This is a genomic window from Streptomyces humidus (genome assembly GCF_014649655.1).
Taxonomy (GTDB): Bacteria; Actinomycetota; Actinomycetes; order Streptomycetales; family Streptomycetaceae; genus Streptomyces; species Streptomyces humidus.
Genome location: NZ_BMTL01000042.1, coordinates 1 through 57,671 on the forward strand (window position 1 = coordinate 1; position 57,671 = coordinate 57,671).

The following is a 57,671-nucleotide window of genomic DNA, read 5'->3' on the forward strand; positions in this document are numbered from 1 at the left end:
GGCGACACTCGGGCTAGCGGCCTGCCCGCCCTCAGCCACCGAAAGCGAAACGGTCCGCCGACTCCGTCGGTGGACCGTCAAGAAAGATCGAGGTTAGGGCCAGTAAGCCATCGACTGCCTCCACAAGCGCCCTGAACGGACCGAGGAACCGACTGACGATCCACCTGGGCACTCGTCCACTGACGTTGCCGTCAAACGCCCAGGAGCCCTCGCCGAGTACCGACTCGGCAGGGGCTCCCAATGCGCGTACAACGAACTCAGAAATCCCCGGCAACGCTCCCTCTGAGGCACCGGGGAACGTCGACGCCTACGACAGGTTGTGCCAGGCGTGGCTACAAGTTCCGCGGCACTCCGTTTCCCTTCGCCGCGCGTCAGCCACAGCGAACGTGGACAAGAGGATACGGAAGGACTTCACGCACTCACTGGGGGGCAGATTTATAATCTTCCCCATTTGTTCGAGAATCGGTTCTCGAACAATCAACACTGCCGGGGTCATGGTCGGCTTGACGCCGGATCGCAGCAGTCCATCACGCGCGTCGTTCACTGTCGCATGGGCCTGCATGGAGTAACGAACAACCTCGTGCAGCACCGCCCTCCGTTCAACCTGCTCTAGCGAAGAGAACCAGGCCACAGCATCCTCCAGGCTTCGGAGTCCTTGGGCAACCTCGTTGATGATCCGCTCTGACGCTCGCACGCGCTCACCTGCTCCGTGGCTCAAATACAACGTACGGCCTGCTTGGGTCCAGCTCCGCGTAGTCTGGGCGGTTCGGATTGTAGTTCTGCCAGAAGTCTCTACCCCGCCCACTCCCTTCACCGTCACCCGTACCTCTCGGCAGCGAATTCTTGACGCTGTGACGAGTTCTGGACGGACCTGACAGGATGTAATCCCAATCCGATGTCGGGTTGGGCGTTCCGTTCGCACGACTACCGACCACAATGATTGGCTGCCCTGCTTTATCAGCGGCATTCTGAATTCGCTTGGCATCATTCGGGCTGATAGCGGCTTCCGATGCCGTCCTAAGGCCAGGCCCGTTTGGTTCGTGACCGGGGCCCCCGCCCCTAGCACCTCCGCCACCGCCAGGGCCCTCGCCGGCACCTCCTGTGAGTGCGAATATCGCCGCTGCGGCCACCCCGACAGAGGTACCAGTATTGCCCAGGCAGCCCTTTCCGTGTCCGAGCGCCATGCAGCTCAAAAATTTCAGGTGGGTAATGATGTGCTGGTCGGCCTCGGCTTCTGTAGCGTCCTGCGGGTTGGACAGGCAGTCCCAGCCGAAGTCCCGGCACGCAGTGTCGGTCTCTTGATTGAAGATCTTGGCGAACTGATTTGCGTATTTCCATTTGCGGGGGATGAAGACCTGCGGGTAGATCTCCATGTATTTCTTGTGAAAAGCGGGGCTGAGAACGTTGCCCTGGTCGAGGGCTGCTTGGTAGTTCCCGGAGTTCCTCCTGGGGCCCGGTGCGTGTCCCGGTGTGGTGTTCTCGGCGTTCGGGTCGGGGCGGGTCGGGCAGTCGATGTCGGGGCACAGTCCCGTGGGATCTGAAGTGGTGACGGGGTTGTCGTCGGCGTAGGTGTAGCCGCCGAGTGACTGCGGGCTGGTCGGCTGGAGGAGGGGGTCGGCGCTGATGAAGCGGCCCAGGGTGGGGTCGTACTTGCGGGCGCCGATGTCGGTGTAGCCGGTGGTGGTGTCCTGGGGTTTGCCGAGGAATGAGCGGGTGGGGTCGGGCCAGGTGGTGGTGTTGGCGCTGGTTCGTTGCTGGCCATAGGGGGTGTACTGCTGTCGGGCGACTTTCTGTGTGGTGGTGTCCATCGCGAGGGTCGCGGTGCCGTGTGGGTCGTTGAACAGGTACTTCAGTCCCCCGCCCGTGAGGCTGGAGCGGACGGCCACGGGGGTCCCGGCGCCGCCGTGGGTGTAGGTGCGGAGGGCGCCGAGGAGGACGTTGGGGGTGACGCTGGTGTTGACGACGATCTGGGTGTCGCCGGCGAAGAAGGTGGCCTGTCCGGGGTCGCGGCGGATGAGTTGGTTGCCGTCGGCGTCGTAGAGGTATTTGGTGGTCGTGGGTTTGGAGCCGCCCGTGTCCACTTGGGCCAGGTGGCCTTCGTCGTCCCAGGTCAGGGTCTGGCCTGGTCCGGTGGTGGGCGTGCGGGTGTGAAGGTTGCCGTTTTCGTCGTAGCCGAAGGTCGTGGGATTGGTGCCGCCGGTGGTGGCGGTGAGGGTGTGGGGCTGGATGCCGGTGGCGTTGCAGTTGGCGGTGCACCCGTTGGTGTAGGTGGTGGTGGCATTGGTGCCGGAGCTGCCGATGGCGTGGTCGACGCTCTGGTGACGGTTGCCTATGGCGTCGTAGCTGAAGGACTGCCAGTAGGAGCCGGGCGTTGTGGTGAGGGTGGCGGCCGTGGGCGGGTTGGCGGAGCAGTCGTCGTTGGCCGTCCAAGCGTCGGTGAGCCGGTCGAGGGCGTCGTAGTTGTAGCACTGCTGGTCGGTGACGGTGTTGCCGGTTTCCGACTGCTGGTCCGTGGTGGAGGTCGGATTGCCGGCGGCGTCGTAGGTGTACTTGGTGTCATCGACTGTCGGGCCGGGTGCCTGGGTCCGGCTGATGACGCGTTCCTTCAGCCGGAGGGTCTGGTCGTCGTAGCCGTAAACGGTCGTCGCCGGGTTGGTCGAGGCACCCTGAGTAACCTGGGACAGCGCACCGAAGTCCGTGTAGACGGTCGCCGCGACGTAGACGTTGGCGCTGCTGCTCGTCTGCGTCGGGTTGCCCAGTACGTCGTGGTCGTAGGTGATGCCCTCGCTCGTCAGCCCCTGGGTACGTGGGTCGCTCTGTGTCTGTAGCAGCTGGTTGTTGATGGTGTAGCTGTAGGTGGTCGTGTAGGTCGACGGCAGAGGTGCCTCGGAGGCCGGCAGGGTGATCGTCGTGCCGGTCGGCTTGCCGAGGGCGGTGTAGCCGGTGGTGGCGACCGTGTAGCCGCCAGTGGTGCCCTGGACGTAACGGGTCGATGAGGTCGGCAGGCCGATGCGCTTGGTGTCGTAGAGCCACGAGGCGAACTGGAAGCTGCCCTTTGACTTGTCGCTGCCGGTGAGTTTGCGGCCCAGGAGGTCGTAGGTGTAGTCGAGTTCGGTCTGCTTTGCGTCGTCGGTGGTGGACACGAGGTTGCCTGCGTCGTCGTAGCCGTAGCTGCTCTTGCCCACGTCGGGGTCGTTCTGGGACGTCTTGCGCCCGAGCAGGTCGTAGTTGAACGTCCATACCGTCTGGTCGGGGCCGGTGACCTGGTGCTGCTGCCCAGCAGCGTCGTAGCCGTAGGCGGTGGGCGAGGTGGTGCCGCCGGTGGCGGTGAACCCGTTGCCAGCGGTGCCGGAGAGGGCGGGGGCGGACGTGTACTGGTCGAGTTCGGTGCTCTGGCCGCGTGCGTTGACGACTGTGGTGGTGGCCACGCCGCCCTTGGGAGGGAGGACGGTGGTCTTGTCTCCGGTGTAGGCGGTGGTCGTGGTCCAGGTCTTGAGGCCGTTGTGCTCCTCGGTGACCAGGTCGGGGCGGCCCATTCCGTCGTGTTCGGCGACGGTGGTGTCGGGGATGGTCACCTGGAAGACGGGGATTGGGACGCTGCGGGGGCTGCCTGCGACGTTGTAGGCGTTGTTGGTGAGGACGGTCCAGCCGTGCGAGTCGTACTGAGTGTCACTGACCGTCGTGCTCGAGTTCTCTGCGGTCGCCTGCGTCTGCAAGGGGCGCAGCATGGCGTCGTACAGAGTTTCGCTGGTCGCGTAGCTGCCGTTGTCCAGGAGGGAGTTGGCGGCAACGATCGAGGGTCCTGTCTGGGACAGGCTGTAGGTGTAGGTGGTGTTCGCGGGGGCGCCGTTGATCTTGCTCTCGTTGGGCAGCCACGCCCCAGTGAGGCGGCCGAGCGCGTCGTAGGTAAGTGAAGTGAGTCGGCCGGCCACGTTTGTCTGGGCGGTGGGCTGGGCGCGGGCCGGGTCCATGGTGCTGCTGGAGACCTGGCAGTCCTTGGAGCTCGTGGTCGCGGTGGTGCAGGTGGCTCCGGGGGTGACCTGAGTGGCGGTGACGATGCCTGTCGGGAGTTCTCCGGTGGCCGGCGTGTAACCGGTGGCGGTGTTCTGGGACAGGCTGGCGCCGTTGGGGGCGGTGGAGTGGGGCGTGCGTGTGGTCAGTGTGACGCGGCCGTAGCCGTCATAGCTGACCGAGGACTCGTCGATGAAGGCGGTCGCGGTGGCGCCGGTGGCAGCGGACGCTTTCTGGACCAGGGTGACGTCACCGGTCTTGGGAAGCGTGGGGTTGTGCTGGCCGTCTCCGTCGTGGGTGAAGGGGTTGGCGTCGTAGGAGGTGCGGACGTCGGAGATCAGTGTGCCGCTGGGAGTCGCTCCGGCTGCGGAACAGTCCTGGTCGGTGGCGATGGTCTCGGCAGGCAGCACGAGGGTGTCCACGCTGCCGGTGACGTAGCGGTTGTACGTGCAATTGGTGACGTTGTTGCTGTCGGCGGTTTCGCCGCGGTCGTCGACCTGTATGGGCATGCCGGTGGTCGGCTTGCCCAGGGTGGTGTTGTAGAAGGTGTCGGTCTCGGTCTTGCGCCAGCCGTAGGAGACCGCCTGCCGGGTGAGGCTTTTGGCGGTGCGGACCATCTGGGCGGTGAGGTCCGCCAGGCCGCTGCGGGACCGGGAGGCCGTGGGCCCGAGGATCGTGGGCACGGTGACGGTGGCTGTGTTCAGGCTGCCGGTTGCGCTGGCGTAGGTGTCGGACTCGAAGACCTTCCCGGCCAGTGCATTGTTGTCCGCCACGGTGACGGTGCTGTCCTGGCTGGTCAGCGCCGGCACTGAGCGTGTTTTGCCGCCGGGCAGGGTGTCGCCGTTCATGCCCAGGAAGTAGTAGGTCTTGTTCAGGGTTTTCTGGTCGTAGACGTTGGTGCCGTTGTTCTTGTGGAAGACGTTCGGGTCGCCGGTGGTGACGTCCACTTCGGGGTAGCCGCGGAACTGGCCCCAGGTGCGGTTCTTGGCTTTGACGACCTCGTTGTCGTCGTAGTGCCAGCCGGGGTTGCCCTTGTAGGTGTAGTCCGTTTCGAGCTTGGGCTCGGTGCCGTCCTGGTAGGAGTTGTGTGTGTCTTCGGTTACGACCGCGGTGACCTTGTATTTGTAGAACCAGTCCATCCACGGCGCCGGCTGCCCGTCGGGTGTCCAGTACACGGGGAAGCAGGAGAGCGTATTGGTCGACGCGAACGTCTTGGCGGCGGCGTCCGACGGGTCGTTGGGGTCACTGGCCGGGGCGCTGGAGCAGTTGGGCCGGTCGTAGGTGACGGTGGTCTGGGAGCCGGTTTCGGTGGTGACCGTCTGGATGCGGTCGTGGTACATCAACGGCATCTGCGGGATCGTCCCGACCCGGTTGGGCAGTTGCAGCGGCGGGTCGAAGTTCACTGCCGGCGTGGAGGTGCTGCCCGATGCACCGCCGAGGGTGTCCAGGCCGGTGTGCTGGATGGAGTCCAGCCACAGGGTGGGGGCGTGGTCGCCGCCGTCGGGGAAGGACTGGGTGAAGCTGTACTTGTCGACCTGCTGGGTCACCCCGCCGGTCTGGATGCGGGTGGTGATCGATGTCAGGCGCTTTCGCGACCAGAAGCTCGGACCGTGGTTGGTGCAGCTCGACGAGCTCGAGGTGCAGTTCAGGTCGACCGGTACGTCTGGCCAGTACGCGGCGTTGGCGGTCGTGAACTGGCTGTCCGCGCAGGTGTTGCCGGAGGGCGTGCCGGCGATGCAGCGTTCGGCGGAGGCGTCGAACATGATCTGCTCCGGTGCCGTGCCGGAGTAGATCGTTGTGGCGGTCATGCCGTAGTCGATGCGGGACAGGTTGCCGCCGCGGGTGTAGGCCACGGCGGCGTCCTTCATGTCCGCGCCGTAGTAGCCGGTCTCCGGGGCGTAGTACCAGGCGGTGGCGTTGCCGTGCAGGTCCACGGCGTAGTCCAGGTTGAAGCGGTAGCCCAGCGTGCAGGCGGTGGAGGCGAAGTCTGTGATGTCCGGGCAGTCGGACACGCCGCTGTGCGCGTGGTACACCGGCACTGTCCAGACGGACTTGGTTTCGTCCTTGCCGCTAGACCAGCCCGGCAGGCGGTTGAGGCCGAAGAAGTACTGCACCCCGCCCTCGGTTACCTTGAAGTACTCCCCGTTCTTGGTGCCGTTCGTGCCGTTGCTCAGGTCCTCGATCTTGGTGGTGGAGTTGTCCTCGGCGGGGCGCAAGGTCTTGGTCGCGTCGTCGTAGACGAGGGTGGTGGACGTGCCGTTCAGTGACAGGGTCAGTATCTGTCCCGCCCAGCACTCGTCGCCGTCGTTCTTCGGCGCGCCGGAGGAGGAGTCGTCGCGGCACGACTTGTAGGTGCGCTCGACGTAGTTGTCCGTCGAGCTCCAGCCGTCACCCAGCCACGAGGACTGGTTGTTCGTCCCCTCGGTGCGCGCGTCCTGGCTGGCGGAGCTGTACGACAGGTCCACATTCGGGGCCGCTCCGCCGAGCGCCGGAGGCACCGCGATCGGGTAGCTGTAGGTGAACGAGCCGGTGTTCCCCGAGGTCGACCAGGAGCCACCCGGTGCCAGACTGGTCGCCGAGTAGTCACCGGATGAGCCAGAGGCGCCCGCAGTCGCGGCCAGAACAACCATGGTGCCGGACGACGCCGCCACTGATGGGGCGGAGTTGGCGGCACCCGACGCTGCCACACTTGGGCCGGGAACGGTGACCTGCGCCGACAGCCGCGTTCCAGGGGCCGTGCGCACCGCAGTTTGCGCCTGGCACTTGGCCAGCTCTGGCGTGGTCAGCGCGCAAGCAGGCAGCTGAACCAGGTGCAGGCGCGAGGCGAAGTCACCGCCGAAGGCGTAGCGGAACGACGAGTCGTCCACTCGCAACGCGACCTTCCCGCTCCCCAGGCCGGTGCGCTGCAGCGTGAAGAGCACACCGTGGACACCGGCCGCGCGCGCGGACTTCTGGGCCAGCATCGTCACCCGTACCCGCTGCGACCCGATGACAGCGGCTGACCGGGGCTGTGGACCCGCGGCAGCACCGAGCAGGACGGGCAGGTTTCCGGCCCGTGCCTGAGCCGCCTTGGCGCTCAGGCTCGCGGAGGCAGCCGCATTGGGCAGGGTCACCACGGCGGTGCCCGGCGCGGGGAGCTTCGTGTGTCCGCTGGGGTCAAAGTGCTTGAAAGCCTTGGGTGATGAAGTCCGCTTGGGCCAGGGCCGGGCCAAGGGAACCCGTTTGTTGTGCGGAGCGGCGGGAACCGCCGCGGGCGGCGTCACCGCAGAGGCAGCCGTGGCCACGCCGACGGGCAGCAGGCCCACCACCAAGACACCGGCCGTCACCACTGCCGTGCGGCGAACCCTCCGGCCAGCCCAGGCCGCTCGACCGCGTCTCCACCCCAAAATCCGGACCATGCTGTGCGTCCCCTCCCCCGGGCCCCCTACCGCCCAAGTCTTCTGCGACTTGGGCGATTTGAGTGCACGCCAAACCGAGGGCACACGTCGATCAAGTCCCCCGCCGGGCGATCACGCTACGGCCTGAAATCGGCCCGATACGCAAAGTATCTCCACAGGGAGAACAAAGAAATTGCCCAACCCAGAACGCAAGTTGACTCTAATGCGTCAAAAGCGAACCGCAGACGGGCAGTTGGCAATCCATCGACGATGGACCCCGCACACACCGGCCACACAGAATGCACAGCGGCGCGGGGCCCACGGGGGGAACCGCATGGAACCCGCGAAGGACCCCAACGTCGATGTCCCTACCTCACAAAACCGGGCGCGCGTCCAGACGCCCCGGCTCAAGGCCGGTCGCCGCTGCCGTCGTCGCAGCCTTGGCTGCCGGATGGCTGGCCGCTACGGCGCCGGCGCACGCCGCGTCCGGTGCGCCGACCCCATCACACCAGGCCACTTCGCCGAGTGACCGCGCCCAGTCAACCGCCGCCAAGCGCCTCAACCCAACGGAGTCCGCCTCCGCGCAGGCAAAGGCGACCGGCACGCCGGTGACCATCGACCAACTCACCGACACCGGGACCCAGGTGGTCGCCAACCCGGACGGCACCTTCACGCGGACAGACTCCTCGATGCCGCAGCGTGTGCGGCAACAAGGAAAATGGGTCCCTGTCGACACCTCCCTGGTGCGGCGTGCGGACGGGACCTGGGCGCCCAAGGCCGCAGTTACGGACGTGGCCTTCTCCGGCGGCGGCTCCGGCGAGCTGGTCACGCTGCGCAGCGGGGTGGACAGGCTGGCCTTCTCCTGGCCAGGGGCGCTGCCCGATCCGGTGGTATCCAATGACACCGCCACTTACCCGGAGGTATTTCCCGGAGTCGACCTCCAGCTGACCGCGGACGCCTCCGGTTACTCCTCGATCATGGTCCTCAAAACCCCGAAAGCCGCAGCCGATCCACGACTGCAAAGCCTCGAGTGGAAGACCACCTCGGCCAACCTCAAGCTGGCCACCACCTCGAACGGCGGCGTGCACGCTACTGACAAGGAAACCGGCAAGACGGTGTTCCACAGTGACACCGCTTTGATGTGGGACAGCACGGGCAGCGAGCAGAAAGCCGGCGCCACTGCCCTCGCCCGCACGGCGACCACTTCTGCCGCCCGGGCCGAACACGCGGCAGCCGCCAGGGTCGGCAAACACCGCGCCCAGGTCCATGTGACCCTCAAAGACGGCAAGCAGCTGCTCGGCCTGGACAAATCCCTGCTCACCGCCAAAACCACCACCTACCCGGTCTACGTGGACCCGGAATGGAGTGGCAGGCCCTCCCAACTCGACTGGGCCCGCATCTCCGACAACGGGTGGAATGTCTACAACTCCACATCCACCACGGGAGCGACCAACGCCCGGGAAGGGTGGGACAACAACACCCCCGGAAACGGCGAACGGGCCCGCACCTACTACCAGATCAACACCAGCGGCATCAAAGGCGCCGTGGTCAGCCACGCCTCGCTGTACGTGAAGCAGCTCTCCGCCGCATCCTGCTCCGACACCCCGGCCGCCGTCTACGGCACCGACCGCCCCGCGGGGTGGAGCTCCACCTCGCTGTACTGGGGCCATGAACCCGGCGGGCGCACAGCCGCACTCGGCACCAACCCCGTCAGCCACGAGGCCGGCACCTGCCCCGTCACCAACGGTTCCAACTCCTGGGTCAGCCCGCCTTCACTCGAATTCAACGTCACCTCCCGAGCGGTGAGCGCCGCCGCAGGCAGTTGGAGCAGCATGACGCTGATGGTCCAGTCGCCCAACATGAACGACGCCACCCAGTGGAAGCAGCTCGCCTACGGCGGCGGTGCCACCCTCTCGGTCACCTACAGCTACCGCCCCAAGCTCAAGAACGGCACCGGCACGCCCGCCGTCAAGCCCTCCATCGTCAGCTCGGGCAAGACGATGACCACCACCCACACCCCGACACTCTCGGCCCGCGCGGTCGACCCCGACCTCGCCGGCGGCAGCGAGCTCCTGCGTATCGAGTACAACGTCTACAACGCTTCGGGCACTCTGGTGCACCAAGGCTTCGGGCCGAACCTCGACTCCAAGAAGCGCGCACGGTACAACACCAACGGCAGCGACTGGACGACACCGAGCCTGCCGGACGGCACCTACACCTGGAAAGCCACGGCCCAGAACGCGGCAGGCTACTGGGCCGGCACCGGATCCGGCATCTGGACCAAGACCCAGACCTTCACCGTGGACACCAGCGCCCCGCCCTCCCCCACCGTGACCTCCAGCCAATTCCCCGCCAAGCAGATCGGCGCCGCCTTCGGCGACCAGGGCACCTTCGTCCTGGGCAACAACCACACCAACAACATCACCGGCTACCTGTTCTCGCTGGACGCCACTCTCGGCAGCACGGTGTACACCAGTAGCGGCGTCACCCATCTGGTAGCCGGCACGAAGATCGCACAGAACAAGATCTACTACGCCACCTCCGACAACGGACCCGGCACCGGCACCTCTGTCATCAACGGCAGCGCCTCCCCCGCCTTCGCCCCGGGCGTGGTGGGCCCCCACACGCTGTACGCCAAGGCGGTGGACCAGGCCGGCTCGACATCCGTCTCCCAGACGGCCTACACCTTCTACGCCGGCACCAGCACCCCGACGTACGCCTACGGCGACAAGATGATCAGCGGCTGGACCGCGACCAACACCGACGGCACCACCACCGCAGTGCCCAAGGCGACGACCACCAGCACCGGCGGCCAGCTGATCAGCCAGGCCGCCGGCAGCGGCTACGAGTTCGCCGACGGCTACCAGGCCATGCTCGCCAACAAGACGAGCACCTCGAAGGTCGTCAGCAGCGACAGCGCCACCTTCAGCTTCGACATCCCCAAGGACGGCCCCTGGAGCTTCGGAGTCAATCTGACCAAGGGCAAGGACTACGGGATATACCACCTGGTACTGGACGCAGGAAAGAGCACGCAGTCCACGCTGATCAACGGATTCGACGCCTACAACTCCTACACCACCACCCAGTTCGTCAACCTCGGCATCCCCAAGGTCGGCAGCCAACTGCTCACCCTCAATCAGGGCGTGCACACACTCACTCTGACCCTGAGCGGCAAAAACTCCGGCTCGTCCGGCTACCAGGCCGGCATCGACGTGCTGCGCCTCGGGCCGGCGCTGACCTGCGCGATCAACGCCACCAGCGCCTGCCGGAACAACACGGCCACGAGCACGTTCACCACCACGACCAGTCCGGCCGATGCCGACGGCTCCGGCAACAGCATCAACTCCGCCGACCTCACGACCACGTCGGGCTGGCAGAGCGACAAGACGGTAACCGTCGACGGCGCCACCATCACGTTGCCGAAGTTCGGCACTGGCACGTACGACAACATGTTGGCCTCCGGGCAGACCATCGCTCTGCCGGGAAGCGGCGCGGTGAACACCGGCGACGCCGTGGTCTTCCTCGCCTTCTCCACCGGCGGTCCCGCCAAAGGCGCCAAGGGCACCCTCACGTACGCCAAGGACAACTGCCTGAGCGGCGATCCAGCCGACCAGGACTACCAGCTGGACACCGTGCCCGATTGGCTCTCCGGACCGGCCTCCGCGGCCGCGATCACCCTCGCCCACGAGAACCACAGCAACAACACCCAGAACAGCCCGGCCTCCGGCCCGAAGATCTACGCCATCAGCGTCCCGCTCCAATGCCCCGGCTCGGTCATCAGCAGCATCTCCCTACCGCTGTTCACCAACGGCGTCCAGGCCGGCCAGCCCGCCCTGCACGTCCTCGGACTGGGTGTGCGGCCGACGGCCCTCACCGGCAGCGGACCGAGCGCCAGGCACTGGGTCGGCACCTGGGCTTCCGTCCAGGACACCGCCAAGGTGCAACTGTCCAGCGGCAGCACCGCCACCGTCAACGGACAGACGCTCCGTATCCCCGCACACGTCAGTGTCGGTACCGATGACGGCAACGGAGTGCGCATCCGCCTGTCCAACGCCATGGGCACCACCCCGGTAACCTTCGACGCCGCATCCGTCGCACTACAGAACACCACTGCGGGCGGAGCCACCGCGGCCGCAGCACCGACGGCGCTGGCCTTCGGCGGCTCCGCCTCCGTCACTATCCCCGCAGGCGGCGACGCCACCAGCGACCCGGTCACCTTGGCCGTCGCACAGCAGGCGACCGTCCTGGTCAGCCTGCAGGTGCACGGTTCGGTGCCCGCCATGCCCGGCCACGCCACGGCCCAGACCCCCGTCTGGACGAGCGACGCCGCCAACCGCACCACCGACACCGCCGCAACCAACTTCACGCAGACCACCTACACCGGTCTGCCCTACCTCGCCGGCATCGACGTCACCACCCCCACCGCTACCCCCACCGGCTCGCTCGTCCTCTACGGCGATCAGAGCGTCAACGCGGACACCGCAAACAGCGACGGCCAGCACCACCTCAGCGACGCCATCACCAGTGCCCTGGTCAGCGACTCCAACGGTGACAACTCCGTGGACTACGGCGTCCTCAACGCGGGCACCAACAGCAGCAGCCTCAGCAACAACCTGCTCCCTCAGATCACCAACAGCGCCACCCCGAAAAACTCGCTCAACCCCGTGGACCGCAACGTGCTGGCCCAGGGGAACGTGCGCACCGTCCTCGTCTCCACCGGCACCGCCGACCTGCTCAACTGCACCAGCGACGCCAGCACCTGCGCCGTCAACGTCGAGAACGGGCTGGCCTCCCTCAACAGCCAGCTGAGCTGGTACAGCACCGACGACAGCCAGACCTACGACACCTCCGGTCAGCCGATCACCCAGAACTCCAACATCACCGTCTACCTCGCCACCATCCCGCCCTTCACCGCTGCCCACCCGGGCACGGCAACCCAGGAATCCGCGCGTGAACAGGTGAACAGCTACCTCCTCGACAACTTCCCGAGTCAGGTCATCGACTTCGCCGCTGCGGTCTCCACGGACGGCACAGCCACCTCCTCAACTGTGAAAGCAGCCGACCTGTCCGGCATCAACCCGTCCAACGCCTACTACACCGACCTCGCCGACCGGTACCTCAACGACACGAACACTGTGGTCGGCATCGCGCCGAACCTGGTGGTTCCACTCGCCACGGGCAGTGACACCCCCGAGGACGATTGGGAGCTGGCCGCCAACGGCTCCGACAGCAACGGAGACAATCCGCTCACCGCGCTCAGCGGCGCGACCTTCAGCCCCGACGGGCCGGACGCGGTCAACGCCGGTACCGGTACAGCGTCATTCGATGGCAAAACCGGATTCCTGGAGAGCGACCACACCGCCGTCAACACCGCCGGTGACTACACCGTCTCCGCCTGGGTGAAGATCAACTCTGCTGTTGACGCCACCGCCATCTGTCAAGGCACAAGCCAGCATCAGGCGTTCTACATCGGCTATGACAGCGGTAACAAGGGCTGGATGTTCCAGACCACCACGACCAACGACGCCGGCGCAGGCTTCCCCACCGCGGAAGGCGACAGCAACACCGGTGCCATCGGCACCTGGGCCCATCTCTTGGTCACCTACACGGCCCCGGTCGACGGTGACTCCAACACGGGCGTGATGTCGATCTACCAGAACGGCAGCCTGATGGGGACCGCCGCCAACCTCAGCCCCCAGTACGACTCCTCCCTGCCCCTCACCATCGGCGGCTGTATCAACAGCGTCGACACGACCAGTCCGTACGCCGCCTTCCCCGGCTCGGTGGCCGACGTCCACGTCTACCCATACGCGATGCAGGCGAGCCAAGCCAGCGCGAACAGCGTGATCGTGCCGGCAGGCTGGGACAACGGCATGCCCGAAGACGAGTGGAAGCTCGCCGCCAACGGCAGCGACACCGCCACCCTCAACCCCCTCACCACTGCCGGCAGCGCGACGTTCGGCACTGACGCGCCGAGCGGGGGCGCCGGCAGCGTCGCGTTCGATGGCAGCACCGGCTTCCTCAAGAGCAAGCAGAGCGCGGTGAACACCGCCAGTGACTACACCATTTCGGCCTGGGTGAAGATCAACTCAGCTCTCGGCACCACCGCCGTCTGTCAGGGAACCACCCAACACCAGGCGTTCTACATCTCATACGACAAACCCAGTGGTGCATGGATGTTCCAGACCACCACCACCAACGACGAGAACTCCGAATTCCCCACCGCAGAAGGAGACCCCAACACCGGCCCCATCGGCACCTGGACCCACCTCGTCGCCGCCTACCGGGCACCCATCGCCGGAAAGCCCGGCACAGGTTCAATGGCCCTCTACCAGAACGGCACGCTGATGGGGACCGCCACCAACCTCAGCCCCCAGTACGACTCCTCGCTGCCGCTGACCATCGGCGGCTGCGTCAACAGCGCAGCAGCCACCAGCCCGTACTTGGCCTTCCCCGGCTCCGTGGCCGACGTCCACGTCTACCCACGGACCCTCTCGGCGACCGAGGTCGGCGCACTGCACTGACCCTTTTCCATCACACTCGGGCCTCCGCCGCATTCAACAAGCGCGGTGGAGGCCCGAGTGCGTTCGTCTTGGGCCTTTCCCTCGTTGAAGACACAGCTCAAAAGGCGGGTGCGACCGGTTCTCGGTGGCTTGCGGTGCTCGCGGACAGCGAAGACGTGCTCAGACCCGATCAGCCGCACGAATCGATGCCAGCCCGAGGCGAGGCCGGGTACTTAGCCATGGCGGGTCGTCGGGCCGATCCGCCCTACCAACAATCAGAGGTCTGTCCATGACACGCGTGACGCCCTCGCCGAACAGGGCCCCATCGAGGTTTACTCCGGCGGTGAACGGCAGTCCTGCACACATGGTCTCAGCCGTGGCGGCGCGTCCCAGCGAGTGACCGATAACCATCGCCGTACGCGAGGGGTGCATGATGCTCCGCAACCCAAGGGAGAGGCCGGACGTTCCGTGCCGGACCACGCGGCGCAGCTCCTGCAACCCCTTCGCGTCGCCCTACTGCCTGCGGGCAGTGGAAACGGAACCTAAGGGGATGGACGCGTGACCGCTCTCAGGCGTCCTCGTCATGAATTCGCCCACCCGGATCCTCCGCACACTCCAGCGCCCACGCCTTGAGTTCTTCGATCTGCCGGGAGGTGAGCCCATACGCGGTGTAGTCCTCATCCTCGTACCAGTCCGCGCCCACGAGCCGGTCCCGGAGGTCTTCGAGGCTGAACTCGTCCTGAGCGCGACGGCGGCCCAGGGATTCGAGGTCGGCGGTGGAACGATCGCGGGAGGCAGCCTGGACGTCGATGAGGTCGCGGACAGTGCCACGGTCGGCGAGGGCACGGACCTTGGTGCCGATCACGTCGTCGAGGGAAAGAACGGGGCCGTAGGGGGTCTGGGCGGGCGGAGCCCAGAACGCCTCCTTGAGGACGTCGACCTCGCACTCCTCGCCGGTGTCCGGATCGGTGACGAGGAAACGGCCGCTGAGCGGATCAGTCTGGACGTGCGTGGTCCGCCATCCGCGCGCGCTGAGACCCGCTGTGAGTGAGGCGACGATCTCCTGCATCGGAGCGGGGTTCTCAGTGGCCACGTCGAGGTCACGGCTGAACCATCATGTTCGCTTCACCACCGGGCTGAAGCCCAATGCACTGCGAATGAATCCCGGTAGCAGATTCCTCAGCTGTCATGCCGTAGACGGGGTCGCGGATGCCGCCGCCCTGGCCATCTCCTCTGTCTGCTGTTTGTCTCAGGGCTCTCGTGCGCCGTTCGGTACGACGGACAGGTCGTCCACGGCCTGCCCATGGCCCTGGAGGTCAGGCGGCGCGGCGTCCGATGTCGGGCCCGGCTCTCTCGCCGGTGGCGTGGGCGGCCGCCGCGCTGGGGGGTTGGTCGGTGGGCGAGGGTGCTGCACCGGGGAGGTGCAGGCGTTTGAGCGCGAGGGCGTTGACGGCGACGATGATGCTGGACCCGGACATGGACAGCGCGGCGATCTCCGGCCGCAGTACCAGGCCGAGGGCGGGCTCGAAGACGCCCGCGGCGATGGGCAGGGCGATGGCGTTGTAGCCGATGGCCCAGCCGAGGTTCTGCCGCATCTTGCGCAGGGTGCCGCGGCCGATGCGCAGCGCGGTCGGCACGTCGAGGGGGTCGGAGCGCATCAGGACGAGGTCTGCGGTCTCGATGGCCACGTCGGTGCCGGCGCCGATGGCGATGCCGAGGTCGGCCTGGGCGAGGGCGGGTGCGTCGTTGACGCCGTCGCCGACCATGGCGACCTTGCGGCCGCCGCGTTGCAGTTCGGCCACCTTGGCCGCCTTGTCCCCGGGCAGGACCTCGGCGATGACGGTGTCGATGCCCAGACGGTCCGCGATCCGCTCGGCGGTGGCCTGGTTGTCGCCGGTGAGCATGACCACTTCGACACCGAGGGCGTGCAGTTCGGCCACGGCGGCGGCCGAGGTCTCCCGGGGTGCGTCGGCGATGCCGATCAGGCCCGCCGCCTGTCCGTCGACGGCGGCGATGACGACGGTACGGCCGGTGGCGGCCAGCGCCTCGCGTCGGGCGGCCAGTTGGCCGAGGTCGACGCCTTCGCGTATCGCCAGTCTGCGGTTGCCGACCGAGACCCGGTGGCCGTCGACGACCGCGGTCGCACCGTGGCCGGGGACGTTCTCGAAGTGCCGCGCGCTCACCGGCGTCACGGCCCGGCTCTCGGCGTACCGTACAACGGCTTCGGCCAAGGGGTGCTCGGACTCGCGCTCCACCGCCGTGACCAGCCGCAGCAGTTGGTCCTCGGCCGTTCCCGGGGCGGTGATCAGGTCGGTCACCTCCGGCTCGCCCTTGGTCAAGGTGCCGGTCTTGTCCATGACCACGGTCTGGATCCCCGCCGATGCCTCCAGGGCGACGGCGTTCTTGAACAGCACCCCGCGCCGGGCTCCCAGTCCCGTGCCGACCATGATGGCCGTAGGGGTGGCCAGACCCAGGGCGTCCGGGCAGGTGATGACGACGACGGTGATGGCGAACAGCATCGCGGTGCCCAGCGAGCGGTCGGTGGCCAGCAGCCAGACGGCCAGCGTCGCGGCGCCGCCGATCAGGGCGACGAAGACCAGCCAGAACGCGGCCCGGTCGGCGAGCCGTTGGCCAGGGGCCTTGGAGTTCTGGGCTTCCTGGACGAGTTTGACGATCTGTGCCAGGGCGGTGTCGGAGCCGACCTTGGTGGCGCGTACGCGGAGCGTGCCGTTGGCGTTGATGGTCGCACCGACGACCTGCGAGCCGGGGGCTTTGTGCACGGGCAGGCTCTCCCCGGTGACCATCGACTCGTCAACCTCGCTCTCCCCCTCCTCCACGGTCCCGTCGACGGCGATCTTGGCTCCGGGCCGGACCAGCAGCAGATCGCCGACCACGACCTCGGCGGTGGGCACCTCCACCGGCTCACCGCCCCGCACGACGAGTGCCTTGGGCGGTGCCAGGTCGAGCAGGGTGCGGATGGCGTCGTTGGCACCGCCCCGGGCGCGCATCTCGAACCAGTGGCCGAGCAGCACGAACGAGGCCAGCACGGTGGCCGCTTCGTAGAAGACGTCGCCGCCCCCGGTGAGCGTGATGATCAGCGAGTACGTCCAGCCGGAGCCGACGGCGACCGCGACCAGCACCATCATGTCCAGGGTGCGGGCACGCAGAGCCCGCACCGCGCCGTCGAAGAAGATCGAGCACGAGTAGAAGATCACTGGCAGGCTCAGCAGCAGCGCCCAGACATCCTGGCGCAGCCCGAAAGGCACAGGGACGTCCAGACCGAAGACGTCCTCGCCGATCGGCGACCAGATGACGATGGGGATCGAGAACAGCAGCGCCACGAGGAATCGGTTGCGCATGTCGGCCACCATCGCCGCCATCGACATGGCCTCGTGGCCGCCGTGCCCCATCATCTCGTGCGGTGCCGGCATCTCCTCGGCCCCGGCGGGAGCCTCGGCCGCCGCATGCTCGACGTGGCCGGCTTGCCCCGCGGGTGCGCCTGGAGCGGCCACCCGCGCGGCCTGGCTCTCAGGAGTCGCTTGAGGGGCTTCGACAGCAGGGTCCGGTTCGGCCATCGGATCACAGACATGGGACGGCACGGATCGGCCCGCGCAGTGGTAGCCGCATTCGGTCACCCAGCGGCGCAGCTGGGCCAGTGACGTACGCCGCGGATCGAAGGCCACCGTCGCCGATTGTGCGACCGGGTTGACCTCGACCTGAAGTACGCCAGGCCGCCGGCCCAGCGCAGCGGCGACGGTGCTCTGCTGGGACGCCCAGGCCAGACCGCGCACATCCAGAACCGCCGTGGTCCGCTCCTTACCGGGATCCTCGCGTCCGGACGTTTCGTGATCGTGACGATCCGCGTGGTGCTGCACGGTCACTCCTCCTTCAGCGAGTGAGGCCGGGATGAATGAGGGGCGAAGCCGTCGCACCCCAGTAGGCCAGACCGCTCAGCATCAGGACCAGGACCAGGACCAGGACGTGATGGTTGCCTGCGGCGAACACCGACAGCAGCAGTCCGATCAGCAGCCCGAACCAGGCGCCGGTGCCGGCCCCGGCCTGCGCGGCCCGTCCGCGTGTGAGGCGGCCGAGGACGGTCTCGACCATACGGAGGTCCGAACGGATGATCGCGGTGTGTTCCACCGGGAATTTGCTGTCGGACAGAAAGTCGACCGCGCGCTGGACGCCGGTGCAGGTCGGGTACGAGCCGACGACCGGACGATCGACCTCTGCGATAGGCGGGTGCTGGGTCATCGAAGGACTCCCCTGGTCATCAAGCAGCCTGCGCCCGTGCCACCCCTCGCGCAACGCACGCTGCCGTGGGTGAGCGCATGAGGGGGGCGGAAGAGCAGGTCGGCGACGTCGAGGTGCTGCAGAACGCCGGCCCGAAAAGGCTGCCGGCCGCCGAGCAGAGAACTCTGCGCAGCGGTACTGGTCGGCTTCGTCGAGCCTGCTCCTGGGGTGCGGACCCGGTGCAGGACCGACCGGCCCCGAGTGGGGGACCGCTGGTGCCTGCCCCGCTGGGTATCGCGGGGCGAGGATGGCTGAACACCAGGGATCGCGGTTGCGGCCCGGACCACCGAACCGGAGCCTGAAGGTGTCCGCCGAGTGGCCTGGCTGATTCCTCACCCCGTCGAGAGGAGGCGGCCGAAATGAGCAGCATCGCTCACCGCATCGCCGCCCTGTTCCGGATCAAGGCGAACAAGGCCCTGGACAAGGCCGAGGACCCCCGCGAGGTCCTGGACTACTCCTACGAGCAGCAGCTCCAGATGTTGCAGAAGGTACGGCGCGGCGTGGCCGATGTGGCCACCAGTCGCAAACGGCTCGACTTGCAGATCAGCCAGTTGCAGCAGTCAGGCGGCAAGCTGGAGGGACAGGCCCAGCAGGCGCTCGCCGCCGGGCGCGAGGATCTCGCCCGCGAAGCCCTGACCCGGCGCACCGCCGTGGCCTCCCAGATCACCGACCTGCAGACCCAGCAGGCGTCGCTGCAGGACCAGGAGGAGAAGCTCACCCTCGCCTCGCAGCGCCTGCAAGCGAAGGTCGACAGCTTCCGCACCCGCAAGGAGACGATCAAGGCCACCTACACCGCGGCCGAGGCGCAGACCCGTATCACCGAGGCCGTCACCGGCATCGGCGAGGAGATGGGCGATGTGGGTCTGGCGATGCAGCGTGCCCAGGACAAGACCGAGCAGATGCAGGCCCGCGCCGGTGCGCTGGATGAACTGCTCGCCTCCGGCGCGCTGGAGGACGCCACCCTGCCGGCCGGCCGTGACGACATCCAGGCCGAACTCGAGCGCGTCACCGCAGGCAGCGACGTGGACAAGGAACTGGCCATGATGAAGGCGCAGCTCCCGGCGGCTTCCGGCCCGCCGGCCGTGGGGGGCGGCGGGGCCAGGCAGGCACCGCCGGACCAGGAGGCAACGTCATGATCATGCGGATTCTCGGCGAAGGCCAGTACGAGATCACCGAGGAGCACCTGGACCGGCTCAACGAGCTGGACGCGGCGCTGCAGTCGGCCGCGGACGCGGGCGACGAGACCGCGTTCACTGCCGCCCTGTCGGCCCTGCTGGACGCGGTACGCAGCCTCGGCACGCCGCTGCCGGACGAAAGGATCACACCGTCCGATCTGGTGCTGCCCGATGCGGACACCAGCCTCACGCAGGTGCGCGAACTGCTCTCCGACGAGGGCCTGATCCCGGGGTGATGACGACGAGCCGTCGTACCTCCAGCGGCAACGCGAGATACACCTGAAAGGAGAGGACGTACTCGCCGATCACGGCGCCGGAGAAGAGCAGAAACCAGTCCGACGATCCCGCCGGCCGATCCGAGGGTGCCGGACAGGTGCCTCGGCTCGGTGCCCCAGACGCCGCCGGCGACGAGTGAGCAGCCGCTTGGGGCACCGCGGGGCGGGGCGAGGAGTGTGACGGCCTCCCTCGGCCCGGCCTCGCCGGCTCCATGAGGCAGGCCCGACCGCTCGGCCGTGCGCAGACCGACGGTCGACGGTCCGGCCGTCCCGCTGTCACCGAAGGGGCCGTCGGCCTCCGACCGCGGAATCCGGTGGCGGTCCTGGTCGACGGCTGTCACAGATGCGGCCGTTTGATCAGCCGGGACAAAACGACAACGCTCTCCGTGCGCTCGACCGGCTCGGTCGCGCGGACCCGCTGGATGGCCTGTTCCAGATGCGTGATGCTCTCGGCGAGAAGGTGGAGCACAGCGTCCGCAGCACCGGAAACGGTACAAGCCTCGACGACCTCTGGGACGCCCTCCAGGGCCCGGCGCAGCTCCGCGGGAGTGGGGTTGTCTCGGCAATAGACCTCGACGAACGCTTCGGTCCGCCATGCGAGCACCTGTGGATCGAGAACGGCCGTGAAACCGCGGATCGCGCCGGTGCCGACGAGCCGGTCCAGTCGTCGTTTGGCTGTCGACGCCGACAGGTTGGCGGCTTTGCCGATCTCGGCGTACGTGGCCCGCGCGTTCTGCTGCACGCAGCGGATGATCGCTTCGTCGATGGGGTCCACAGGCGCCTCCGGAGGATCTCGCAACCGATTGGGTGCGCAATGATTCACCAGAGCACCCCCGATATTGCAAGTAATCGCTGGTGGATAGCAGGAAATGAAGATTGTTCGCGCCGGAAGGCGGCCATAGTGTCCGGATCGACCTGACGTCGATCTGCCAGGAGCAGTACTGCCATGACCGCATGCCTGAGCGACGCCGAAGCCGCCGCGCTGGCCGCAGTGGACGAAGCCGCCGCCGCCCGGACGCTGCTGGAACTGCTCGCCGTGCCGAGCGTGACAGGCAGCGCTGCCGAATCCGAGTTGCAGCACCTGTTGGCCCGGCATCTCCAGCGACTGGACCTCGACGTCGACCTGTGGTCCATGAACCTGGCCGAACTGCGTGCGGACCCCGCCTACCCGGGCGCCGAGGCCCCGCGAGACGAGGCGTGGGGGCTGGTGGGAAACACACGCGACGACAGCGACGGACCGACCCTGGTCCTGCAGGGCCACGTCGACGTCGTGCCGCCCGGCGACCGGGCGCGCTGGGCGGGCGACCCGTTCGCGCCCCGGGTCACGGGCGACATCGTCCACGGCCGCGGCGCCTGTGACATGAAGGCCGGGCTGGCGGCCGTGCTCGCGGCCCTGACCGCGATCCGCGCCGCCGGGGTGAGACTGCGCGGCCGTCTCGCGGCCCACTTCGTGGTCAGCGAAGAGGACGGCGGACTCGGCGCGTTCGGCACGCTCCGACGCGGCCACACCGCCGACGCCTGCATCATCGCCGAACCGACCAGCGGCACGCTGATGACAGCGAACGCAGGAGCCCTGACCTTCCGCATCGAGGTCCCCGGCCAGGCAACCCACGGCAGCATCCGCTACGCAGGGGTCAGCGCCCTCGACGCCTATCTCCCCCTCCACCGCGCACTGGCCCGTCTGGAAGCCGTCCGCAACTGCGATCCCCACCCGCTGATGGCCGCCTACCCCATCCCCTACCCGCTGTCAGTCGGCACGGTCCACGCCGGCGACTGGGCCAGCAGCGTCCCCGACCTCCTCGTGGCCGAGGGACGACTGGGCGTCCGGCTGGACGAGGACCCGGCCGACGCCCGCACGGAACTGGAGAACTGCATCGCCCAAGCCTGCGCCGCCGATCCCTGGCTGCGTGCCCACCCGGCCACGGTGACCTGGCCCGGCGGTCAGTTCGCCAGCGGACGGATGCCGGACGGCCACCCCCTGGCGACGCTGGTCGGTCACGCCCACGCCGACATCACCGGCAGCGGGCCGGCGCGCGCGCAGGGCGCGCCGTACGGCAGCGACCTGCGGCTGTACAGCGCGCAGGGCATCCCCACGCTCCAGTACGGGCCCGGCGAAGTGCGGTGGGCACACGGGCCGCAGGAACAGGTGCGTCTCACCGAGGTCATCACCGTCACCCGCACGCTGGTCCTGGCCGCACTGCGGACAGTGGGGACGAAGTAGACCCGCAGTCTCTGAGCGTCTGCTGTCCCCGGGCGCGAGCAGGCTGGTGTACGGCAGAGGCAGCCGCTCTCACCCGAGCCGGAGCCGCCGTGCCGTCGTACTCACGCGCCGCACCAGCCCGGCCAACAGCACCGACGCCCAGCGAGCGTGCCAGGTGTTGAGAGGGCGCGGACGCGGTCTTCGCCCCACCAGCGGGTGAGGGCGGCGAAGGCGGGCTGGTAGAAGGTGGCGGCCATGGTTACGCCGGCCGGCAGCCAGGCGGCAGTGAAGGCCGCGAGGCCGGAGGCGTAGGCGATGGCCGACACGGCGGCGACGCCGAGGACAGAAGCGGTGGTCATCACGGCGCGCGGGCCACGGCGGTCGAGGATGCGTCCGACGGGTATGCCGGTGCGGGCGGATACCAGGAGCGCGCCTGAGAATGCGGCGGCGGTGGCGGTCGCCGACCAGCCGGTGGAGGCCGTGATCTGCGGATCCAGGACGGGGAAGGCGTAGTGGACGATCCCCAGCTGGTGATCTGGGTGGCGCACAGCGCGGGCAGGGCGGCGCGAGGCCGTGACCGGTCCCCCGCCCTGGTCACGGCCTCGCCGGTGTGGAGGTTGGTCATCGGCGCATCAGCAGCAGCCGCTCGTGACGGCCGGTTCCTTGGCGTCGGCCTCGGCGGAGCCGGCGCAACAGGTGCTGCCCTGCTGCTTGGCCAGGGAGCCGGCGTCGGCCTTGACGACGTACACCTCCCAGGGTTCCTGGCCGGGGCCGTGGACCCAGACCTTGTCCTGGAGGGCGTAGCAGCAGGTGGTGTCGTTCTCCACGTCGGTGGCCAGACCGGCCTGGCCCAGGCGAGCGGTGGCGGCGTGCACCGCTTCGGTCGTCTCGACCTCGACGCCGAGGTGGTCCATGCGGGTCGCCTCACCTGCGGCGCCTTCGATGAGGACGAGCTTGAGCGGGGGCTCGGTGATGGCGAAGTTGGCGTAGCCGTCGCGGAGTTTGGCGGGCTCGGTGCCGAAGAGCTTGCTGTAGAAGGCGACGGACGCCTCCAGGTCCGGAACGCGGAGCGCGAGTTGTACACGGGACATGGCGTACCTCCTGCTGGAAGGGGCGGGTTGGCGGGTCAGCAGCCGCCGGACGAGGCGGTGGCGCCGATCCCGATCTGCAGGGTGGCCGGGGTGGCACAGCACCCGCCGCCTTCGCTGTTCTGGGCAGCGTCGGGCTCGTCGAACAGGCCGGCGCCCCCGCACACGCCCGTCTCCGGGAGGGTCAACTCGACGCGCTCGGCGGCCTCCTGGTCGCCTGCGAGGGCGGCGGTGATGGAGCGGACCTGCTCGTAGCCGGTCATGGCGAGGAACGTGGGGGCGCGGCCGTAGGACTTCATGCCGACCAGGTAGACGCCCTGCTCGGGGTGGGAGAATCGGGACGGACCCATCCGGTCGGGGCGAGGAGCTTCTCGGCGGCCGGGTCGACGACCTCGCCCCAGGGGGAGAAGAGCCGCACGTGCGACCAGTCGCGTACGGCGGCGCCGGCCGACGGTCCGGCTTCCAGGACCAGCGGTTCGAGGCCGCGCTCGATGAGGTGGGCGGCGGCGGCCAGGCCGATCGGGCCGGCCCCGACGACCACGACGGGCAGCTGGTCGGTGGTGGGCACGCTGGTGATGGACCGGTCCACGGGACTCCCCCTTTGCTTCGACATGCGTCGATGGCTTACGCGGCCAGCATCGCACCTGATTCGATGAGCGTCAACATAGACGTTTGTCGAATCGAGGAGAGATCGCCCCGGAGCCGAAGGCATGAGCACAGTGACGGACATCCGCAACGTCATCGTCATCGGCTCCGGCCCCGCCGGATACACCGCCGCCCCCTACACCGCCCGCGCCTCGCTCAAGCCGCTGGTCTTCGAGGGCGCGGTCACGGCCGGTGGCGCGCTGGTGCAGACGACGGAGGTCGAGAACTTCCCCGGCTTCCGCGACGGCATCATGGGCCCGGAGCTGATGGACGACATGCGGGCCCAGGCCGAACGCTTCGGCGCCGAGCTCGTCCCCGACGACATCGTCGCCGTCGACCTCACCGGCGCCGTGAAGACCGTCACCGACAGCACGGGTACGGTCCACCGGGCCAAGGCCGTCATCGTGGCGACCGGCTCGCAGCACCGCAAGCTCGGCCTGCCCGGTGAGGACGCACTGTCCGGCCGTGGCGTCTCGTATTGCGCGACCTGCGACGGCTTCTTCTTCCGCGAGCACGACATCGTGGTGGTCGGCGGCGGCGACACGGCCGTGGAGGAAGCCACCTTCCTCTCCCGCTTCGCCAAGTCCGTGACCGCCGTCCACCGCCGCGACACCCTGCGGGCCTCGAAGACCATGCAGGACCGCGCCTTCGCCGACCCGAAGATCTCCTTCGCCTGGAACAGCGAGGTCGCCGAGATCCACGAGGACGGCGGCAAACTCGCCGGACTCACCCTGCGCGGCACCGTCACCGGCGAGACCTCCCGCCTCCCGGCCACCGGCCTCTTCGTGGCCATCGGCCACGACCCGCGCACCGACCTGGTCACGGGCCGGCTGGACCTGGACGACGAGGGCTACCTCGAGGTCGCCTCCCCCTCCACGCGTACGAACATCCCCGGCGTCTTCGGTGCCGGTGACGTGGTCGACCGCACCTACCGGCAGGCGATCGCCGCGGCCGGCTCCGGCTGCGCGGCGGCCCTGGACGCCGAGCGGTACCTCGCAGCTCTCGCCGACGCACCCGAGGCGGCGGCGGCCGTCGCCGCCTTCTGACGACACCCTCCCCACCTTGTGCGAGGAGACCTGCCCTCAAGAACGTCACCGACGCATCCTTCGAGCAGGACGTCCTGGGCAACGACAAGCCTGTGCTCGTCGACTTCTGGGCGCGGTGGAAGAGCGGCCCGATCTCATACCCGAATCAGGTTCCGCCCTGCTGCACGAACGCCTGCGGGAGTGTGGAATGGGTGAGGCGGCCTCCGCCGGCCGGTCTTGCCCTGTGCCTGTCACGAGCGGCCGGCCCCATCACCGCCGGCGGTCCTCGCGAACGGAGTACATGATGAGCGCTCCCACCACCTGCCGGGTCCAGGCCCACAGTGCTCGGGGCGGTGAGGCACGGATCGACGCCGGGACCCAGACCATCGCTTTCGACGCCTCGTGGGCCGTCGTCGTCCCGTCCGGGCTGCCGGGGCCTGCCGATCTGCTGGCCTCGGCGTTCGCCCCCTGCTTGCTCAAGGACGTCGAACGATCCGGCCGGCTGCTGCCCTTCCGGTCCCAGAACGCGAGGCACCCACCAGCGGGTTCACCGCGCCGGACAGTCGAACGGAGAGCTACCCATGAGGGACCCGAATGGCAGCGACCTGGCGGCGCGCGTGCCCCCTCTGCCGATGCTCGAGTGGGGATCGTGGCACACACCGTTCGTCTTCTTCACCGGCAAGGGCGGTGTGGGGAAGACGACGGTGGCGGGCGCCGTGTCCATAGCGCTGGCCGATGCCGGCCGGCGCGTGCTGATGGTGAGCACCGATCCGGCGTCGAATCTGGGTGACCTTCTCAGCACGGCGGTGGGTCCGGCGCCTGGTCCGGTGCCGGGTGTGCCTGGGCTGGAGGCGATGAACCTCGACCCTGACGCTGCAGCGGCCGCCTACCGCGAGCGCGTGGTGGCCCCCTACCGGGGTGCGGTCCCACAAGAGGAACTGCACGCCCTCGAGGAGCAGCTCGCCGGCGAGTGCACCGTGGAGGTGGCGGCCTTCGACCGGTTCACGCAGCTGATCGTCCACCCGGAGCTGATCGGCCGGTACGACCACGTGCTCTTCGACACCGCGCCGACCGGTCACACGCTGCGTTTGCTGAATCTGCCCAGCTCCTGGGCCCAGTACATCGAGAGCGTCCCCGAAGGGGCAAGCTGCCTGGGCCCACGATCGGGTCTGCAGGCCCAGCGCACGCAGTACCAGGCGGCCGTCGAGTATTTGAGCGATCCCGGGCGCACGACGCTCGTCCTGACGAGCCGACCAGAGCGGGGTGCCCTGCGGGAGGCCGGCCGGGCCGGGGCCGAGCTGGCCGCCCAGGGGATCCACAACCAGCACTTGATCGTCAACGGCCTCTTCACCGAGCCTCTGGCCGGCGACACGGTCGCCGAGGCGTTCGCCGACCGCCAGGCGTCGGCGCTCGACGCCCTGCCGGCCTCCCTGCGGGCGATCCCCTCTGCGGGCGTGCCGCTGGTCGCATGGAACCTGACCGGCATCAGGGCACTCCGCGCGCTGGTCCGCGGTCAGGGCGGGCCCGTTTCAGGCCCCGATGTCCCCGCCGACGTCGGTGCCGACGAGCGGCAGACACCGCTCCCCTCCCTGGAGGCGCTGGTCGACGAGCTGGCAGCCGGCCCGCCCGGCGCGGTGCTGGTGATGGGCAAGGGGGGCGTGGGCAAGACCACCATCGCCGCCGCCGTCGCCGTGGGCCTCGCCCGCCGGGGCCACGACGTGCACCTGTCCACAACCGACCCCGCGGGGCGGCCCGCTGATGTACTCGCCGGCGGCCCTTTCCGGCACCTGACCGTCAGCCGCATCGATCCGGCCGCCGAACTCGCCGACTACACCGCTGAGCGCCTGCGGGCGGCAGAGCGGATGTCCCCGGACCGCCGTGCGCTTCTGGAGGAGGATCTCCGCTCACCGTGCACCGAGGAACTGGCCGTCTTCCGGGCGTTCGGGGCACTCTTGAACACGGCCCGGCGCCGGTTCGTCGTCGTGGACACCGCCCCCAGCGGCCATACTCTGCGGCTGCTCGACCTCACCGGCTCCTACCACCGCCAGGTCATGGCAGACGCCGCCCGCGTGCCCGGACGCATCACGACGCCGTTGATGCGCCTGCGGGACCCGGCCCACACGCGGGTCCTGATCGTCACGCTCCCCGAGCTGACCCCCGTCTCCGAGGCCGCAGTACTGCAAGACGGCCTCCGGCAGGCCGGCATCGAGCCGTACGGCTGGGTCGTCAACGCCGCTCTGACGGCCGGCGGCACCCGGGATCCCCTGCTGCACGCCCGGGCAGCCCTGGAGCGACCCCAGCTGCACCGCGTCCGCGACGAGCTGGCAGCCCGCGCCTGGCTGGTGCCGTGGCAGGCCGACACCCTCATCGGTGAGGACCGCCTGGCCGCCCTGACCGACGCGACGAGCCGATGATGCCGGGAACGGCCGAGACCACGCACGACGACAAGGAGGTGGGACCGCAGACCGCGACCGGCGGTGCCGCGAGTGCGGCGAGCTGGAAGCAGACGCGGGCGGCACAGGGCGCGGGCGAGCACGACGTGGCGCGGGCGGTTCTGCACGACGAGGGTGTGGAGACCCAGGACGACGGAGACGAGCCGTGTCCGAGGTTGACCCTCGACCTTGTCGAGGGCTCAGGGTTGCGGGTGTGGAGAACGACATGCGCAGCATCGGGGAGATGGCCCGGGACGGCGGAAAACATTCAGGGTGGGCGGCATCTGGCGGGCCCGGACAGCCTCGACGGTCGGCACCCAGGAGCCGATCTCGACCTTGCCCTCGCTCCGGTCGATCACCTTGAAGTCCAGGACCTCGCACCAGAAGGCCGCGAGCCTCTCCGGATCATGGCAGTCAACGGTCAACTCGGTGAACCTGCTTGTCATGCTTCTCCCAGATGGTGGCGACGGGTCTCAGCGTAGGCCGCCCGCCCGCCAGATCCGAGGCTCGCCTCGACCGCGCGGCTGGGGTGAGGGCACCTCGTGCCGCACGAGTGACCTGGCGAAGGGTTCGCCGCTGCGCCGGGCGTACGCCATCCGTTCGCGGACCTCCCCCAGGGTGCGGGGCCGGTAGCCGGTGCGGGCGGGACGGCGGCGCAGACGACCTCGTCCTTCGCCAGACGGTAGGCCACCGGGTCGCCGACGGGCATTCCCGTCTGTGCCGCACACGCCTTGGCCCACGAGACGCGCGGATAGCGTCCGTCCCACCAGGTGGGCGGCGAGGCGAGCCCCCGGCCGCCCCGATCGTCCTCGGAGGGTCCGCCACGCCCCGGTCCGGGGCGGGCAGACCGAGCAGGTCGCTTCCGGCGGTTCGGGCCAGCGCCTCCCAGGTCGGCCGGGTCCGGAACCTCGCCGCGCTCAGCAGCGCCTCCTTCAGCGCGAGCACCTGCTCCTCGCGGGGCCGCCGCACCGGCGCTCCGCTGGGCCGGGCTCCCGTCTCGGCGGCGGGGCCGGTACCCGCACGGCGTCGCGGCCGCACTCCCGGGAGCCGAAGCCCCTCGGGGGTCATCGCACAGGCGTCGAGGGGCACCCAGTCGGTGCTGCGCCGAGGGTCCTCCGCCCGGAGCCGGATACGCCGTACCGCACCGTGCGTCTCGAAGCGGAAGCGGAGCAGGTATCCGTACTCGTCGTACAGCTCCTCCATGGTCTCCGGATGGACCGTGCCCGGACCGAAGACCCAGTCGAGGGTGGCGGATTCAGTGGCGAGCCGCGCGCGGGCCTTCTGCCACTCGGCGTGCGCGAGCCTGCTGAACCGGAAGCGCACATGCTGCCTGGCCTCGCCCACCCGGAAGTCGACGGCGTCTCCGGGTCCGGTTCCGAGGTCGCGTGAACTGGTCCGCCCCTTCAGCCTGTTGAGGCCTGCCCACGAGGCGAGGTCGTCCTTGACGAAGAGGCGGTCCGCGCTTGCCGCGCCGGTGGCCTACGGTGGCAGGAGGTGTGGGGCCGGTGAGCGAAGTGGCACACCTTGTCGCGGTACAGACGATCCGACAACTCGTTGCCGCAACCACCGAGCTGTGTGCCGCACCAGTAGGTGCAGGTGGGGTGACGCCGGCGCCACCGGGTCAGTTCGTCCGCGTCGTTCGGCAGGATGATCCCGCGTCCGGAGTTCCGGCTCCCGATCACCGCGGTCTGCACGAGTCTGCCGTCCGAGCCGTTCACGCATGTCCAACCCCGGGCCTGGCGCGCCTGCCGGGAGGGCGGGCAGGGGTTGACCGCACCCAGTATGTGATCCATGCACTCAGTTCACAAGAGGTGAGTGACTGCTTCGAGCATTCGAGCTACGGCTGGGGGCCGGTGGCGTAGGTTCGGCGGTCGTCGGAATCCGAGGCCGGGAGGGCACATGCAGAAGGGCACACTGGAGTACGAGCAGGCTCTGGACGCCGTGATCGAGATCCTGCGTTCACGGGCACGCCAGGGCGCGGCACCCATTCCGTACGGCGAACTGAGCGGCGAACTGGCACGGCTCGGTCATCACGTCCCCGCCCACGAGGGCCCCATGCCCTACCTGTTGGAGGACGCCTCGATCCGGGAGAGCCCGGACGGGTCGCTGCCCCTGCTGTCGGCACTCGTGGTGCTGAAGGACAGCGGCTGGCCGTCCGGCGGCTTCTTCAAGCTGGCCCGGCGCGCACCGTACACGCGGCCGGGCGACGACGTGGTGCTGTGGACCCGGGAGATCCAGAAGCTGGCTGAGCACTACTGCGGTCACTGACGGTCCTCCCCCTCGTCGGCGTCGCGGCGGCTTTCGCCGGGCGGCCTCTCCCGGACGAGGGGTGGCCGGCCTCACGAGCCCGTGGTCGTTGGACCGCGAGCGGGCGCTCTCGATGCGGTCCACTCCCAGCGCATGATCGCCCTGCTCGTCGACGCGCTCCGCTCGCTCGTCCCCGCCTTGACGCAACTGCTGGAGGCCGTCGCATCCGGGAAGATCCGCTTTGACGCCGCCCCGAACGACCTGCGTCCGGAGCAGCGTCCGCACCGGATCTGCCTGAGTGACGGCTCATGGCCACGGCTTCGTACGGCCGGCTGAAGCCTGCCGGGTGTCCGCGCCGGAGCTGACGTGCCGCTCGGCCTCCTGAGGGCCGTGCCAGTCCAGGCACATCACGGTGGCATCGTCCACGAGCCGCCCGCCGGCGGCGTCGCGGACGGCGGACGTCAGCGTCAGCGCGACCTCTCGCGGGTGCAGGTCCCGGGTGTGCTCCAGCAGGGCAGGCAGGTCGACCGTCCCCCCATGATGTTCGAGCATGCCGTCGGTGAGCATGAGCAGACGGTCGCCGGGGCGCAGATCGATGTCCTGAACGCGGTAGAGGTGGGGCGCGGACTCGGACAGCCCGAAGGGTTGGTCCACCTCACAGGTGATCTCCTCCGCAGTCCCCTCGCGCATGCGCAGGGGCCAGGGGTGGCCGGCGTTGACAAGCTGGGCCCGCCCGGTGCGCAGGTTGATGCGCAGCAACTGCCCGGTGGCGTGACCGTGACCGTGGTCGGCCAGGGCCCTGTCGGCCCGGTGGGCCTGTTCGGCCAGACCGGCTCCCGTGCGGCGGGCGCCGCGCAGGGCGGCCACCAGGACCGTGGCGGCCAGCGCGGCGTCGATGTCGTGGCCCATGGGGTCGGTCACCGACACGTGCAGGGTGTCGCGGTCCAGGGCGTAGTCGAAGGTGTCACCGCTGAGGTCTTCGGAGGGCTCCAGGCTCCCGCACAGCGTGAACTGTGCGGCCTCGCACGACAGTGAGGGGGGCAGCAGCTGGTACTGGATCTCCGCTGCCAGGGTGGGGGGACGGGAGCGTTTGCCCCAGGTGTACAGGTCGGTGAAGCGACCGTTGGCGATCACTATGTAGGCCAGGGCGTGGGCGGCCTCCCCCACCGCTTCGAGGACCTCCTCACCGGCGGAGGCCGGCAGGATCAGTTCCAGCAGCCCGATCGCATCCCCCCGGTTGGTGACCGGCACGATCACCCGCTGTCCCCGGCTGCTCACCTCCCGGTACGGCTTCTGGGTGTAGATCACCTGCTCGTAGGCGCTGCCGAACATGGGAATCCGCTCCGCTTCCCGCCCGCCCTCCACCGCCTCGGCTGCGGACAGCCGCACCACTGTCCTCCCCGTGAGGTCCACGATGAGGAAAGAGACCTCCGTAGCGTCGAAACGCCGCCGCAAATCCTCCGCGACCACGTCGACGGCAGCCACCGGCGCCGCCGTCTCCGCTGCCGTCAGCAGCCGGGGAAGTGCACTCTGCCCACCACTCACGGCCGTGGTCCCTTCCACATGCCCCTCCTACAGCTTGGGAACCTCCACGGTGAGCGTCAAACTGTGAGCGGTCACGGCCGGTGAAGACGCCATGCATCACCGGATCAATCAGCAAACGTCTGGTCGCGGAGATGATTCGCGGAATCGACGGCACCGCACGGCTCACGAAAAGACCGAGCTCAGCGTCAGGCCGCGGTGGTCGACCGGCAGCCGTATGAAGCTGACGCCGAGAGAATCTCACACACGGCCCGCACTTGGGTGTCCCTCAAGGCACGACCGCCCGCACGGCCGGCCCGGGATGCCTGGCTGAAGCAGGGAGGTTCCCGCCTACCAGGACGACCCCGAGCAGCGCACTCATCAGGACCGACACGCCGGTCAGGCCCAGGCCGGCCTTCTCGTTGAGCAGGTCGGCAGCGGTCTCGCCGACCGTCGTGCACAGCACCTTGATGATCCAGAAGTAGGCGGTGACCTCGGGAACCTTGTTCCAGCGCAGACGGTGGGAGGGGCGAGCGGCGGCACTCGTGCCCGGTTCGGCCTCGGGAGTCTCGGAGAGTTCGTAGGTCATGGGCAGGACGTTGCCAGCGGTTACCTGAACGCATCCTGACTGGCGCGCGGCCTGTGACCAGGTGTCGCGGCCGGGGCGAGCGGGCCGCCCGGCTTCCCGGCTGCCGCTCGTCGGCTCAGTCCGCGTTGGGCCGGGCGAGGCCGTGGTCGTAGGCGAAGATCACGGCCTGGATGCGGTCGCGGGCGCCGATCTTGGCCAGGACGCGGCCGACGTGGGTCTTGACGGTGGACTCGGACAGGACGAACCGGGCGGCGATCTCGCCGTTGGTCCAGCCCTTGCCTACGGCGACGAGGATCTCCCGCTCACGGTCGGTGAGGGAGCCCAGTCCCGGGTCCTCGGCGGAGTCCGCGCGGTGCGCGGGGACGTAGCGGGCGTACTCCTGCAGGAGACGGCGGGTGAGGGCGGGCGCGATGACGGCGTCGCCGGAGGCAACGGCTCGGATGCCGGCGAGGAGTTCCTCGGGGCGGGCGTCTTTGAGGAGGAAGCCGCTGGCACCGGCGCGGAGGGCGGCGTGGACGTATTCGTCGAGGTCGAAGGTGGTGAGCACGAGGACGCGCGAGCGGCCGCCGGCGGCGACGATGCGGCGGGTGGCCTCGATGCCGTCCATGCCCGGCATGCGGACGTCCATCAGGACGACGTCCGGGCGCAGTTCGGCCGTCTTGCGGACGGCCTCGGCGCCGTGGGCGGCCTCACCGACGACGTCGGTCTCGGGGACGGAGTCCAGGAGGAGGTGAAAGCCGTAGCGTTGCAGCGGCTGGTCGTCCACGACGAGCACGGTGGTCATCGGTCACCACCGCTTCGGGGTGTGAGGTCGAGGACGGCCTCGACGCTCCATCCGCCGCCGCCCGTCGGCCCCGCGCTGACGGTGCCGCCGTACAGAGCCGCTCGTTCCCGCATGCCCACCATGCCGTGTCCTTCCTCGTTCGGCGGCCCGGACGGTGTGGCCGGGCCGGTGTCCTGGACCCGGATGTTCAGCCGACTGTTTTCGACGAGGATCGCCAGGTGCACCCTGGTGTCGGTGTCGGTGTCGGTGTGCTTCAGGGTGTTGGTGAGGGCTTCCTGGACGATGCGGTACACCGTCAACTGCACCCCGCCGTCCAGGGCGTCCACGTCGCCGGAGGTCCGGTAGACGACCTCCAGTCCGGCGGCGCGTACCTTGGCGCACAGCGCTTCGATGTCCGCGATGCCGGGCTGTGGACTGAGTTCGGCCCCGCCCGCCGCACCGCCCGTCGGACCGCCCGCGGCCTCGCGCAGCACGCCGAGCACGCGCCGCAGTTCACCGAGCGCCTGCCGGCCGGTGTCGCCGATGAGCTGGAGGGCCTCCTTGCCCCGTTCGGGGGCGACGTCCGTGGCGTAGGCCCCGGCGTCGGCGAGCGTGATGATCACGGACAGGTTGTGGCCCACGATGTCGTGCATCTCGCGCGCGACCCGGGTGCGTTCGGTGGCCGTGGCGAGTCTGCTGCGCTGGTCGCGTTCGATCTCCAGCCGGGCGGCCCGGTCCCGCAGTCCGGCGAGCTGGGCCCGGCGGATCCGTACCATCAGGCCGAGCGTGAGGGCCGCGGTCGCCGTGCTCAGCAGGAAGAACAGCGCGTCCCAGACGGACACGGCCGAGGACGCGCGGACGGCGACCAGCACCATGGCGCCCGCCATGACCGCGCAGGCCCACGGCAGCTGCCGGAGCCACCCGTGCAGGGCGAGGCTGTAGAGCGCGACGAAGAGGGCGATGTCCGCGCGCAGCGCCGCGCCCAGGGCCCATTGGAGGACGAACACCGCGGCGATGACGCCGAAGGCCGCCGCCGGCCTGCGGCGCCGCCACAGCAGGGGCAGTACCAGTCCGGCCTGCAGGGCCAGCGTTCCCGCGACGGGCAGCTGGGTGAAGGCGACGCGGAACCGGCGCGGGTCGTCGCCGTCGCCGTGGTCCATCCCGCCATGGACCAGCTCGGGCAGGCAGAACATCAGGAAGACGACGACCACGACCGCGGTGTCCAGCACCCACGGACGGGTCCGGTCGGCGTGCCTCAACCGCTGGCCGCCCCGGGACAGACGGGCGACCAGCGGTCCCATCCCGCTGAGTTCATCGGTGGTCACGGGTGTCACTCGTCCATGGTGAGGCCGTCAGACGTCCGTGCGCACGAGGCGGTAGGCCGCTCCGCCCAGCGCCAGCGCCGTCCAGCAGAGGAAGACCAGCAGTCCGGCGCCCGGTGACAGGGTCATGGAGTCGTGCGTCAGGGCGAACATCGCCTCGCCCGCGTTGGACGGCAGGTACGGGCTGATGTCGTTCTGCCAGGAGCTGGGCAGCAGGGAGATCAGTCCCGGGATCAGCATCAGGGTGGCCACCAGCACCGAGATCCCGCCGGCCACCGACCGCAGCAGCGCGCCCAGGGCGGTGCCGATCACCCCGACCAGGCCGAGGTAGAGCCCCGCGCCCAGCAGGCTCCGCAGGACACCCGCGTGCGAAAGGCTCATGGCCGCGGGCGTGCCCGAGACGATCCCGCTCCCGATCAGAAAGGCGACGAAGCCTCCCAGCGTTCCCACGACCAGCGCGACCAGCCCGAACACGGCCGCCTTGGACCACAGCACGGGCAACCGGCGGGGCACCGCTGCGAGCGTCGAGCGGATCAGGCCGGTCGAGTACTCGCCCGCCGTGACCAGCACACCGAGGACGCCCAGGGCCAGTTGGGCGAAGTTCGTGCCGAAGAGGGACAGGCTGACGGCCGTCGAGGCGGCGAAGTCCCGGTCCATGTGGCCGGAGCCGATCTCGGACTTGTAGCGGCTCGCGGCGATCAGGCCGAAGGCCACCAGGAACAGCAGGCCGAGGCCCAGGGTGATCCAGGTCGAGCGCAGGGACCACAGCTTGGCCCACTCGGAGGCGAGCACGCGCCGCCCGGTCACCCGGTAGGCGGGGCGGGCGGGGGCGGTCCTGGGTTCCTCCGCCGTCGCGGTGAGGGTGCTCATGCGGGCCTCCCGAGGGTGTCGACGCCGGTCGTGGAGCCGTGGTACTCCACGGCATCCCTGGTCAGGTCCATGAACGCCTCCTCCAGCGACACGGACCGCGCGCTCAGCTCGAACAGCGCGATGCCGTGTTCGGCGGCCCTGAGTCCGATCTCCCGGGCGGTCAGGCCGCTCACCTGAAGCTCCTCGGAACCGATCCGGCCGGTGACCTCGACGCCCGGTCCCGCCAGCACGTCCCGCAGCCGCGCCGGGTCCTGCGTCGCCACCTTCACCGTGTCACCGCCCGCCTCGCGGATCAGGTCCGCCACGGTCGTGTCGGCCAGCAGCCGCCCCCGGCCCACGATGATCAGGTGGTCCGCGACCAGGGCCATCTCGCTCATCAGGTGCGACGACACGAAGACCGTGCGCCCCTGGTCGGCGAGCCCTTTGAGCAGGTTGCGGATCCAGAGCACGCCCTCCGGGTCCAGCCCGTTGACCGGCTCGTCCAGCATCACCGTCTGCGGGTCGCCCAGCAGCGCCGCCGCGATGCCCAGCCGCTGGCCCATGCCGAGGGAGAAGGCGCCGGCCCGCTTCTTCGCCACACTGCCCAGTCCGGCGAGCTCGATGACCTCGTCGACCCGGCCGCCGGGGATGCCGTGGGTCAGCGCGAGTGCCCTGAGATGGTTGTACGCCGAACGGCCCGGGTGGATCGACTTCGCCTCCAGCAGAGCGCCGACCTCCTGGAGCGGGGCCTGGTGGCGGGCGTAGGGGTGGCCGTTCACGGTGACGGAGCCGCTCGTCGGGGCGTCGAGGCCGACGATCATGCGCATGGTCGTGGACTTGCCCGCTCCGTTGGGCCCCAGGAAGCCGGTCACCGTGCCGGGCTTCACGACGAAGTCCAGCCCGTCGACGGCCGTCTTCTCGCCGTACCTCTTGGTCAACCGCCGTGCGTCGATCATTCGCGTTCTCCCTGTCGGGGGCCGGCGTCCACACCTCCGACGCCTCACCCGCAACGCTAAGAGGCGAATCACCGCGATCCGGTGGTACCGGGAGGCTGAACAGCGCGCGGCGCGTAGTACCTCGGTACTACGCGCCTGCCTGCGGCGCTTTCCATGGTCGTCGGCTCCGCCGCGGTGGCAGCAGGCGTCCTGCCGTTACGGAGGGCGCCCCGCCCACGTGGCACCCGGCCCCCCGGCATCCGCCGCGCACTGGGCCCGCTCCGCGCTCTCGACCCCGCTCGGCTGCCTCGGGTCCGTAACGGGCGAGGGCGGTACACCCGGGAGGCCCTACCAGGGTGGTACGCCCGCTCTCCCTCCTCAGGTGATCGGCATCCCGGTGATCCCCCCTGGTCCACAACCTGCACGATGCCCGCGGGGTGGGGCGCGAAGGGGGAGGGAACCAGGGATGTCCAGGGCTCGCGGAGCAGACTGGCCGCGGATCTCCGGGACGCAGTGACCGCACGCTGGGCTGGCGGTCGCGGCGGCGCTCAGGGGCACGTCGAGGGGGGCCGGGGCCCCGGCGCCGCGAGGTCGGGACGAGCCCTTTCGTCGCCGCGCCGGGGACGGGCGCTCAGGGAGCCAGTACGGCGGCGACCGCTGCCATGTCGTCACGGAAATAGAAGTGACCGCCGGAGAAGGCGTGCCGGCGTACGGGCGCGGTGCTGTGCCGGTCCCACGCGTCGAGCTGGTCCGCGGTGACGCTGTCGGCCTCCCCGCCGAGGACGACGAGCGGGACCGAAAGCGGCGCGGACTCCCGGTACCGGTAATGCTCGAGCAGGGCGAAGTCGGCGCGGAACGCTGGCAGCAGCAGCGCCAACAGATCGGGGTCGGCAGCGATCTGGGGCGGGATGCCACCGTAGCGCTCGTTCAGGACCGCGATCAGCTCCTCGTCCGGCAGGCCGGACAGCTGGGCCCCGTGGCGCGGCAGGTGGGGAGCCGGGAACGCCGAGACGACGAGCCGTTCGGGCAGCGGCAGTCCCCGGGCGGCCAGTTCGCGCGTCGCCTCGTACGCGACCAGCGCGCCGAGGCTGTGTCCGAACAGGTCGTAGGGGGCGACGAACTGCGTCTCCGCCAGCAAGGCGTGGACCACGGCGTTCAGGTCGGTCAGGGCCGGTTCGGCGGCCCGGCCGCCGCGGCCCGGCATGCAGACGCCGTAGACCTGAGTGCCGCTCAAGTGCCGGTCCCAGCGGACGTACTCGCCCGGGAGCCCGCCCGAGTGGGGGAAGCAGTACAGATGGCGCTCGGGGGTCGCCGTGAGGGGACGGCCGTTCAGCCAGGGGTTGCGCCGGGCGGGGGTGCCGCCGAGCAGTCGGGCGGGAGGGCACGTGGTCATGAGGTCGGGTTCTCCTTGTCCTCGGCAGAAGCGCCGGCCCCGCGCTCCTCGATGAGCGCGGCGAACGACGACGGGCTTTGGAAGCGCAGGACGTCCGAGGCTTTGACGGTGAGGTGGAAGGTGGAGCCGGCCCAGGCGGCGAGCTTGGTGGCGGTCAGCGAGTCGCCTCCGAGGTCGAACAGTCCGTCCTGCGGGTCGATGTCCGGGTAGCCGAGGGCCTGCCCGAAGGCGGTGAGCACGGCCTGGAGGACGGGCGGGTGTTCCGGCGCGGGGACGCCGGCCGGTACGTCGGCCGCAGCCTCCGGCACGCCGGTGGCTGCCTCCCCCGGCTCGGCCGGCAGCCCGGTGGCCGACGCCTTGGGCATGGAGATCGGCGAGGCCATGGGAGTGGGCGTGAGTGGCGTCGTGGCGGTCGGCGTGAACGGGGTCGGTGGCGGCACGAGGTGATGGCGGCGTTCGAACGGGTAGGTCGGCAACGCGATCCGGCGCCGGGGCCCGTCGTTCTGCAGGGCGGCGAAGCCGGGGTGCGCCCCCCGGGCCCACATCTCGCCGACGCCGGCCAGCAGCACCGCCGTCTCGGACGCCTCCTCCGCCGGGTGCGGGGCGAGGCGTACGACGGTCTGCTTGCTGTCGTAGGCGGCGTGCTGGCGGGTCAGCGTGGCCAGGGTGCGGCCCGGACCCATGTCGACGAGGACGCGGTCCGGGGCGCCGAACAGGGTGTCCAGCGCCTCTCCGAAGCGGACGGGTTCGCGCATGTGCCGCACCCAGTACCGCGACGTGCGCACGTCCTCCTCGTCGGCCCACGCTCCGGTGGTGTCCGACAGCACCGGCAGCGTCGGCCGCTCGCGCGGCAGCGCCTCGACGGCCTCGGCGAAGCGCTGGGTGACCGGATCGACCAGGGGTGAGTGGCCCGCGGTGGCGATGCGCAGCACCCGCGCCTCCAGCCCGCGGTCGGTCAGCTCCCGCGCGAAGCGCGCCACGGAGGCGGCCGGACCGGTGACCGTGCACTGGCCGGGGCCGTTGACCGCGCCGACGGTGATGTCGGCGGGGAGCAGCCCGAGCACCTCCTCCTCGGGCAGGCGCACCGCGGCCATCGCGCCGGCCGGCACGGTGCCGAGGAGCCGTCCTCGTTCGGCGACCAGCCGGAACGCGTCCGCCGGGGCGAACACGCCGGCCGCGCAGGCAGCGGCGTAAGCGCCGAGGCTGTGTCCGGTGACGGCGCTCGGCCGCAGGCCCCAGGAGTCCAGCAGGCGGGTGGTGGCGTACTGCACGGCGAACACCGCCGGCTGGCCGACCTCGATGGTCGCCAGCCGCCCGGCCGCGACCGCCCTTTCGTTGTCCGTGCGGGGGTAGAGGACTTCACGGAGGTCGAAACCGAGCGAACCGGCGACGGCGTCGGCGAGTTCGTCCAGGGCACGCCGGAACGCGGGCCGCCCGTCGTACAGTTCGGCCGTCATACCCAGGTGCTGGCCGCCCTGGCCGGGGTACATGAAGACCAGTTCGGCGTCGGAGTGTGCACCCGTCCCGGAGGCGTCGGCGCGACCGCGCAGCGCGGTCACCGCCTCCTGTGTGGTGGACGCCACCACGAACCTGCGGTGGGCGTGGTGTGTCCGGCCCACCTGGAGGGTCCGGGCGGCGTCGCCCAGGTGCGTCCCCGGGTGCGCGGCAAGGTGGTCGGCCAGGCGGTCCGCGGCGGTCTCGGCGGCGGCCGGGGTCTTGGCGGAGACGAGCAGAAGCTCATGGCCGGTGGACGGCGCGGACTCCTCGCGGTGCGGAGCCTGTTCGAGGACGACGTGGGCGTTGGTGCCGCCGACCCCGAGTGCGTTGACGCCGGCGATCCGCGGTCCGTCCGTCGGCCACGCGCGGGCGGTGGCGTTGACCTCGAAGGAGGAGGTGTCGAAGTCGACGGCCGGATTGGGCCGCTGGTAGTGCAGGGTCGCCGGGATGACACCGTGCTCGACGCTGAGGACGGCCTTGATGAAGCCGGTGACGCCCGCCGCCGCGTCCGCGTGCCCGATGTTGGTCTTCACCGAGCCGATGAGGCAGGGGGCTTGACGGTCCTCGCCGGTCCCGAAGGCGTGGGTGAGCGCGGCGACCTCGATGGGGTCGCCGAGCGCGGTGCCAGTGCCGTGGGCCTCGACGTAGCCGACCTCGTGGGGTTCGATGCCGGCGACCTCGTGGGCGGTGCGGACCACTTCGGCCTGGCCCACGACGCTGGGGGCGGTGAAGCCCGCCTTGTGGCGCCCGTCGTTGTTGACGGCCGAGCCGCGGATCACCGCGTGGACGTGGTCGCCGTCGGCGAGGGCGTCCGCCAGGGGGCGCAGGACGACCACGCCGACCGCACTGGCGGAGACCGTGCCGTCGCTGTCGGCGTCGAAGGCGCGGCAGTGTCCGTCGGCCGCGACGATGCCACCGGGTGTGTAGCGCATGGCGGGCAGGTGGGGCGCGACGGTGCCGCCGCCCGCGACGGCCAGGTCGCACTCGCCGTTCAGCAGCGCCTGCACGGCGAGGTGAACGGCCACCAGGGAGGTGGAGCAGGCGGTCTGCACGGTCATCGCGGGACCGGTCAGGTCCAGGTGGTACGCGATGCGGGTGGCGGCGAAGTCGGGGGCGGTGGCCTGGCGCACCCGCCATTCGTCGAGGAACGGCATCTCGTCGAGGCGGGCCCGCACGGCCTCCGCGTAGCCGTTGCCGCCCGTACCGACGTACACGCCGGTCACCGGGCGGTCCACGCCGGCGTGCCCGGCCCGTTCGAGGGCCTCGTGGGCGCACTCCAGCAGCAGCCGCTGCTGCGGGTCGGTGATCAGCGCGTCGTGGGCGGACAGCCCGAAGTAGGCCGCGTCGAAGTCGCCCACGGCGTCGAGGACGCCGTAGGCGGGGACGAACTCGGGGTGGGCGGGGTCGGCACGGTCGGGGAGCACGGTGATCGTCTCCCGGGCCGCGAGCAGGTTCTCCCAGAAGTGCTCCACGTCAGGAGCACCGGGGAACCGGCCGGCCATGCCCACCACCGCGACGAGGTGGTCCTGGTCTTCCGGTCCGTTGTCGGTCATCGAGAGTCCTTCGTGGGGTGTGCGGAAGTAGCGGAGGGGGCCGGGGCGCCCTGGGTGCCCAGGGCACCGATGACGAACAGGGCGGCGGCGAGGGCCTGGAGGGCGGCCAGGCCCCAGAAGACGGGGGTGATCCCCGCCCGCTGGGCGACCGTGCCGGACAGGATCCAGCCGACCGTGCCGCCCAGGAGCGCCAGGGCCGTCGCGACGGTGAGCGCCTCCGGCCGCCGGTCCTGCGGGATGCGCAGGACGCGGACGGTGGCGACCGGTGCGTTGGAGACGCCATTGAGCAGTCCGGCGAAGACCAGCAGGCACACCAGGCCCGGCAGTTCGAGGTGCAGCGGCAGCGCGAAGAACGCCACGCCGAGGCCCACCCTGCCGGTGAGGGCGAGGGTGCGCGGGGGCACCCTGCGCATCAGCCGTCCGGCCAGGAGGGTGCCGGTCAGGGCTCCGCCGCCGAAGGCGGTCAGCAGAGCGCCTGCGACGACGGACGAGCCGCCCTCGCGCGTCACGGCGATCACCGGGAGCAGCGCGAACATCGCCTGCCAGGCCATCTCCCCGAGCGCCAGGCCCGCCGACCAGCTGCGCAGCAGCCGGTCCGACAGCAGCAGGCGCAGCGCGGCCGTCGGGGACCGGCGGGGCGCCGGCGCCTGCGGCGGGGTGCGCGGCAGGAGCCGGCTCAGCAGGAGCGCCGAGGCGGCGAACGACACCGCGTCCACGAGGAGCACGGTGGGGGCGCCGAACAGGGAGATGAGGAGGCCGCCGAGCGTGGGGCCCAGCAGGACGCTGAGCCGGGTCGCGCTGTGCAGGGCGGCGTTGGCCCGGCCGAGAAGTTGTTCGTCATCGCCGACGACGCTCGGCAGGATGGCCTGCTGGCTCGCCAGGTACGGCGCGTAGAAGGCGCCGATGGCGAACATGACGACCACGAAGGTGGCCGTGTTCAGGCAGTGCAGGTAGTACAGCACCGGGAGCAGCGCCACGAGCGGGCCGCGGACGGTGTCCCCGATGAGCATGATCCGCCTGGGCCCGATCCGGCCGGTCCAGGAGGCGCCGAAGAAGCCGAACACCGCGATCGCGGCGAGCTGGGCCGCCATGACCAGACCCATGTCACCGGCGGAACCGGTGAGCTGGAGCACCAGCCAGGGCATGGAGACGGCGCTGAGCTGGGTGCCGAGCATGGACGTGGTCTCCGCGGCGAGGAGCACGCGCAGCGTGGGGTGGCTCCAGACGCCGGGCGCGGATCCGGCCGGGGTGGCGGGGGTGGTTCCCGTGGTCACGGTCACTCGCCTCCCGCCGTGCGGGGGCGGCGACGGCCGCGCCGGCCCGACCGGACCGGCCGCTTCGGGTGCCCGGGCCCGTCCGGGTTCCCGGCGGGGCGGCCGGGCTCGGTGGCCGCGCCGAGCGCGCGGGCCAGGGCGGACACGGTCGGGTGCTCGAACAGCGCGGTGATGGGCAGTTCCCGGCCGAAGGCGGCGACGATCCTGCTGTGCAGCTTGGCCAGCGCCAGGGAGTTGCCGCCCAGGTCGAAGAAGGTGTCGTGGACCGAGATCTCGGGCAGCCCCAGGACCTCCGACCAGAGCGCGGCGACCTTGCGTTCGGTGTCGTTGCCCGGCGCGACGTGTCCGACGTTGCCGACGAGGTCGGCGCGCTCGGGGCGCGGCAGGGCGGCGTGGTCGACCTTGCCGCTGGTGGTCAGGGGCAGGGCGGCCAGGACCACCACGGCCTCCGGCACCATGTACGCGGGCAGCTCCGCCCGTGCGCGGCGCAGCAGCTCGGCGCTGTCGGGGGTGCGGTCGCCGCGCGGGGTCACGTAGGCGACGAGGGCCGGTGTGCGGTGCGGGTCTCCCGTGACGGCCGCCTGGGCGACCTCGGGCTGCTGCTGGAGGAAGTGTTCGATCTCGCCTGGCTCGACGCGGTATCCGCGCAGCTTGAGTTGGCGGTCGGCCCGGCCCAGGTACTCGACGGAGCCGTCGGTCAGCCGGCGGCCGAGGTCACCGGTGCGGTAGACGCGCAGCGGGCCGCCGTCCAGCTCGATCGTGCGGAAGCGCTCCGTGGTCAGTTCGGGCCGGTGCAGGTATCCCTCGGCGAGGCTGTCACCGGCGAGGTGGATCTCGCCGACGGTGCCGAGCGGTACACGCTGCGCGGCCGCGTCGAGGACGAGCATCCGCACCCCGGGCAGGGGGCGGCCGATGCAGTTCAGCGGGGCGGTGCCGGCACTGTCCACGATGTGCTCGGAGGAGGCGACGGTGTTCTCGGTCGGGCCGTATGAGTTGAGCACCCGGTAGGGCAGCCGGGCCGGCGGACGCTGGGAGAGCGCGGCGCCGCCGATGCTCAGCCAGCGCAGGACGCGGGGCGTGGTGGTGCTGGTGCTCCACATGGCCTCGGCCAGCGCGGTCGTGCAGAACGCCGCCGTCACGCCCTTGGCGTCCAGCCACGCGCCGAGCGTGGAGGGGGTGACGGGCTTCTCGTACGGGACCAGGCAGGCGCCGTTGGCGAGGGCCTGCCAGACCTCCATCTGGGAGGAGTCGAAGCTCACGCTGAGCAGGTGGGAGCAGCGGTCCCCGGCGCCGAGGCCCAGGGTCGAGGCGGCGGAGCGCACCAGGTTGGCGAGCCCGCCGTGCCGGACGGCGACGCCCTTGGGCTTGCCGGTGGTGCCCGAGGTGTAGATGACGTAGGCCCGGGCGTCGGCGGACCAGTCGGGCAGGTCCTCGGTGTGCTCGGTGTGCTCGGCGTCCGGTACCTCGGCGACGTCGACGACCGTGGCCGCGCCGGTCGCCGGCAGTGCGGTCCCGGCGCGGGTCAGCACTACGTCGGCGCGTACATCGTCGAGGACGTACTCCTGGCGTGCGGTCGGCCAGGACGGGTCGAGCGGGCAGAACGCGGCTTCGGCGAACCAGGCGGCGAGCATGGCGACGACGAAGTCCTCGCCGCGTTCGAGGAGCAGGGCGACCGTGGGCGCCTCGTCCGACAGGTGCGGCCTCAGGGCCGTGGCGAGCGCGCGGGCGCGGCGCACGAGGCCGCCGTAGTCGAGCGTGCCGCGGGTGCTCTCCACGGCCGGGGCGCCGGGGCGGGTGCGGGCCTGGTGCAGGACGAGCGCCGGGACGGTCGTGACCGGTCCCGGCCGGGGACCGTGTTCCCAGGCGCGGATGCGCTCCGTCTCCTCGGGCGCGAGCAGGTCGAGCGCGGCCACGGGCATGTCGAGGCTGTCGGGCAGCCGGTCCAGCAGAGTGGCCAGGGTGCCGGCCAGTTGCTCGACGTCCGCGCGGCGAAGCAGGCCGCCGTGGTAGGACATGCGGCCGCGCAGGTGGGCGCCGTCGAGGGCGAGTGCGACGGTCAGGCCGAGCTTGCCGGTGTAGGCGGCGTCCTCGCCGTCGATTGGAACGGCGCTGAGGGTGCGCCCGCCGAGGGTGCGGGGACGTGCCGCGGCCGTGCTGAAGGACAGGCTGACGTCGCCGTAGGGCGTGCGGCCCGGCCTGCGGGGCGGGTTGAGCCGGTCGATGACGTCCTCGAAGGGGACCTCGCCGTGCGCGAACGCCCCCAGCGTCTCGTCCCGCATGGCCTCCAGCGTGTCGCGCACCGTGGCGCCGGGGCGGAGCCGGGAGCGCAGCGGGACGGTGTTCAGGCAGGGCCCGAACACGTCCGCGAGTCCGTTGCGTCCCCGGTTGGTCATGGGACCGCTGATGACCACGTCGTCGGCGCCGGTGCGGCGGTGCAGCAGGACGGCCAGCGCGGTGGCGGCCGTCATGAACGGCGAGATGCCGTGCCTCTCGTGCAGGGTGCGCAGGCGCTCCCCCCCTCCCTCGGGCAGCGCCAGGTCGATCACGCCGTGCGGGGCGGGCTCCTCGGGCGCGGACAGTTCCAGGTAGGCGGGAGCGCCCTTCAGCCGCTCCTGCCAGAAGGCGAGGGAGGCCTCGTGCCGACCGGAGAAGCGGGCCGCGCTCTGAGCGCGGACGAAGTCCCGGTACTGCGGCGGCAGCACGTCCGTCGAGAGTTCGACGAGGTAGGCGGCGACGGCATCCGCCAGACGGGCGGCGTCGGCGGCGGACACCTGCTCGCCCCGGTGGGAGAGTACGGCGCCGAGTTCGCCGTCCTGCTCCATCACGGTCAGCGTGGCGCCGAACTTGACCTCGCGGAGCCACATCGACTCGTCGGACACCGGCCGCAGTTCGGCTTCGCCGAGTACCGCGCGCCTGTCGCCGCGCAGGTTCATGTTGAGCACGACGTCGGTGTACGGCGCGCTGCCGGCCGTCTGTTCCGGCCGGAGCCGGGCCAGGACCTCGTCGAAGGGGGCGCGGGCGTGTTCGAAGGCGTCGAGCACCTCGGTGCGCATGGCGGACAAGGCGTCGCGGGCGGTGGTGTCGGCGGTCTGGGCCGAGCGGAGCACGACGAGGTTGAGGCAGGGGCCCAGCAGGTCGGCGGAGGCGGTGTCGCGGATGCTGGCGGGGACGCCGAAGGTCAGCGCGGGCATGCCGCCGCAGCGGTGCAGGGCCGTCGCCAGGGCTGCCGCCATGATCATGAACCAGCTCGCGCCGTGTTCGGCCATGACCGGCTGCAGCCGGCCGAGCAGGCCGCCGGGCAGGGCGATCCGGACCGCTCCGTGGGCCTCGGGCCGCTCGGGGGCGGGCAGGCCGGGCCGAGTCGGCCAGCCCTGGAGCCGCTCCTGCCAGAAGGCGAGGTCGGCGTCGCGGCGTGCGTCGCCGGGGACTTCGGCTGCGGCCGTGTGGGCACGGTACTGGAGTGCGGGGGGCGCGGAGGGCACTCCGGCGAGGCTGTCGCGGTGGCAGCGCTCCAGCTCGCTGATGAGGACGCGTACGGACTCGCCGTCCACGACGAGGTGGTGCACGCAGAGCATGAACGCGGTGCCGCGTGGACCGCAGTCGGCGACGGCGGCGCGCAGCAGTTGTCCGGACGCGAGGTCGAAGGGGCGGCCGGCTGCCTCGTCGAGCCACCGGGCGGCGGCTTCTTCGGGACCGTCGCCGTCCTCGGCCACGAAGGTGTGCACGCGCGGCCGCCAGGGCTGCTGGACGACCTGGCGGACGGTGCCGCCCCGCATGCGGAAGGCGGTGCGCAGGATCTCGTGCCCGGTGATCAGGCGGGCCAGCGCGTCTTCCAGGACGTCGATGTCCAGGACGCCGGTGACGGTCCAGCCGAGGGAGACGTGTGCGGGCGCGCCCTGGCTCATCTGTTCCGCCAGCCACATGCGGCGCTGGAACGCGCTCGCGGGCGACTCGTCGTCGGCCGCCGACGGGTCGGTGCCGGCCGTCACGGGGCGGGGCGCGGCGGAAGGGGTGGAAGCGGCCGGTACGGCGGGAGGAGCCGGGGCCTGCTCGTGCCGTGCGGCAGGCGCGGGAGCGGCGGGGGCCGGCTCGCGCCGTACGGTGGGCTCCGGAGCGGCGGGGGCGGTGCCGCGGCGGCCGGGGGCCGCGTCGATGAGGTCGGCGAGGTCGCCCAGTCGTGGCGTCTCGAAGAGGGTCTTGATCGGCAGCTCGGCGCCGAACCGGTCGGCGATCTCACCGATGAGGCGGACGACGAGCATGGAGTGCCCGCCGAGGCCGAAGAACGAGTCGTCCTCGCCGACGGCAGGCACGTCGAGCAGATCGCACCACACGGTGGCGAGTTCGGCGGCTGTGCCGGTGCGGGGCTCGCGCCGCGCGGGGGCGGCCGCCTCGGCCGTCCGCGCGCGCAGTTCCTTCACGTCGACCTTGCCGTTGACCGTCAGCGGGATGGTCCGCACGACGTGGAACAGCGAGGGCACCATGTACGAGGGCAGCCGCTGCGAGAGGTGTCCGCGCAACTCCGTGGTGCTCAGGGCCTGTTCGCTCTGTACGACGCCGACGAGCCGGTCGTCCTCGGCGAACACGACCGCGTCGCGGACGTCCGGGTGCCCGCACAGCGCGGTCTGTACCTCTCCCGGCTCGATGCGGTAACCGCGCAGCTGTACCTGGGAGTCGGCGCGGCCGATGAACCGCAGGGAGCCGTCGGGCAGGTGGGCGGCGAGGTCGCCGCTGCGGAACAGGGTGCCGTCGCCGAAAGGTGAGGGCACGAAGCGCTGGGCGGTCAGTTCGGGCCGGCCCAGATAACCTCCGGCCACTCCGTCGCCGGCGACGTAGATCTCGCCGACGGCGCCGACGGGCAGCAGGCGACGGCCGGTGTGGCGGTCGAGCAGGTAGAGGCGGGTGGTGGGGATCGGGGTGCCCACCACGCTCGTGTCCGTCTCCATGTCGGCGCGGGTGACGGTGCGCACGCTGGCGTGCACGGTGGTCTCGGTGATGCCGTACATGTTGACGAGGCGAACGTGCGGGAAGCGCTCCGACCACTCGGTCAGCGTCCCCGGGCGCAGCGCTTCGCCGCCGAAGACGACGCAGCGCAGGGCGGACAGCCCGTCCGGGGTCGTGGGGCGCAGGCCGAGCAGACGGCGGAACGCGCTGGGCGTCTGGTTGAGCACGGTGACGCGTTCGCGTTGGAGGAGGTCGAAGAAGAGGCCCGGGTCCCGGGTCTCGTCCTCGGAGACGAGCACGACCCGGCCGCCGTGCACCAGGCCGCCGAACAGCTCCCACACGGAGAAGTCGAAGGCGTAGGAGTGGAACATGGTCCAGACGTCGGCGGGCCCGAAGGAGAACGGCAGCCGGTCGTTGTCGAGCAGCCGCACCAGGTTGCGGTGGGTGAGCACCACGCCCTTGGGACGGCCGGTGGTGCCGGAGGTGTAGATGCAGTAGGCGGGCGAGTCCAGTGGCACGGCCGGGAGCGCGGTCTCCTCGGCGGCGGGAGCGGCGAGCAGCGCGTCCAGCGCGAGCGCCGTCCCGTCGAAGTCACCGCCGGTGCCGGCGCGGGGCGCGAGCGCGAGGCGCACACCGGAGTCGGACAGGATGAACGCGCGGCGCTCCGCGGGGATCGCCGGGTCGATGGGCAGGTAGGCCGCACCGGCCAACAGGGTTCCGAGCACCGCGCGCACCTGGTCGGTGCCGCGCGGGAACAGCAGCGCGACGAGTTCGCCCCGGCGTACGCCCGCGGCCAGCAGGCCCCGGGCGACGGCGCGGGCGTCTGCCATCAGGTCGCCGTAGCGGACCGTGACGTCGCCGTCGGTGAGCGCCGTGGCCTCGGGCCGCGCGGTCGCCTGACGAGCGATCAGCTCGTGGACGGGGGTCTCCTCGTACGACGCCTCGGTGGCGTTCCACACCTTCAGCTGGACGTGGCGCTCCCGCTCCGAGAGCGGGTCGATGCCGGACACCTCGCGCTCGGGGCGCTCGGTGAGCTGCCGCAGGGCCGTGACGTAGTGCCCGGCCATGGCGGAGATCTGGTCGTGGTCGAAGTACAGCCCGTTGTAGACGAGATGGCCGCGGTGGCCGTCCCCGTCGGGCTGGAGGGCGAGGTGCAGGTCGTACTTGCCGCGGCCGCCGGCCGTGTCCACGACGTGCGCGAGGGCGCCGTCCGGGCCCGGCAGGGGCGCCGCGGCGGGCAGGTAGCTGTAGAGCACGTCGAAGAGCGCCGTGCGACTCATGTCCTTCGACGGGTCGACGGCGCGCACCAGTTCGTCGAACGGGGCGCGGGCGTGGGCGCGGGCGTGCGCGGTCTCGGCGGCGGTGTCGGCGACGAGGTCGGCGAACGACTGCCGGACGCGCGGGCGCAGACGTACGGGCAGCAGGTTGCCGAGGGGGCCGACGACGTGCCGGTCCCGCTCGTCCCGTCCGGCGTGGGACAGGCCGAGCACCATGTCCTCCTGGCCGGAGTACCACTGGAGCAGAGCGGCGAAGGCGGCGAGGGCGATCTCCGGCACGTCGGCGCCGAGGCGGTCGGCGGCGGCGCGCAGTCCGAGGCCGGACGGGAGGGTGAACGCCACCGACCGCTCCTCGAAGACGTGGACGGCGTCGCGGGTGCGGCGCTCGGGGAGCCGCAGCGGGTCGGCCGGCGGCCGGAGCACGGCGGCACGGGCGTCGAGGTGGGCCCGGCGGGTGTCCTCGTCGTCGGCGTCGAGCCAGTTCCGGTAGCTGCTCGGCAGAGGTGTCTCACCCTCCGGTCCGGCGAGGATCTGCTCGGCGACGGTGAGCAGCGAGACGCGGTCGACGACGGCCTGGTGTCCGCTGAGGGCGATCCAGCCGCCCGGGGTGTCGGCGTCGGGCTGGACGGCGACCCGCAGCAGCGGTCCGGAGCAGAGGTCGAACGGCTCGCGGCTCCAGGCGGTCAGGGCGTCCGGGACCAGCCGGTCGCGGTCCGGGCCTCCGGCGGCGGGCAGCCACTGGGGGACCACGGCCGCCTCGGGCCGCACGTGCTGGACGGCCCGGCCGTCCACGTCGAGCAGTTCGGTGCGCAGCGCCTCATGGGCGGTGACGACGGCGGCGACGGACCCGGCGAGCCGGGTGCGGCCCGGGAGGGCTTCCAGCCGCAGGAAGAGGGGCAGGTTGTGGTAGGTCGGCGCGGCCGGGTACAGGTAGCCCGTCTCGAAGCGGTCGACGAACCACATGCGCTCCTGGTGTGCGGAGGCGGGGCGGGTGTCCTCGGCAGCGGGGGCCGTCGCGTCGGACCCGGACGGCCGCTCGGCCGCGCCGGCCGCGCCCGGCTGCGTGTAGTGGGCGTCGAGCTCCTTGAGCAGGATGTTCTCGCACTCGCCGTCCCACAGCAGGTGGTGCAGGCAGACGAAGAGCACCTGTCCGGCGTCGCCGAGCTCGATGAGGGCGGCCGTCAGCAGCCGGCCGGTGGTGAGGTCGAACGGCTCGTGGGCAGCGGTGCGGATCCAGGCGTTGAGCGCCTTGTCGGGGTCGGGGTGGCCGCTGAGGTCGACCCGTTCCACGTGCGGCGTCCAGGGGGCGCGGACGCTCTGCGTCAGATCGCCGTCCACCTCGTGGAAGGCGGTGCGCAGGATCTCGTGGCGCGTGATCGTCGCGGCCAGGGCGCGGGTGACGGCATCCGCGTCGAGGGGCTCCTCGACGCGCCAGGCGAGGGGCACGTTGTACGCCGCCGGGTCGCCCGCGACCCGCTGGGCGAGCCATATCCGGCGCTGGAAACTGGAGGCGGGGAAGGTGTCCGCGGCCGCAACGGTGTGTGGCACCGGGGCGGGGACCGGGGCGGCCTCGGTGGTCCCGGCGGCGGGGAGGACATGGGTGGTGAAGTCGGCGAGCCGCGGATGGTCGAACAGGGTGCGGATCCGGGCCGACGTGCCCGGGAAGCGGTCCCGCACCGCGGCCACCAGTGTCTCCGCCAGCAGCGAATGTCCGCCCAGCTCGAAGAACGAGTCCTCTTCACCGACGGGACCCGAACCGAGGACCGACTGCCAGACCTCCGCCATCTCCCCCATCCGTAAAGCGAGTTCCGCCGAGCCCGCCGACTCCTCGGCGGATCGGCCGGCCGCGCCGGCGGGCCGGGCGGGGGTGTTGGAGGCCAGCACCTCGGCGAGAGGAGCGTCGGGGTCGGCCGCGATCGCGCGCAGGATGGACCGATAATCTCCGGCCATGGCGCGCACCACGGCGGCACCGAGGGAACCGGCCGGGTCCTTCCACAGCAGATGGGTGCCGCAGCTGTCCTGACGGACCATGAGGGCGAGGCGGAAGCCGGCGGTGCTCTCCATGTCCATCAGGCTCAGCCGTGCCTCGCCGCCGTCGTGGCTCAGCCGGACATCGTGGACATCGATGTCAGCGTGCAGACCGGCGTGCCAGTACTGGAAAACCGCTTGGTGGGTGCGGCGCTGCGCCTCGGGGCCGGTCAGTCCGGCGGCGCGCATGATGGCGGGCAGCGGCAGGTCGCCGTGGGCGAGGGCCTCCTTGACCCGGCCGCGCACCCTGGCCAGCAGGTCGCGGTAGCGGTCGTCGGCGCGGACCGGGACGCGGACCGGCAGGGCATTGACGAAGTAGCCGACGCGGTCGCGCACTTCGGGCAGTGCCCGGCCGTGGTACGGCAGGAACGACAGCACGTCGGTGCTGCCGCTGTGGCGCCGCAGCAGCGCGAACCAGGCACCCATCAGCACGGTCACGAATGACATGCCGGACTCGGCGGCGCGGTCGCGCAGCGCGGCGGCGAGGTCCGGCGGCAGGGCCTCGCTGACGACGGTGTAGCGGGGTTCCTCCTGTCCTGCGGGCAGGGTGAAGTCACCGCCGCCGTCGGCGAGGGTCTCCTTCCAGTGGAGCCGGTGCTCCTCCCCCTGCGGGCCGTCGGCGAGGTCGCGCGTATGGGCGGCGAAGGCGGCGAGCGCGGGGGCGTGGTCCTCACGCGCAAGCTCCTCACCGCGGTAGGCGGCGCGCAGCGCGTCCAGGAACAGCAGGACGGAGGCGCCATCGTGGACGAGGTGGTGCACGGCGATCAGCAGGACCGTGTAGTCCGGGCCGTCGATGAGGTCGACGCGGGCGAGGGGGCCGCCTCGCAGGTCGAAGGGGGTCTGCCAGGCGGCCCGGATCGCGCTGTCGCGGTCCTGCACCGTGCGCGTGCGTCGGACGGGGATCTCCGGGGCTTCCGACCAGTCGAGGACCGAACCGTCCGTTCCCGGGCGCACGCGGGCGCGCAGTTGCGGGAACGCCTCACCCGTCTCGGCGACGGCGCGGCGCAGCCGGTCGAGGTCCAGGGTGCCGCTCACCTCGAAGGGGGTGGGAATGATGTGGGTCCACTGCTCGGGGTCGAGTTTCCAGGAGACCCACATCGCCTCCTGGCCCACGGTCAGCGGGACGTACTGGGTGGGGGTGCTCATGAGGTGCTCTTTTCGATGCTGCCACCGTGGGACGAGCGCGGGGCGCTGTCGGCGGTGAGGAATGCGTATGCGGTACCGGACATCCACGCAGAGGCGACCGCCTCGATGTCCGGTCCGGGCGGGCTCTGGAGCCGGCCGAGGAGATCGGTCACCCGCTGCCGCGCGGCGGTGCAGAAGACGTCGGCCAATGCCTGGGCGCTGTCGTCCCCGGCGGCCGAGAGCGTGGAGGCGCGGGCGAGCACGAGGGTCACGCCGAGGATCTCCCGGGTGATCCCGGCGAGTTGGATGAGAGTGCGCTCCTCGGCGTCGAGCTCCGCCCGGTCGGGGTGGCTGCGGGCCAGGGCGAGGCAGGTGCGTCCGAAGGCCCGGGTCTGCTCCGCCGCCCAGCGCAGGTGGCCGAGGTTGCGGCTGGTGAGGACCGTGCCGGTGGTGTCCGGGGGAACCTCGTCCGCGCCTTCGAGCGCTGCGGCGTGGTCCGGCTCGGGGTAGTAGTACGACAGGATCGCCCGCTGGCCGATCCAGTTGTCGATCTGGAAGTCGACACCGCCGGAGATGCGCAGGTTGCGCAGGTCCCGCAGAAAGCGTTCGACGGGGACGGGGGGTGCGCCGCGCAGCCGCTTGCTGGTCGCCGTCTCGTACCCCTCCCCGGCCAGCAGGGACATGGCGCGCTCGGCGACGTCCCAGGCGAGGAGCGAGGAGGCGTTCTTGACGGCGTTCTGCTCGAACCGGAGGTTGAGGCCCCGGCCCTGGTCCTCGGGGAGCAGGCACCACTGGGCCATGGTCTCGATGGCGAAGGTGTCGGCCAGGCTCTCGGCGAGCCGCCGCCGTACCTCGTCGTACTCCGCCAGCGGCCGCTCGTCGATGACTCGTCGGGCGGCGAAGTCGCGCATCCAGCCCACGCACAGCCGGGCGACGGCGAGCGACGGAGCCGCGATCAGGTGCATTCTGCCGCGGCCGACGAGCCGGGCGGTGGCGGGGGTGGTGCGGACGACGTGACCGAGGTCCCGCTCAACGAGCATGTGGCCGCCGCGCACCCGTACGTCCCTGAACTCCAGCCAGCCGTTGGGGAATCCCCTGATGCCCATGTACGTGTGCCAGTCACCGCTGGTCACTCCGGGGCTGTCGGTGCCCACGAAGAACATCCGCACCCGGTCGACGCCGTCCTCGTTGACCGTGGCGGAGACGCTGACCACCTCGGCGACGGGCGCGTGCCCGACGAAGACCTTGCTGCCGTTGAGCAGGTAGTCGTCGGTTCCCTCGATGCGGGTGGCGGTGGTGAACCGGCGCTGGTTGGCCGCCCCTTGGGGTTCGCTGTCCGCGCTGGCGGAGCGGGCTCCCCGGCGCACGACGTCGCTGAGCAGTTCGCGCAGCGGGCCTTCGGGCGCCACGGCGAGGAACGCCCCGGCGCCGAGCGCGTTCTCGATGGCGAGGGACAGGGCGACCGGTGTGCTGTGCGCGGCGGCCGCCGACACCGTGCGGAAGGTGTTGTAGTGCGACAGGGCGTGTCCGCCGAGGGCGGGGTCGGCCTGCAGTGCGAAGTAACCACGCCGGCCGAGCTCGTCGAGGAATCCGTCGGGCAGGGCGGCCCGGGCGTCGACGTCGTCGGGGTCGATCCGCTCACGTACGAGGGCGGTCAGCTCCTCGGTCAGCTTGTCGCCGGCCGCTGCGTCCGCGGGGTCCTGCACGGGGAAGTCGCGGACGAGGTCCCAGCGGAAGCGGCCCTGGTACAGCTCCTCCAGGAAGCTGACGCGGTCCGGATCGCTGGTCGCGTTCCGTGTTGTGGTTGCCAAGTGGCGTTCCTTACTTTGGGAAAAACGGTCGTCCGGCCGGGGAAAGGCTGGACGGCGAGGGGAAGGGAAGAGCGGGGAGCGCAGGGGCTCAGGCCAGGGCGCCGCGGAAGCGAGGGGGCTGAGCGGGTGTGGAGAGGGACGGTCCGGCGACGGGCGCGAGGCGGGGCGGGCACAGGGAGGCCCGGTCCGGCGTAGGCCCGTATGCGGGCGAGGCCCGTCCGGGTCGTACCCGGCGGCGCGAGGCGTGTCGAAGATGGGCGCGGGCTGCCGGCGGTGCGTCAGGCGGGGAGGTCGCCGCGGGGTGGTGCGCTTGCCGTGCTGTGCCGTCATGACGGCCGGGGACGCCGAGCGGGGCGGCCCGTTGCTCGGCGCCAGGACCTAACGACTTGACAGCACCGTGCTGTTCAAGCCAACCGGCTGTGACGTACACACCAATCCTTGCATTCTGACGTGCGAACGCGGGGGCTCAGAATGGTCGTGCTTCCGCCGCAGCGCGATCGGCCTCGCGCGGGAAGCGAGGATGGCATGAATACCGGAGCTGAGCGCTTTCGTTTCATGATCATAGTCGGCCGGTCGAGGCGCACGTCTGTGAGCCATCTCACCATGCGGACTGGAACCGGAATGGCCCGGGGAGGGCTTGTCCCGCCCGGGGCGGCAAGGCCGGGCGTCCCGGTCGCCCGGCCGGCTGCCACGGCGCAGGATGGAAGAAACAGACAGTCTTGATCCCGGTCCCTCCCCCGGAGGTGGATGCGATGACTCTGCCTGTACGGCACCGGCACGGCAGCCTGCTGGAGCGGGCCTTCCCCTGGGGGGAGCCGCCGGCCGCAGATTTCGGCGAAATGTTCGAGAGGATGAACCGGTTCCTGGAGGCCACCGCGCCCCGGTGGACCGAGACCATGGCCTGGGTGCCACTGGCCGACCTGAGCGAAACCGACGACGCCTACGTGGTCGAATGCGAGCTGCCCGGCCTCCAGCGCGAGGACATCGAGGTCGAGGTCAGCGAACGCGAACTATGCGTCACCGGAGAGCTCAAGGAACGCGAACGCGAGGGCGTCCTGCGCCGCGCCACGCGCCGCAGCGGGCACTTCGAGTACCGCGCTCTGCTGCCCGCCAAGGTCGATTCCGAGCAGGTGAGGGCCTCTCTGTCCGACGGGATCCTGACCGTGACCGTCCCCAAGACACAGGCGACCAAGCCCCGCCACATCGAGATCACGACCTGACCCTCGGGCGGAGCGGTCGGATCGCCGGTTCGCACATCGCACCGGTCGGCCGCAATAGCCCGACGGCGTCCAGGGGGCATGCGGGAGCCGTTTCGAACGGCTCCCGCAACCAGAGCCACGCGTTCCCGGCGAGCGTCGGACCTGACATGCGCGCCTGGGTGGACGAGGAGCCGGACCGTGAGGCGCTCGCCCGGCTCGACGTCCGCTCGAATTCCTTGAAGGCGACGCTGCACAGCGGCCTCTGGCATGGCGCAGGACCAAGAGGCCCGGAGGCCGTTGTGGCCTGTGCTGGAGCCGGGAGGGCGAGTGCCTGCAACGCAGCCGGTCGGCGGCCGCCTTGCAGGGAGGGCCGTCGTTCTGGGGACGGGCGGTGGCACAGGGCCGGCGACGGTGCGGACGCCCCGTCGACCAGGGTGGCGGACTGCCGGGCAAGGAGGGAGGGTGGGAAGCAGAACCACTCGAGATTAGGCAGGTGGGCGCATGAGCAACAACGCAACGTCCGCTCCGCGGATCGTGGTGGGCCTCGACGGCTCCGAGCCGTCGAAGGCAGCACTGCGGTTGGCGGCCGACCAGGCTGCGCTGACCGGTGGTGTAGTCGACGCGATCCTCGCCTGGGAGTTCCCGACGAACTGGTACGGCCTGGCACCGCCCACGGACACGAAGGCGGCCGACTACCAGGAGCAGGCGCGCAGGCTCCTCGACCAGGTGATCGACGAGGTCCTCGGGGCGGAACGCACGGTCGAGATCCGTCCCCGCTCGGCCCAGGGGCACCCAGCCGCCGTCTTGCTGGAGGCCGCCGTCGGGGCACGGCTGCTGGTCGTGGGCAACCGAGGCCACGGCGGATTCTCCGAGGCACTGCTCGGCTCGGTCAGCCAGCACTGTGTTCAACACGCCCCGTGTCCCGTCGTCGTCGTGCGCGGCCCCAGCCACCACGAGTCATGAACTCGCGTACCTGGAACCGACGTCGGCGCCGTGGCCCGTCCACCGCGAGACGTGTCGGTTCACCGGCAGCGTGAGATCGCGCCTCCGGCCGGGTGCACAGTGATCGGCGCGGAGCTCGGAACGTCGCCGCGCGGCCCATGGAGCTGTTGCTCGTCGACCTCGGCCGGCTGTACCGAGGGCAGTAGTCCGGCAGCGGCAGCGGCAGCGGCAGCGGCAGCGGCAGCGGCAGCGGCAGCGGCAGCGGCAGCGGCAGCGGCAGCGGCAGCGAAGCGTGCCGCACCCCGCGGCGATCGGGTTCAGCCCGGATTCCCGCCTGTCGAGCCTGCCCGGGCAGGCTCGTCCCGGCGTTCCCGTGAAACGGGTCCGGAGGCGACAGGCTGCCGACGGTCGGCGAGCCGGGCCTCGATGCCGGGCCTCGGGGACTGCCCCAGATCCCGGACGACTGCAATTCCGGGATCTCTGGGGCAACGCCGAGCGCCGGGGTGTCAGCGCTGGGGAAGGCGTTCTCTTCGCCAGTGGCCGTGACCGCCCGTCATGGCGGACAGCCGGCCAGTTCAGGCAGCGACGCCGCTGGCACCGGTGATCGAATCGGCCCCTGCGAGGCACCGGGGCCGCGCCCCGGCAGGGCGCCACCCCGCGGAATCGGCCGGGGCGCGGTCATCGTTCGCCCGCCCCGCCCGCCCCGCCTGGTGCGCCCAGGTCACGTGAGCGGTGCGCGAGCTCTCCAAGGAGCGGACAGTGGAGAGAGAGCCCGTGCCGCGAACACCTGAGGAGGGAGCGGCGACATGCTGCATCGACTGGTCGGAGACCTCATGACCACGGCCGTGGTGAGTGTGCGGCGGGACATGATCTTCAAGGACATCGCCCAGCACCTCACGGAGCACGACATCACCGCGGTACCCGTCGTCGACGACCAGGGCCGTCCGATCGGCGTGGTGTCGGAGGCGGACTTGCTGCGCAAACAGGAGAGCCAGGTGGATCCGGGAGGACATCTGGCCGCCGCGCACCTGCTGCCCGCGGAACGCGCCAAGGCCCAGGCGCTGACCGCCGAGGGGCTGATGACCAGCCCGGCCGTCACGGCGCGACCGCAGTGGTCGGTGGTGGAGGCAGCCCGCGCCATGGCCCGTCACCACGTCAAACGGCTGCCCGTCGTGGACGACGCCGGCCGGCTTGCGGGCATCGTCAGCCGTGGTGATCTGCTGCACGTCTTCCTGCGACGAGACCTCACGATCCGGGAGGAGATCACGACGGATGTCCTGACCCGGACCCTCGGCCTGGACCCCGGCGCGGTCACGGCTCAGGTCAACGACGGACGGGTGACGCTCCGCGGCACCGTGCCGCAGGAGAGCCTCGTCCCCATCGCGGTACGCCTGTCCGAAAGCGTCGACGGAGTCGTCGACGTCACGCATCACCTCCGCGCCGAAACCGACACGTCAGCCGACACGCCACGGCGGTGACCGCCTCCGCGCCCCGGACGAGGTCACTGCCGCGATCACCACCTTCGAGAGGAAGGCCCACGGGCCGTCACCACGGGGCCCTGGCGCTGCTCGTCGCTCCTGGTGCAGCCACGGTTGCTGCTCGGTGGCGGGCGGTCAGGGCACCGCCGTTCCGCGATAGCCCCGCCGGGGCGGAAGCCCGGGCAGCACCGTGGACGGAGCCTGCGGCCGCACAGCGGTACTGACGGCGACCGTCCGCGCCAGGACATCCTGTTCATCGTGGGTCGCCCCCGGCTGCGGCTCCGTGGCTGCCTCCTTCTGGTCGGCGGAGCGTCGCCGCGGCATCACGGGGAGGGCGTCGGCTTCCCTGTCGCGGCGGGGTGGTGTCCTTCCGGCCCCTGTTGCTGTCGAAGTACGTCGAGGACGACGGACCCGTCGATGGTCTCGCGGGCGGTGAGCAGGTCGGCCAGGGCGTCCAGGGCGGCCCGGTGGTCACGGAGCAGGTCCACGGCGCGTTCCTCGGCCTGCCGTACCAGGCGGGCCGTCTCCTCGTCGACGATGCGCTGGGTCTGCTCGGAGTAGGGCCGCCACAGGGTGTCCTCGGTGCTCTCGCCACCGAGGTGGTGTGGGGCGCCGGAGCCGTATCCGATGGGGCCGAGGGCCGGGGACAGGCCGAACTCGCGGACCATGCGAGCGGCGATCTGGGTGGCTCCGGCCAGATCGTCGGCGGCGCCGGTCGAGCCCTCGCCGAAGACGACCAGCTCGGCGGCCCGTCCGCCGAGCCGCACGGTGAGCAGGTCGGTCAGGTAGCTCTCGCTGTATAGGTGCCGTTCGGCTTCCGGAAGCTGCTCGGTGGCGCCCAGGGCGGGCCCGGAGGGAAGAATCGTGACCTTGGCGACCGGGTCGGCGTACTCGCACAGGGCCGCCATGAGCGCGTGTCCGGATTCGTGGACGGCGACGGCGTGCCGCTCCTCGGGCAGCAGGGCGTTGGTGGACTCCCGCCGCCCCAGCAGCAGCCGGTCCCGGGCGTCGCCGAGATCCTGAGCGTCGATGACGACACCGCCGGCCCGGACGGCATTGATGGCCGCCTCGTTGACCAGGTTGGCCAGGTCGGCGCCGGAGAAGCCCGGGGTGGCCCGGGCGACGGTGTCCCAGTCGACGTCCGGGGCCAGGGTCTTGCCGCGGCCGTGGACGGCCAGGATCGCCGCCCGCTCGGCCTGGTTGGGCAGCGGCACCGTCACATGCCGGTCGAAGCGGCCCGGGCGCAGCAGAGCCGGGTCGAGGGTCTCGGGCCTGTTGGTCGCGGCCAGCACCACGATGCCGCTGGCCTGGTCGAAGCCGTCCATCTCGGCGAGGAGCTGGTTGAGGGTCTGCTCGCGTTCGTCGTTGCCGCCCACCCGGGAAGCCCCGCCGCGACGGCTGCCGACGGCGTCGATCTCATCGACGAAGATGATGGAGGGGGCCCGTTTGCGCGCCTCCGCGAAGAGATCTCGCACCCGGGAGGCGCCGACCCCGACGAACATCTCCACGAACGCCGAGCCGGTCACCGACAGGAACGGGACCTCCGCCTCGCCGGCCACCGCGCGGGCGATGAGGGTCTTGCCGGTGCCCGGCGGCCCGACCATGATCACGCCACGCGGTCCTTTGGCCCCCGCGAGCGCATAGCGCTCGGGGCTGCGCAGGAAGTCGACGATCTCGCTGATCTCCTGCTTGACGCCCTCGTAGCCGGCCACGTCCTCGAAGCGGGTCGTCGGGCGCTCCGCCTCGATGATCTTGGCGCGGGCCCGTCCGATGGCGCTGAGCCCTCCGCCCAGCGTCCGGGCCGCCCGACGGCCGCTCCACACGAACAGGGCGACGATGAACAGCAGCGGCAGGAACAGCACCAGCAGCGTCCCCCAGGGGCTTCCGCCGCGGCTCTGCGACG

The 57,671-nt window shown here is 70.8% G+C and carries 30 protein-coding genes and 6 pseudogenes (1 of these 36 running past the window's edge); 12 read left to right on the forward strand and 24 right to left on the reverse strand.

Annotation, left to right across the window (positions count from 1 at the left end; all coding sequences use genetic code 11):
• Window positions 1-307: 307 nt before the first annotated feature.
• Complete coding sequence (locus IE239_RS43395; protein ID WP_352306686.1) at window positions 308-814, reverse strand: DUF5958 family protein; 507 nt, start codon at window positions 812-814, stop codon at window positions 308-310.
• Complete coding sequence (locus tag IE239_RS35405; protein ID WP_190153591.1) at window positions 699-7,124, reverse strand: RHS repeat domain-containing protein; 6,426 nt, start codon at window positions 7,122-7,124, stop codon at window positions 699-701. The genes IE239_RS43395 and IE239_RS35405 overlap by 116 nt, the downstream gene beginning before the upstream one ends.
• Before the next feature lie 872 nt (window positions 7,125-7,996).
• Here IE239_RS35405 and IE239_RS43055 point away from each other — a divergent pair.
• Window positions 7,997-13,912, forward strand: coding sequence for a LamG-like jellyroll fold domain-containing protein (locus IE239_RS43055; RefSeq protein WP_268254553.1), 5,916 nt, complete (start codon window positions 7,997-7,999; stop codon window positions 13,910-13,912).
• A 547-nt stretch (window positions 13,913-14,459) separates the two neighbouring features.
• Here the strand turns inward: IE239_RS43055 and IE239_RS35415 are convergent.
• From IE239_RS35415 to IE239_RS35425, 3 genes and pseudogenes are all read right to left on the reverse strand, one after another.
• A pseudogene (locus IE239_RS35415) lies at window positions 14,460-14,999 on the reverse strand (nucleotidyl transferase AbiEii/AbiGii toxin family protein); the annotation flags it as partial.
• A 208-nt stretch (window positions 15,000-15,207) separates the two neighbouring features.
• Window positions 15,208-17,823, reverse strand: coding sequence for a heavy metal translocating P-type ATPase (locus IE239_RS35420; RefSeq protein WP_373308194.1), 2,616 nt, complete (start codon window positions 17,821-17,823; stop codon window positions 15,208-15,210).
• Window positions 17,780-18,145 (reverse strand): YflT domain-containing protein, encoded by a 366-nt coding sequence (locus IE239_RS35425; protein ID WP_268254554.1) that lies wholly within the window; start codon window positions 18,143-18,145, stop codon window positions 17,780-17,782. The genes IE239_RS35420 and IE239_RS35425 overlap by 44 nt, the downstream gene beginning before the upstream one ends.
• Before the next feature lie 398 nt (window positions 18,146-18,543).
• On the opposite strand from IE239_RS35425, the gene IE239_RS35430 reads away from it, so the two are divergent.
• A complete protein-coding gene (locus IE239_RS35430) occupies window positions 18,544-19,320 on the forward strand; it encodes a PspA/IM30 family protein (RefSeq protein WP_190153593.1) in 777 nt (258 codons plus the stop codon).
• Window positions 19,317-19,595, forward strand: coding sequence for a PspA-associated protein PspAA (gene pspAA / locus IE239_RS35435; protein ID WP_190153594.1), 279 nt, complete (start codon window positions 19,317-19,319; stop codon window positions 19,593-19,595). Before IE239_RS35430 ends, pspAA begins: the two co-directional genes overlap by 4 nt.
• Before the next feature lie 376 nt (window positions 19,596-19,971).
• On the opposite strand, the gene IE239_RS35440 is transcribed toward pspAA, so the two are convergent.
• Entirely contained in the window at window positions 19,972-20,409 is a 438-nt protein-coding gene (locus IE239_RS35440; RefSeq protein ID WP_190153595.1) for an Lrp/AsnC family transcriptional regulator, read from the reverse strand.
• A gap of 171 nt (window positions 20,410-20,580) precedes the next feature.
• Between IE239_RS35440 and IE239_RS35445 the strand changes: the two genes are divergently transcribed.
• Complete coding sequence (locus IE239_RS35445) at window positions 20,581-21,855, forward strand: ArgE/DapE family deacylase (protein ID WP_190153596.1); 1,275 nt, start codon at window positions 20,581-20,583, stop codon at window positions 21,853-21,855.
• A gap of 137 nt (window positions 21,856-21,992) precedes the next feature.
• On the opposite strand, the pseudogene IE239_RS35450 reads toward IE239_RS35445, so the two are convergent.
• From IE239_RS35450 to IE239_RS43505, 4 genes and pseudogenes are all read right to left on the reverse strand, one after another.
• Window positions 21,993-22,459, reverse strand: a pseudogene (locus IE239_RS35450) (MFS transporter); the annotation flags it as partial.
• A 7-nt stretch (window positions 22,460-22,466) separates the two neighbouring features.
• Window positions 22,467-22,925, reverse strand: coding sequence for an ArsI/CadI family heavy metal resistance metalloenzyme (locus IE239_RS35455; protein WP_190153597.1), 459 nt, complete (start codon window positions 22,923-22,925; stop codon window positions 22,467-22,469).
• Between the two features lie 35 nt (window positions 22,926-22,960).
• A pseudogene (locus IE239_RS43500) lies at window positions 22,961-23,269 on the reverse strand (flavoprotein); the annotation flags it as partial.
• Window positions 23,218-23,670 carry an FAD-dependent oxidoreductase gene (locus IE239_RS43505; RefSeq protein WP_434095668.1) on the reverse strand — a complete coding sequence of 151 codons (453 nt, stop codon included), beginning with the start codon at window positions 23,668-23,670 and terminating at the stop codon, window positions 23,218-23,220. The gene IE239_RS43505 and the pseudogene IE239_RS43500, both read right to left, overlap by 52 nt.
• On the opposite strand from IE239_RS43505, the gene trxB reads away from it, so the two are divergent.
• Window positions 23,642-24,613: a thioredoxin-disulfide reductase gene (gene trxB, locus IE239_RS35465; RefSeq protein WP_190153623.1), complete on the forward strand. Its 972-nt coding sequence runs from the start codon at window positions 23,642-23,644 to the stop codon at window positions 24,611-24,613. The genes IE239_RS43505 and trxB overlap by 29 nt on opposite strands.
• Window positions 24,610-24,732, forward strand: a pseudogene (locus IE239_RS42625) (thioredoxin family protein); the annotation flags it as partial. The gene trxB and the pseudogene IE239_RS42625, both read left to right, overlap by 4 nt.
• A gap of 130 nt (window positions 24,733-24,862) precedes the next feature.
• On the opposite strand, the gene IE239_RS35470 reads toward IE239_RS42625, so the two are convergent.
• On the reverse strand, window positions 24,863-25,072 hold the full coding sequence (locus tag IE239_RS35470; protein ID WP_190153598.1) for a hypothetical protein: 210 nt from the start codon (window positions 25,070-25,072) through the stop codon (window positions 24,863-24,865).
• 101 nt (window positions 25,073-25,173) lie between these two features.
• Here IE239_RS35470 and arsA point away from each other — a divergent pair, with 101 nt between their 5' ends.
• A complete protein-coding gene (gene arsA, locus IE239_RS35475; RefSeq protein WP_308435450.1) occupies window positions 25,174-27,006 on the forward strand; it encodes an arsenical pump-driving ATPase in 1,833 nt (610 codons plus the stop codon).
• 269 nt (window positions 27,007-27,275) lie between these two features.
• Here the strand turns inward: arsA and IE239_RS35480 are convergent.
• Window positions 27,276-27,470: pseudogene (locus IE239_RS35480) on the reverse strand (VOC family protein); the annotation flags it as partial.
• Window positions 27,471-28,923: 1,453 nt separating this feature from the next.
• Between IE239_RS35480 and IE239_RS35485 the strand changes: the two are divergent.
• Window positions 28,924-29,292 carry a hypothetical protein gene (locus IE239_RS35485; RefSeq protein WP_190153599.1) on the forward strand — a complete coding sequence of 123 codons (369 nt, stop codon included), beginning with the start codon at window positions 28,924-28,926 and terminating at the stop codon, window positions 29,290-29,292.
• 132 nt (window positions 29,293-29,424) lie between these two features.
• Window positions 29,425-29,607 carry a hypothetical protein gene (locus tag IE239_RS35490; protein WP_190153600.1) on the forward strand — a complete coding sequence of 61 codons (183 nt, stop codon included), beginning with the start codon at window positions 29,425-29,427 and terminating at the stop codon, window positions 29,605-29,607.
• Here the strand turns inward: IE239_RS35490 and IE239_RS35495 are convergent.
• The 11 genes and pseudogenes from IE239_RS35495 to IE239_RS35545 all read right to left on the reverse strand — a co-directional run bounded on the left by IE239_RS35495 (window position 29,578) and on the right by IE239_RS35545 (window position 52,149).
• Window positions 29,578-30,816 (reverse strand): PP2C family protein-serine/threonine phosphatase, encoded by a 1,239-nt coding sequence (locus IE239_RS35495; protein WP_229878562.1) that lies wholly within the window; start codon window positions 30,814-30,816, stop codon window positions 29,578-29,580. The genes IE239_RS35490 and IE239_RS35495 overlap by 30 nt on opposite strands.
• A gap of 328 nt (window positions 30,817-31,144) precedes the next feature.
• Window positions 31,145-31,381, reverse strand: a pseudogene (locus IE239_RS35500) (hypothetical protein); the annotation flags it as partial.
• A 115-nt stretch (window positions 31,382-31,496) separates the two neighbouring features.
• Entirely contained in the window at window positions 31,497-32,165 is a 669-nt protein-coding gene (locus IE239_RS35505; protein ID WP_190153601.1) for a response regulator, read from the reverse strand.
• Window positions 32,162-33,469 (reverse strand): sensor histidine kinase, encoded by a 1,308-nt coding sequence (locus tag IE239_RS35510; RefSeq protein ID WP_229878564.1) that lies wholly within the window; start codon window positions 33,467-33,469, stop codon window positions 32,162-32,164. The genes IE239_RS35505 and IE239_RS35510 overlap by 4 nt, the downstream gene beginning before the upstream one ends.
• A gap of 27 nt (window positions 33,470-33,496) precedes the next feature.
• Window positions 33,497-34,336, reverse strand: a complete 840-nt coding sequence (locus IE239_RS35515) for an ABC transporter permease (protein ID WP_190153602.1) — start codon at window positions 34,334-34,336, stop codon at window positions 33,497-33,499.
• Complete coding sequence (locus tag IE239_RS35520) at window positions 34,333-35,271, reverse strand: ABC transporter ATP-binding protein (protein WP_190153603.1); 939 nt, start codon at window positions 35,269-35,271, stop codon at window positions 34,333-34,335. Before IE239_RS35520 ends, IE239_RS35515 begins: the two co-directional genes overlap by 4 nt.
• A gap of 610 nt (window positions 35,272-35,881) precedes the next feature.
• Window positions 35,882-36,643, reverse strand: a complete 762-nt coding sequence (locus IE239_RS35525; RefSeq protein ID WP_190153604.1) for a thioesterase II family protein — start codon at window positions 36,641-36,643, stop codon at window positions 35,882-35,884.
• A complete protein-coding gene (locus IE239_RS35530; RefSeq protein WP_190153605.1) occupies window positions 36,640-39,693 on the reverse strand; it encodes a type I polyketide synthase in 3,054 nt (1,017 codons plus the stop codon). Before IE239_RS35530 ends, IE239_RS35525 begins: the two co-directional genes overlap by 4 nt.
• Window positions 39,690-40,967, reverse strand: coding sequence for an MFS transporter (locus tag IE239_RS35535; protein ID WP_190153606.1), 1,278 nt, complete (start codon window positions 40,965-40,967; stop codon window positions 39,690-39,692). Before IE239_RS35535 ends, IE239_RS35530 begins: the two co-directional genes overlap by 4 nt.
• 2 nt (window positions 40,968-40,969) lie before the next feature.
• Window positions 40,970-50,359, reverse strand: coding sequence for a non-ribosomal peptide synthetase (locus IE239_RS35540; RefSeq protein WP_190153607.1), 9,390 nt, complete (start codon window positions 50,357-50,359; stop codon window positions 40,970-40,972).
• Window positions 50,356-52,149 carry an acyl-CoA dehydrogenase family protein gene (locus IE239_RS35545; RefSeq protein WP_190153608.1) on the reverse strand — a complete coding sequence of 598 codons (1,794 nt, stop codon included), beginning with the start codon at window positions 52,147-52,149 and terminating at the stop codon, window positions 50,356-50,358. Before IE239_RS35545 ends, IE239_RS35540 begins: the two co-directional genes overlap by 4 nt.
• Window positions 52,150-52,901: 752 nt before the next feature.
• Here IE239_RS35545 and IE239_RS35550 point away from each other — a divergent pair.
• From IE239_RS35550 to IE239_RS35560, 3 genes are all read left to right on the forward strand, one after another.
• Window positions 52,902-53,369: an Hsp20/alpha crystallin family protein gene (locus tag IE239_RS35550; RefSeq protein WP_190153609.1), complete on the forward strand. Its 468-nt coding sequence runs from the start codon at window positions 52,902-52,904 to the stop codon at window positions 53,367-53,369.
• A gap of 480 nt (window positions 53,370-53,849) precedes the next feature.
• The gene (locus IE239_RS35555) at window positions 53,850-54,311 is read left to right on the forward strand and encodes a universal stress protein (protein ID WP_190153610.1); all 462 of its coding nucleotides are present in this window, start codon (window positions 53,850-53,852) and stop codon (window positions 54,309-54,311) included.
• Window positions 54,312-55,096: 785 nt separating this feature from the next.
• Window positions 55,097-55,768 (forward strand): CBS domain-containing protein, encoded by a 672-nt coding sequence (locus IE239_RS35560; protein WP_190153611.1) that lies wholly within the window; start codon window positions 55,097-55,099, stop codon window positions 55,766-55,768.
• Window positions 55,769-56,091: 323 nt separating this feature from the next.
• Here IE239_RS35560 and ftsH read toward each other — a convergent pair whose 3' ends face one another.
• Window positions 56,092-57,671 carry the 3' portion of an ATP-dependent zinc metalloprotease FtsH gene (gene ftsH, locus IE239_RS35565; RefSeq protein WP_268254555.1) on the reverse strand. The gene runs 379 nt beyond the window's last position, so only the last 1,580 of its 1,959 coding nucleotides appear in the window; its start codon lies beyond the right edge, outside the window — the gene reads right to left on this strand; the stop codon is at window positions 56,092-56,094.

What these genes read in the sequence shown, in the direction of transcription:
- IE239_RS35425 (WP_268254554.1), bottom strand. Translation starts at nt 18,145, where the DNA reads ATGACCCAGCACCCGCCTATCGCAGAGGTCGATCGTCCGGTCGTCGGC.
- IE239_RS35430 (WP_190153593.1), top strand. Translation starts at nt 18,544, where the DNA reads ATGAGCAGCATCGCTCACCGCATCGCCGCCCTGTTCCGGATCAAGGCG.
- pspAA (WP_190153594.1), top strand. Translation starts at nt 19,317, where the DNA reads ATGATCATGCGGATTCTCGGCGAAGGCCAGTACGAGATCACCGAGGAG.
- IE239_RS35445 (WP_190153596.1), top strand. Translation starts at nt 20,581, where the DNA reads ATGACCGCATGCCTGAGCGACGCCGAAGCCGCCGCGCTGGCCGCAGTG.
- IE239_RS35455 (WP_190153597.1), bottom strand. Translation starts at nt 22,925, where the DNA reads ATGTCCCGTGTACAACTCGCGCTCCGCGTTCCGGACCTGGAGGCGTCC.
- IE239_RS43505 (WP_434095668.1), bottom strand. Translation starts at nt 23,670, where the DNA reads ATGACGATGACGTTGCGGATGTCCGTCACTGTGCTCATGCCTTCGGCT.
- arsA (WP_308435450.1), top strand. Translation starts at nt 25,174, where the DNA reads ATGAGGGACCCGAATGGCAGCGACCTGGCGGCGCGCGTGCCCCCTCTG.
- IE239_RS35485 (WP_190153599.1), top strand. Translation starts at nt 28,924, where the DNA reads ATGCAGAAGGGCACACTGGAGTACGAGCAGGCTCTGGACGCCGTGATC.
- IE239_RS35490 (WP_190153600.1), top strand. Translation starts at nt 29,425, where the DNA reads ATGATCGCCCTGCTCGTCGACGCGCTCCGCTCGCTCGTCCCCGCCTTG.
- IE239_RS35505 (WP_190153601.1), bottom strand. Translation starts at nt 32,165, where the DNA reads ATGACCACCGTGCTCGTCGTGGACGACCAGCCGCTGCAACGCTACGGC.
- IE239_RS35515 (WP_190153602.1), bottom strand. Translation starts at nt 34,336, where the DNA reads ATGAGCACCCTCACCGCGACGGCGGAGGAACCCAGGACCGCCCCCGCC.
- IE239_RS35520 (WP_190153603.1), bottom strand. Translation starts at nt 35,271, where the DNA reads ATGATCGACGCACGGCGGTTGACCAAGAGGTACGGCGAGAAGACGGCC.
- IE239_RS35525 (WP_190153604.1), bottom strand. Translation starts at nt 36,643, where the DNA reads ATGACCACGTGCCCTCCCGCCCGACTGCTCGGCGGCACCCCCGCCCGG.
- IE239_RS35530 (WP_190153605.1), bottom strand. Translation starts at nt 39,693, where the DNA reads ATGACCGACAACGGACCGGAAGACCAGGACCACCTCGTCGCGGTGGTG.
- IE239_RS35540 (WP_190153607.1), bottom strand. Translation starts at nt 50,359, where the DNA reads ATGAGCACCCCCACCCAGTACGTCCCGCTGACCGTGGGCCAGGAGGCG.
- IE239_RS35550 (WP_190153609.1), top strand. Translation starts at nt 52,902, where the DNA reads ATGACTCTGCCTGTACGGCACCGGCACGGCAGCCTGCTGGAGCGGGCC.
- IE239_RS35555 (WP_190153610.1), top strand. Translation starts at nt 53,850, where the DNA reads ATGAGCAACAACGCAACGTCCGCTCCGCGGATCGTGGTGGGCCTCGAC.
- IE239_RS35560 (WP_190153611.1), top strand. Translation starts at nt 55,097, where the DNA reads ATGCTGCATCGACTGGTCGGAGACCTCATGACCACGGCCGTGGTGAGT.